General features: G+C 34.3%; 60 protein-coding genes and 1 pseudogene (2 of these 61 cut by a window edge). 11 read left to right on the forward strand and 50 right to left on the reverse strand.

What is annotated here, in order from left to right:
- On the reverse strand, positions 1–458 hold the 5' portion of the coding sequence (locus tag ACMHJ2_RS09945; protein ID WP_413512745.1) for an exonuclease domain-containing protein. 316 nt of this gene lie to the left of the window's left edge; the window shows 458 of its 774 coding nt (coding positions 1–458); its start codon is at positions 456–458; its stop codon lies off the left edge, out of view.
- Between the two features lie 179 nt (positions 459–637).
- Positions 638–1,669: pseudogene (locus tag ACMHJ2_RS09950) on the reverse strand (cytochrome-c peroxidase).
- 231 nt (positions 1,670–1,900) lie between these two features.
- Between ACMHJ2_RS09950 and ACMHJ2_RS09955 the strand changes: the two are divergent.
- On the forward strand, positions 1,901–2,347 hold the full coding sequence (locus ACMHJ2_RS09955; RefSeq protein ID WP_413512746.1) for a hypothetical protein: 447 nt from the start codon (positions 1,901–1,903) through the stop codon (positions 2,345–2,347).
- A 134-nt stretch (positions 2,348–2,481) separates the two neighbouring features.
- Here the strand turns inward: ACMHJ2_RS09955 and ACMHJ2_RS09960 are convergent, their stop codons facing one another.
- From ACMHJ2_RS09960 to ACMHJ2_RS10000, 9 genes are all read right to left on the reverse strand, one after another.
- Complete coding sequence (locus tag ACMHJ2_RS09960) at positions 2,482–2,880, reverse strand: hypothetical protein (protein ID WP_413512747.1); 399 nt, start codon at positions 2,878–2,880, stop codon at positions 2,482–2,484.
- Between the two features lie 534 nt (positions 2,881–3,414).
- Positions 3,415–4,110 (reverse strand): sulfite exporter TauE/SafE family protein, encoded by a 696-nt coding sequence (locus ACMHJ2_RS09965; protein WP_413512748.1) that lies wholly within the window; start codon positions 4,108–4,110, stop codon positions 3,415–3,417.
- A 5-nt stretch (positions 4,111–4,115) separates the two neighbouring features.
- Entirely contained in the window at positions 4,116–4,565 is a 450-nt protein-coding gene (locus tag ACMHJ2_RS09970; RefSeq protein ID WP_413512749.1) for a FixH family protein, read from the reverse strand.
- An 18-nt stretch (positions 4,566–4,583) separates the two neighbouring features.
- Positions 4,584–6,005 (reverse strand): cytochrome c oxidase accessory protein CcoG, encoded by a 1,422-nt coding sequence (ccoG, locus tag ACMHJ2_RS09975; RefSeq protein WP_413512750.1) that lies wholly within the window; start codon positions 6,003–6,005, stop codon positions 4,584–4,586.
- Between the two features lie 100 nt (positions 6,006–6,105).
- On the reverse strand, positions 6,106–7,098 hold the full coding sequence (locus ACMHJ2_RS09980; protein ID WP_413512751.1) for a cbb3-type cytochrome c oxidase N-terminal domain-containing protein: 993 nt from the start codon (positions 7,096–7,098) through the stop codon (positions 6,106–6,108).
- A complete protein-coding gene (locus ACMHJ2_RS09985) occupies positions 7,095–7,301 on the reverse strand; it encodes a cbb3-type cytochrome oxidase subunit 3 (RefSeq protein ID WP_413512752.1) in 207 nt (68 codons plus the stop codon). The genes ACMHJ2_RS09980 and ACMHJ2_RS09985 overlap by 4 nt, the downstream gene beginning before the upstream one ends.
- Positions 7,302–7,316: 15 nt before the next feature.
- Positions 7,317–9,503: a cytochrome-c oxidase, cbb3-type subunit I gene (gene ccoN / locus ACMHJ2_RS09990; protein WP_413512753.1), complete on the reverse strand. Its 2,187-nt coding sequence runs from the start codon at positions 9,501–9,503 to the stop codon at positions 7,317–7,319.
- Between the two features lie 6 nt (positions 9,504–9,509).
- Positions 9,510–9,713: a cbb3-type cytochrome oxidase assembly protein CcoS gene (ccoS, locus tag ACMHJ2_RS09995; protein ID WP_413512754.1), complete on the reverse strand. Its 204-nt coding sequence runs from the start codon at positions 9,711–9,713 to the stop codon at positions 9,510–9,512.
- A gap of 86 nt (positions 9,714–9,799) precedes the next feature.
- Positions 9,800–12,181: a heavy metal translocating P-type ATPase gene (locus tag ACMHJ2_RS10000; RefSeq protein WP_413512755.1), complete on the reverse strand. Its 2,382-nt coding sequence runs from the start codon at positions 12,179–12,181 to the stop codon at positions 9,800–9,802.
- A gap of 126 nt (positions 12,182–12,307) precedes the next feature.
- Here ACMHJ2_RS10000 and ACMHJ2_RS10005 point away from each other — a divergent pair, with 126 nt between their 5' ends.
- The 4 genes from ACMHJ2_RS10005 (at position 12,308) to ACMHJ2_RS10020 (ending at position 15,731) form a co-directional block, all read left to right on the forward strand.
- Positions 12,308–12,991: a Crp/Fnr family transcriptional regulator gene (locus ACMHJ2_RS10005; protein WP_413512756.1), complete on the forward strand. Its 684-nt coding sequence runs from the start codon at positions 12,308–12,310 to the stop codon at positions 12,989–12,991.
- Between the two features lie 76 nt (positions 12,992–13,067).
- The gene (locus ACMHJ2_RS10010; protein WP_413512757.1) at positions 13,068–14,093 is read left to right on the forward strand and encodes a DHH family phosphoesterase; all 1,026 of its coding nucleotides are present in this window, start codon (positions 13,068–13,070) and stop codon (positions 14,091–14,093) included.
- Complete coding sequence (gldI, locus tag ACMHJ2_RS10015; protein ID WP_413512758.1) at positions 14,086–14,640, forward strand: gliding motility-associated peptidyl-prolyl isomerase GldI; 555 nt, start codon at positions 14,086–14,088, stop codon at positions 14,638–14,640. The genes ACMHJ2_RS10010 and gldI overlap by 8 nt, the downstream gene beginning before the upstream one ends.
- A 2-nt stretch (positions 14,641–14,642) precedes the next feature.
- The gene (locus ACMHJ2_RS10020; protein WP_413512759.1) at positions 14,643–15,731 is read left to right on the forward strand and encodes a peptidylprolyl isomerase; all 1,089 of its coding nucleotides are present in this window, start codon (positions 14,643–14,645) and stop codon (positions 15,729–15,731) included.
- An 83-nt stretch (positions 15,732–15,814) separates the two neighbouring features.
- Here the strand turns inward: ACMHJ2_RS10020 and ACMHJ2_RS10025 are convergent, their stop codons facing one another.
- The 11 genes from ACMHJ2_RS10025 to ACMHJ2_RS10075 form a co-directional block, all read right to left on the reverse strand.
- Positions 15,815–16,444: a WbqC family protein gene (locus ACMHJ2_RS10025; RefSeq protein ID WP_413512760.1), complete on the reverse strand. Its 630-nt coding sequence runs from the start codon at positions 16,442–16,444 to the stop codon at positions 15,815–15,817.
- A 2-nt stretch (positions 16,445–16,446) separates the two neighbouring features.
- Entirely contained in the window at positions 16,447–18,033 is a 1,587-nt protein-coding gene (lepB, locus tag ACMHJ2_RS10030) for a signal peptidase I (protein ID WP_413512761.1), read from the reverse strand.
- A gap of 28 nt (positions 18,034–18,061) precedes the next feature.
- Positions 18,062–18,769, reverse strand: coding sequence for a 4-hydroxy-tetrahydrodipicolinate reductase (gene dapB / locus ACMHJ2_RS10035; protein ID WP_413512762.1), 708 nt, complete (start codon positions 18,767–18,769; stop codon positions 18,062–18,064).
- 14 nt (positions 18,770–18,783) lie between these two features.
- The gene (locus ACMHJ2_RS10040) at positions 18,784–19,380 is read right to left on the reverse strand and encodes a DUF5683 domain-containing protein (RefSeq protein ID WP_413512763.1); all 597 of its coding nucleotides are present in this window, start codon (positions 19,378–19,380) and stop codon (positions 18,784–18,786) included.
- A complete protein-coding gene (locus ACMHJ2_RS10045) occupies positions 19,380–20,282 on the reverse strand; it encodes a ParB/RepB/Spo0J family partition protein (protein WP_413512764.1) in 903 nt (300 codons plus the stop codon). The genes ACMHJ2_RS10040 and ACMHJ2_RS10045 overlap by 1 nt, the downstream gene beginning before the upstream one ends.
- 22 nt (positions 20,283–20,304) lie before the next feature.
- Positions 20,305–21,069 carry a ParA family protein gene (locus ACMHJ2_RS10050; protein ID WP_413512765.1) on the reverse strand — a complete coding sequence of 255 codons (765 nt, stop codon included), beginning with the start codon at positions 21,067–21,069 and terminating at the stop codon, positions 20,305–20,307.
- A 146-nt stretch (positions 21,070–21,215) separates the two neighbouring features.
- Positions 21,216–22,088, reverse strand: coding sequence for an SDR family oxidoreductase (locus ACMHJ2_RS10055; protein ID WP_413512766.1), 873 nt, complete (start codon positions 22,086–22,088; stop codon positions 21,216–21,218).
- A gap of 479 nt (positions 22,089–22,567) precedes the next feature.
- On the reverse strand, positions 22,568–23,635 hold the full coding sequence (locus ACMHJ2_RS10060) for a phytase (protein ID WP_413512767.1): 1,068 nt from the start codon (positions 23,633–23,635) through the stop codon (positions 22,568–22,570).
- A complete protein-coding gene (locus tag ACMHJ2_RS10065) occupies positions 23,625–24,632 on the reverse strand; it encodes a metallophosphoesterase (RefSeq protein ID WP_413512768.1) in 1,008 nt (335 codons plus the stop codon). Before ACMHJ2_RS10065 ends, ACMHJ2_RS10060 begins: the two co-directional genes overlap by 11 nt.
- 65 nt (positions 24,633–24,697) lie before the next feature.
- Positions 24,698–27,535 carry a TonB-dependent receptor gene (locus ACMHJ2_RS10070; RefSeq protein WP_413512769.1) on the reverse strand — a complete coding sequence of 946 codons (2,838 nt, stop codon included), beginning with the start codon at positions 27,533–27,535 and terminating at the stop codon, positions 24,698–24,700.
- 1,121 nt (positions 27,536–28,656) lie between these two features.
- Complete coding sequence (locus tag ACMHJ2_RS10075) at positions 28,657–28,833, reverse strand: hypothetical protein (protein WP_172462211.1); 177 nt, start codon at positions 28,831–28,833, stop codon at positions 28,657–28,659.
- Between the two features lie 141 nt (positions 28,834–28,974).
- Here ACMHJ2_RS10075 and fumC point away from each other — a divergent pair, with 141 nt between their 5' ends.
- The gene (gene fumC, locus ACMHJ2_RS10080; RefSeq protein WP_413512770.1) at positions 28,975–30,366 is read left to right on the forward strand and encodes a class II fumarate hydratase; all 1,392 of its coding nucleotides are present in this window, start codon (positions 28,975–28,977) and stop codon (positions 30,364–30,366) included.
- A 116-nt stretch (positions 30,367–30,482) separates the two neighbouring features.
- Here fumC and ACMHJ2_RS10085 read toward each other — a convergent pair whose 3' ends face one another.
- The 27 genes from ACMHJ2_RS10085 to ACMHJ2_RS10215 form a co-directional block, all read right to left on the reverse strand.
- Positions 30,483–30,941: a hypothetical protein gene (locus tag ACMHJ2_RS10085; protein WP_413512771.1), complete on the reverse strand. Its 459-nt coding sequence runs from the start codon at positions 30,939–30,941 to the stop codon at positions 30,483–30,485.
- Between the two features lie 2 nt (positions 30,942–30,943).
- Positions 30,944–31,237, reverse strand: a complete 294-nt coding sequence (locus tag ACMHJ2_RS10090; RefSeq protein WP_413512772.1) for a hypothetical protein — start codon at positions 31,235–31,237, stop codon at positions 30,944–30,946.
- Positions 31,206–31,706 (reverse strand): hypothetical protein, encoded by a 501-nt coding sequence (locus ACMHJ2_RS10095; RefSeq protein ID WP_413512773.1) that lies wholly within the window; start codon positions 31,704–31,706, stop codon positions 31,206–31,208. Before ACMHJ2_RS10095 ends, ACMHJ2_RS10090 begins: the two co-directional genes overlap by 32 nt.
- Before the next feature lie 88 nt (positions 31,707–31,794).
- The gene (locus tag ACMHJ2_RS10100) at positions 31,795–32,400 is read right to left on the reverse strand and encodes a hypothetical protein (protein WP_413512774.1); all 606 of its coding nucleotides are present in this window, start codon (positions 32,398–32,400) and stop codon (positions 31,795–31,797) included.
- Between the two features lie 20 nt (positions 32,401–32,420).
- On the reverse strand, positions 32,421–33,047 hold the full coding sequence (locus ACMHJ2_RS10105) for a hypothetical protein (RefSeq protein ID WP_413512775.1): 627 nt from the start codon (positions 33,045–33,047) through the stop codon (positions 32,421–32,423).
- Between the two features lie 227 nt (positions 33,048–33,274).
- On the reverse strand, positions 33,275–33,910 hold the full coding sequence (locus ACMHJ2_RS10110) for a hypothetical protein (protein WP_413512776.1): 636 nt from the start codon (positions 33,908–33,910) through the stop codon (positions 33,275–33,277).
- Positions 33,911–33,916: 6 nt separating this feature from the next.
- Positions 33,917–34,288: a hypothetical protein gene (locus tag ACMHJ2_RS10115; protein ID WP_413512777.1), complete on the reverse strand. Its 372-nt coding sequence runs from the start codon at positions 34,286–34,288 to the stop codon at positions 33,917–33,919.
- A gap of 168 nt (positions 34,289–34,456) precedes the next feature.
- The gene (locus tag ACMHJ2_RS10120) at positions 34,457–35,089 is read right to left on the reverse strand and encodes a hypothetical protein (protein ID WP_413512778.1); all 633 of its coding nucleotides are present in this window, start codon (positions 35,087–35,089) and stop codon (positions 34,457–34,459) included.
- Positions 35,090–35,208: 119 nt separating this feature from the next.
- On the reverse strand, positions 35,209–35,739 hold the full coding sequence (locus tag ACMHJ2_RS10125; RefSeq protein WP_413512779.1) for a hypothetical protein: 531 nt from the start codon (positions 35,737–35,739) through the stop codon (positions 35,209–35,211).
- A 287-nt stretch (positions 35,740–36,026) separates the two neighbouring features.
- Positions 36,027–36,749: a hypothetical protein gene (locus ACMHJ2_RS10130; RefSeq protein WP_413512780.1), complete on the reverse strand. Its 723-nt coding sequence runs from the start codon at positions 36,747–36,749 to the stop codon at positions 36,027–36,029.
- 23 nt (positions 36,750–36,772) lie between these two features.
- A complete protein-coding gene (locus ACMHJ2_RS10135; RefSeq protein WP_413512781.1) occupies positions 36,773–37,291 on the reverse strand; it encodes a hypothetical protein in 519 nt (172 codons plus the stop codon).
- Between the two features lie 327 nt (positions 37,292–37,618).
- Positions 37,619–38,245: a hypothetical protein gene (locus ACMHJ2_RS10140; protein ID WP_413512782.1), complete on the reverse strand. Its 627-nt coding sequence runs from the start codon at positions 38,243–38,245 to the stop codon at positions 37,619–37,621.
- Positions 38,233–38,652 carry a hypothetical protein gene (locus ACMHJ2_RS10145; protein ID WP_413512783.1) on the reverse strand — a complete coding sequence of 140 codons (420 nt, stop codon included), beginning with the start codon at positions 38,650–38,652 and terminating at the stop codon, positions 38,233–38,235. Before ACMHJ2_RS10145 ends, ACMHJ2_RS10140 begins: the two co-directional genes overlap by 13 nt.
- A gap of 26 nt (positions 38,653–38,678) precedes the next feature.
- The gene (locus ACMHJ2_RS10150; protein ID WP_413512784.1) at positions 38,679–38,879 is read right to left on the reverse strand and encodes a hypothetical protein; all 201 of its coding nucleotides are present in this window, start codon (positions 38,877–38,879) and stop codon (positions 38,679–38,681) included.
- A gap of 210 nt (positions 38,880–39,089) precedes the next feature.
- Positions 39,090–39,710: a hypothetical protein gene (locus ACMHJ2_RS10155; protein ID WP_413512785.1), complete on the reverse strand. Its 621-nt coding sequence runs from the start codon at positions 39,708–39,710 to the stop codon at positions 39,090–39,092.
- Positions 39,685–40,041 (reverse strand): hypothetical protein, encoded by a 357-nt coding sequence (locus tag ACMHJ2_RS10160; RefSeq protein WP_413512786.1) that lies wholly within the window; start codon positions 40,039–40,041, stop codon positions 39,685–39,687. The genes ACMHJ2_RS10155 and ACMHJ2_RS10160 overlap by 26 nt, the downstream gene beginning before the upstream one ends.
- A gap of 336 nt (positions 40,042–40,377) precedes the next feature.
- Positions 40,378–41,004, reverse strand: a complete 627-nt coding sequence (locus ACMHJ2_RS10165; protein ID WP_413512787.1) for a hypothetical protein — start codon at positions 41,002–41,004, stop codon at positions 40,378–40,380.
- Positions 40,992–41,564: a hypothetical protein gene (locus ACMHJ2_RS10170; RefSeq protein ID WP_413512788.1), complete on the reverse strand. Its 573-nt coding sequence runs from the start codon at positions 41,562–41,564 to the stop codon at positions 40,992–40,994. The genes ACMHJ2_RS10165 and ACMHJ2_RS10170 overlap by 13 nt, the downstream gene beginning before the upstream one ends.
- 282 nt (positions 41,565–41,846) lie before the next feature.
- On the reverse strand, positions 41,847–42,482 hold the full coding sequence (locus ACMHJ2_RS10175) for a hypothetical protein (protein ID WP_413512789.1): 636 nt from the start codon (positions 42,480–42,482) through the stop codon (positions 41,847–41,849).
- Positions 42,483–42,495: 13 nt separating this feature from the next.
- Positions 42,496–42,681, reverse strand: a complete 186-nt coding sequence (locus tag ACMHJ2_RS10180) for a hypothetical protein (RefSeq protein WP_413512790.1) — start codon at positions 42,679–42,681, stop codon at positions 42,496–42,498.
- Positions 42,682–43,270: 589 nt separating this feature from the next.
- Entirely contained in the window at positions 43,271–44,605 is a 1,335-nt protein-coding gene (locus ACMHJ2_RS10185) for an MFS transporter (protein WP_413512791.1), read from the reverse strand.
- 76 nt (positions 44,606–44,681) lie between these two features.
- A complete protein-coding gene (gene cmk, locus ACMHJ2_RS10190) occupies positions 44,682–45,365 on the reverse strand; it encodes a (d)CMP kinase (RefSeq protein ID WP_413512792.1) in 684 nt (227 codons plus the stop codon).
- A gap of 17 nt (positions 45,366–45,382) precedes the next feature.
- Complete coding sequence (porQ, locus tag ACMHJ2_RS10195; RefSeq protein WP_413512793.1) at positions 45,383–46,405, reverse strand: type IX secretion system protein PorQ; 1,023 nt, start codon at positions 46,403–46,405, stop codon at positions 45,383–45,385.
- A 214-nt stretch (positions 46,406–46,619) separates the two neighbouring features.
- On the reverse strand, positions 46,620–49,088 hold the full coding sequence (gene lon, locus ACMHJ2_RS10200) for an endopeptidase La (protein ID WP_413512794.1): 2,469 nt from the start codon (positions 49,086–49,088) through the stop codon (positions 46,620–46,622).
- Positions 49,089–49,273: 185 nt separating this feature from the next.
- The gene (locus ACMHJ2_RS10205) at positions 49,274–50,260 is read right to left on the reverse strand and encodes a hypothetical protein (protein ID WP_413512795.1); all 987 of its coding nucleotides are present in this window, start codon (positions 50,258–50,260) and stop codon (positions 49,274–49,276) included.
- 83 nt (positions 50,261–50,343) lie between these two features.
- A complete protein-coding gene (locus ACMHJ2_RS10210; RefSeq protein ID WP_413512796.1) occupies positions 50,344–51,654 on the reverse strand; it encodes an MFS transporter in 1,311 nt (436 codons plus the stop codon).
- Positions 51,655–51,725: 71 nt separating this feature from the next.
- Positions 51,726–52,535 carry a M48 family metallopeptidase gene (locus tag ACMHJ2_RS10215; RefSeq protein WP_413512797.1) on the reverse strand — a complete coding sequence of 270 codons (810 nt, stop codon included), beginning with the start codon at positions 52,533–52,535 and terminating at the stop codon, positions 51,726–51,728.
- Positions 52,536–52,757: 222 nt separating this feature from the next.
- Between ACMHJ2_RS10215 and ACMHJ2_RS10220 the strand changes: the two genes are divergently transcribed.
- Together ACMHJ2_RS10220 and msrB are read left to right on the forward strand one after the other, a co-directional pair.
- Positions 52,758–53,636 carry an alpha/beta fold hydrolase gene (locus ACMHJ2_RS10220; RefSeq protein WP_413512798.1) on the forward strand — a complete coding sequence of 293 codons (879 nt, stop codon included), beginning with the start codon at positions 52,758–52,760 and terminating at the stop codon, positions 53,634–53,636.
- Positions 53,637–53,655: 19 nt separating this feature from the next.
- A complete protein-coding gene (gene msrB / locus ACMHJ2_RS10225; RefSeq protein ID WP_413512799.1) occupies positions 53,656–54,048 on the forward strand; it encodes a peptide-methionine (R)-S-oxide reductase MsrB in 393 nt (130 codons plus the stop codon).
- 42 nt (positions 54,049–54,090) lie between these two features.
- Here the strand turns inward: msrB and ACMHJ2_RS10230 are convergent, their stop codons facing one another.
- On the reverse strand, positions 54,091–54,822 hold the full coding sequence (locus ACMHJ2_RS10230; RefSeq protein WP_413512800.1) for a biotin--[acetyl-CoA-carboxylase] ligase: 732 nt from the start codon (positions 54,820–54,822) through the stop codon (positions 54,091–54,093).
- Between the two features lie 102 nt (positions 54,823–54,924).
- On the opposite strand from ACMHJ2_RS10230, the gene rsfS reads away from it, so the two are divergent.
- From rsfS to ACMHJ2_RS10245, 3 genes are all read left to right on the forward strand, one after another.
- A complete protein-coding gene (rsfS, locus tag ACMHJ2_RS10235) occupies positions 54,925–55,296 on the forward strand; it encodes a ribosome silencing factor (RefSeq protein WP_413512801.1) in 372 nt (123 codons plus the stop codon).
- A gap of 19 nt (positions 55,297–55,315) precedes the next feature.
- Positions 55,316–57,280 (forward strand): ATP-dependent zinc metalloprotease FtsH, encoded by a 1,965-nt coding sequence (gene ftsH / locus ACMHJ2_RS10240; protein WP_413512802.1) that lies wholly within the window; start codon positions 55,316–55,318, stop codon positions 57,278–57,280.
- Between the two features lie 145 nt (positions 57,281–57,425).
- Positions 57,426–57,671, forward strand: the start of a protein-coding gene (locus ACMHJ2_RS10245) for an LUD domain-containing protein (RefSeq protein WP_413512803.1). The gene runs 327 nt beyond the window's last position; 246 of the gene's 573 nt are visible here — the first part of the coding sequence; the start codon lies at positions 57,426–57,428; its stop codon lies off the right edge, out of view.

Consider the following 57,671-nt stretch of genomic DNA (forward strand, 5'->3'; position numbering starts at 1 on the left):
GAATGGGCATTTTCTAAGGTTTCATTGCAATAAAATCGATAAGCCGCACTTAAGGTACGTTCTTCTTTTTTGTGGAAGATGGTTTGAATATCAACGGTAACTCGATTACCTAAATCAAAATCAACCCCTGAACGCAACAATTCTTCTGCTAACAAGGGAATATCGAATCGATCGGAATTAAATCCCGCCAAATCCGAATCCTTTATCATCTGATAAACCAACGGAGCTAATTCTCTAAATGTAGGCTCATTAGCTATCCTATCATCTGTAATTCCATGGATTTTCGAAGACGCTTCTGGAATAGGTCGCTCCGGATTAACTAACCAAGTTTTACTTTCTTTATTTCCATTTGGAAATACTTTTAAAATCGCTATTTCTACAATTCTATCTCTTGCAACATCAATTCCCGTTGTTTCTAAATCAAAAAAACAAATAGGTCTATGTAATTTCAACTCCATACTTCTTGTTTTATTTATCTACAAATATAACAAATGTAAAAGTTTAGCCAATACAAATCCCCTTGATAACTTTCAGTTTCTATTTCCAAAGAAGTAAAACCTATCCTCTTTAAAAAAACAAAAGCCGTTCTTACTAGAACAGCTTTTGTACTATACGTCAAGCAAACGCATGAAGTGTATTAAGAATCGAAAGGAGATTTTTTCACTTCATCTGGGATATCACTTGACAAACTACCCAAAAAAACGGTGATATCCTCAATTTGTTCTTGACTTAATTTAACATTTGCTTGTAAACTCGCCATAATTCGTACAACTTCTTTTAAATCCTGGATAGATCCATCATGGAAATAAGGTCCAGTGTGTGCAATATTCCTTAATCCAGGTACTTTAAAGAAATAATTTTCTGCTTCTTTTTTACTTAAATCCGCTAATCCTTTATCTACTTTACTTGATTTCGTTTCCGTCCAATAATCACCGAAGAGTCCAAATTTTTGGAACATTTGTCCTCCAAGCGCTACACCACTATGACAAGTCGTACAACCTACAGTCATAAAAGCCTCTAATCCTCTTTGTTCCTGTTCAGTTAGCGCTTCATTATCTCATTCTAAGTATTTATCAAACCTACTTTCCGGCATTAATGTGCGTTCAAATGCACCAATAGCACTCGTAATATTTTTAAAGGTTATCGGTTCTTTATCCGTTTTATAAATAGCGGCAAATTTAGTTTTGTAAAGATCAATTTTGCGCAATCTATCTTCTAATTCCTTTTCATCCTTAATGTTGTGCTCCACTGGGTTTAAGATAGGTCCGCCTGCTTGTTCTTCAACATCTTTGGCTCGTCCATCCCAAAATTGCATACTGTGTAGAGCGGCATGAAAAACAGTTGGAGAATTACGTCCACCTAAAGTTCCATCATCTCCTGGTGAAAAAGCAAGATTATCCACGCCATACGTATTTAAATTATGGCAGGAATTACAGCTAATGTTCCCCTCTTTAGACAAGCGAGTATCGAAGTACAAGTACTTTCCTAATTCAACCATAGCAGGATCTAAATCAGGTACATCAACAGAGGATAAGGGTTGGAAGAATGTTTTTGCATTCGTTAGTAACTCAGAATTGCCTTTTTGCACGAACTCGAACGCATTACTCTTATCTTTCTTACATCCTACAAATGATACGAATACGGCTAATAAAACAAGTTTTTTAATCATAATTTTCACTACTTTAATTTGTAGTATTAAATTACGTCCTAATATTCTTCTTAAACGCTGATAAATATCACCTAAAACTACCGTTTCATTTAAAAAAAATGAAACATTACCCCCTAAACCCAAACACATTCGAAGGAAAAACACGTTAAAAACAAATATTATACAATAAATATTTTGTTTTATTGAATTATTATTTTATTTTGGTCATACCGAATTCTACCCATCAAGCTTATGAAAAAACTATTTCTTCTTACTATACTTGGCTTGGCACCTCTTTTACAGAGTTGTCAGACTACAGAAACCATAGTTTCTTCGCCTTATACTTTAGACAAAAGCAAAACAAAAGTTTTCACAGCTAAAACTTTTATGTTTAAAAATTATTACTTTACCTACAAAGATGGTAAAGCAACTTTAGTATATCAGCAAGACAGTAAGCTTAAAGGTACACAAACACCTGTTTTTCTTACACTTGAAGAAGACCAAAGCTCGAAACGCCACCAATTGTTTGTAGATTCATCCAAACAAATCTCCGTTCGTGTTATCAACAATTATCAAGTTAAATTGAGATTGGACAAAGCTACTTATACACTGTATACAGAAAATTATATAGAGGATGTAAGTTCAGACACTGAAAAAATTCTTGCTAATCTAGCTTTGTGGCGCAAAGACAATTATTAATACCCTTTAAAAAATACTACCTTTAAATAGCACCCTACTAAACTGAATCAAGCCTTCGTTTAAGGGTAACATAAAAATAAAAAAGGTTCTTGGCAACACCAAGAACCTTTTTTATTAGTTACAATTATACTTACTTAATCCAAATATTCTTTTTGGTGATGATCTGCATAATTAACAATTTCATCATAATTGTTCATTTCCAAATTTTCTTCACCAGAATCAAAAAGAACAACGTTTAATCGTTTAAATAACAATCCCAACATTTCCTTTTGTCCTTCTGCATCCAAATCAAATCGCATATTCACTAAATGATTTTTTAGCGGAGTGCTTTTTACTTTATCTACACAAAGTAAAGTCAACTCAAAATCTTGAATTCCTTGTAAAGAAACTCCTACAACTCTAAAACGCTCTTGATCTACATCGAAGTATTCCCCAATACTGCTGATGTAATTACCTTTGTTAACTGCAATCATATCTGATATGTCTGCAGCTACAGTACCTTTAAAATCGTTATACTGTACTTTTGCTTTCATAAACAACAAATTTTAATTTTTTCTATGGTGAATTTAAGAAATATATATATATTTAAAAAACTACCTCTAATTTTTACAAATAGAGCATTTTTACTATCACATCTATAAAAATAGAACACATATTCTACCAAATAACTAAAAAATAAATATTTTAATTAAAAATAATCAAATATAAAATCAAAAAATTAACAGCTGAAAACAAAGAAAATCAACTAATTAATATAAAAATTTAAGAGAAAATCCATGAAATACTAAATTGTGAATAGCTAGTGTTCATTTTAAAATTGCTCTTCTAAATGCGTTTTGTTTTTTGTGTCAATTTAAAGCCTTTCAACCCTATAATTAGCTTTAGTAAAGGAGAAAAGGAAGAGAAATAAAAAACGGAAAGATTACATCCTTCCGTTTTTTAAACTTCTTTTTCTATAACAATCGAACAACTGCTTTTATTCTTTCTCATAGCTAGAGTAATGTTATTGCTGCTGTTCTATCCTTAAGACAAGATAGTGTGATAAAAGTCACTTACTTAATTTTTATTTAACACATCGCATTGCCACGCACAAACAAATTCAACGTATCTGGCGATAAGAAAGGGATATTTAATCCTAATCCTCGAATGATAAACAGCATACCTATTAGCACGATAACAACAGGATAATACTTCATAATTCTTCTTCTAAATGTCTCAGAGAACAAATTTTTAAAGTAAATCACCAAACTCATTAAAGGTATGGTTCCTACTCCAAACAAGGCCATATAAGCCATCCCCATCCCAACTTCTTGCGTTGCCAAAGCTCCAAATAGAGCAACGTAAACCATACCACAAGGCAAAAAGCCATTAAAAAAGCCAATTAAGAAAAGAGCCTTGCTTGATTTCTTTTTAAATTGTTTGCCCAGTGAAGATTTAATTCCATTGACTACACGATATAAGGGTTTCATCAAGTTTAAGTTTCCTATCCGATTGGTGGGAATAAGCGCCAATAGGATCATAATAATTCCCACTACAATAGAGAGTTGTTGTTGAATTCCAGCCAAGAATAAACCTTTACCAAACAAACCAAAAACAAAACCTAATAAAGAATAGGCAGCTATTCTACCTAAATGATAGGTAAACATCTGCCTAATTTTTAAAGCTGGATTTTTTTGGTCAATGGGCAACATCAAGGCAATAGGTCCACACATACCAATACAATGCAGACTGCTTACTAACCCAAAAATAAGTGCCGAAATCAAAATCCTTACTTGATAGTTATTTTTTTTACATTTCTATATGACACATCGTTATAGCTCCATTCTACAACAATATCCCAACGACCGTCTACCAGATTTGTGTTAGGTATGAGCAAATTGGAAGAAGACAATGATATGAGAGTATCAAAGTCTAATTGCTGGTTAGACGGTCTGTATAGGAATATTTTTCCATGTATTTTTTTAAAATCAAAACTTTCAGGAAATGCGATTAAAATTCCATCAGTAGTACTGTTTATTTTAACTTGTTCCTCCAGTTTAAGTGCCTCAATCTCCCTCTCACGACGTGAATCCACTTCAATTTCTTGTTGATAATAATTTTCTGTAACTAATTGATTATCATATCTAGAATCCACTTGTACGCGGATTACATACTGCAATATAAAAATCATAAAAAGACCAATGGCAATTACGATTCCTGTTCCAAAATTAAATTTCATACCTAACTATTTTAATTTTTAATTTAACATTCGAGGACCTAAAAAGTTGGTTTTCGTTGTTTGAATTAAATGCTCTCCATCATAGACATCAATAATTACCTTCGTACTATATCCATCTAGTTCATTTTGAGGTATTTCAATAAACAATACACCTTCACTATAGTCCTCTTTCCTTACTTCGATTAGGTCTTTTCCAACCATCTTAACTTGTCCTCCTTCAGGTGTTCTAACCTTAAATGTAAGATGATCAAAATCCTTCATCGTTTTATTCATAATCTTAAACGTATATACGTTTGAGATAGCATCTCCTTTGTGTTCAAATGTTTTTCCGGCTACGCGCAAAATAGTTGCCTCTACTTCCGTTCTCAAAAACAACAACCCTATTAAAAGTCCTATTAATATTACCAATACAGCCGTATATCCTTTTTGACGTGGTGTAAATTTATAGCGTTTATTTTCTACGATTTCCGACTCAGAAGCATATCGAATCAAGCCTTTAGGAAATCCTACCTTTTCCATTACAAAATCACATTCATCAATACAAGCAGTACAATTGACACATTCTAATTGCGTACCATTTCTAATATCAATTCCAGTCGGACAAACGTTTACACATTGTTTACAATCAATACAATCCCCTAAGCCTTCCTCTTGTCTATCTGCCCCTTTTTTAAACTTCGCTCTTCCATTTGTGCTTTCACCTCTGACGTGATCATAAGCAACAATAATTGATTTATCATCCAGAAGTACACCTTGCAATCGCCCATAAGGACAAGCAATTACACATACTTGTTCTCTAAACCACGCGAATACAAAATAAAATACACCTGTAAAAATAATCAGTCCAATCAAATTCCCTAGGTGCGTAGAAGGCCCATCAAGAATCATTGAAAGTACAGCATCACTTCCGATGATATACGCTAAAAAGACGTTAGCTATAATAAAAGATATCACAAAAAAAATGAACCCCTTGAATACTCTTTTTCGCACTTTCTCTGCATTCCAAGGTTGCTTATCTAATCTTATTTGCGCACCTCTATCGCCGTCAATCCAATATTCGATACGTCTGAAAACCATCTCCATAAAAATAGTTTGCGGACATATCCAACCGCAGAAAATACGACCAAAAGAAACCGTAAATAAGGTTACAAAAACAACACCAACAATCATTGAAATTACAACCAGATAAAAATCTTGTGGCCAAAAAGGGAAACCAAAAATGTTGAATTTTCTATCAATTACATTAAATAGTAAAAATTGATTTCCATTGATTTTAATAAAAGGTGATATTAATAAGATAACGAGTAAGACATAACTTACTATTTTTCGCTTGTTGTAAAATGGGCCTGATGGTTTTTTAGGATAAATCCATGCCCTTTTACCATCTTTGTCAATGGTACTTATAGAGTCTCTAAAACTCTCATTATTTCCATTTTCCATTGCCTTTTGAGTTTTTTATAAAAGGAATTGAGCAAGTGTATACTTACTCCTACTCAATTCCTTTTTGTGTGTTTATTAGTTTTTTTTGTTAAAACAAGAATTACTCTTGACTTGTCTCAGCTGTGTCAGCAGTTGTCGCTGCTTCACTTGCTTCTACAGCTTCATCTTTAACATCACCTGAAGTTTCACCTTCTTGAGTTGTTTCTAATTCTGCTTTTGACCAAATGATATCTCCTTCCGCGTCTTTTGGACTTGCAGGAGTTGTTCCATTTAATGAAATAATGTAAGAAGCTACTTTTTCAATTTCAGCCGGTTTCAGTGTTTTTTTCCAATCCACCATTCCTTTACCAGGTCGTCCACCTTCAGCAATTGTATGGAAAATATTCTTCATTCCACCCCCTAAAATCCAATGATCATCTGTTAGGTTTGGTCCGATTCCTCCACCTCCATCTGCTTGGTGACAAGCGACACAATTGGTATCAAAAATCTGTTTACCAATAGCTAATGAACTTTCATCTGTTAGATATTGTGCTTCTTCAGCTGTCATTAAATCAGGTGCAGTCTTTTTATATTCTTCAATTTGTTCTTTGGCAATTGCCATCGCTTTTTCATATTCCACAATTTGATTGTCGCCTCCAAACACGTGAAATCTCAACAAGTAAACAACGGAGAATATAACCGTGATATAAAATAAACCCACCCACCAAGGTGGTAATTCATTATCTAACTCCCTAATTCCATCATAATCATGATCCAACAATAACTCTTTCTCATCGCTAATAGCTTTAGAACGAGTCATTTTCTTCATTAATTTTTGTACCCAAGGTCTATCAGCAAAAGAAAGGTTTTCTACTCTTTCTTGTTCTGCTAATTCTTCAGGGGTCATCAATCGATTCAGAATTTTATTCGTTGCAGAAGCTACTATTTCTACAGCTATTAAAGCGAATAAAAATAATCCCAACAAAATAAGCACGGTAGGATGATCTACAAAAGCAGGTCTTTGTGCTGTTCCGCCTGCTACCCATTCTACTAATACGTAAAATAGCAAGAATAGTAATGGAACTCTTACATATACTGGAAAATACTTTTTCATAATTTTTCTGAATTAGGATCAACATTGTGCTTTTCATCATCTAGAAACGGCATATTGCTCAATTCTTCAATTGTTTCTTTTTTATAGGTAAATACCCATACAAATAGGCCTACAAAAAAGGTAAAGAATATCAGCAAGGATATAATGGGATAGATTTCAATCCCACCGATTGTTTCCATTGAATGTTTAATAAATTTCAACATAATGCTCCATATTTTTTATAATTCCTCAACTCTATTTTTGATGTCCGTACCTAAACGTTGTAGGTAAGCAATCATCGCTACAATCTCACGTTCGCTCATTGGAACAAACTCTTGTCCTTTTTCTTTAGCTGCTTTTTCACTTGCTAAATAAGAAGCGGTGTAATCAGGATCTGTTTGTAAGTTCAACGCAATTTGATCTCCTTGTTCCTGAATTGATTGTCTTGCATTTGCAATATCTTCATCTGTATAAGGCACACCTAACGTTTTCATTACACTCATCTTTTTCTCAATGTAAGAATAGTTTGCTTTTTTGTTATCAAACAACCATTTATATCCTGGCATAATAGATCCTGGAGAAGTAGATTGTGGATTATACATGTGATTGAAATGCCAGTTATCTGAATATTTCTGTCCCAATCGCATTAAGTCTGGTCCTGTACGTTTAGACCCCCATAAGAAAGGATGGTCATATACATACTCTCCCGACTTTGAATACTCTCCATAGCGTTCTACTTCTGAACGGAATGGGCGAATCATTTGCGAGTGACATCCCACACATCCTTCGCGGATATACAAATCTCTACCTTCTAATTCTAATGGGGTGTAAGGTTTTACACTTGCAATTGTAGGGATATTTGATTTTACGAAAATAGTTGGAACAATCTGCACAATACCACCAATTAAAATGGCTACTGTTGTTAAAATTGTAAATTGAATCGGTCTTCTTTCTAACCAAGTATGCCAAGCTTCTCCTTTTAAACGAGACGCAGAAATTCTTTTTAATTCTGGTGCTTCAGCTAGTTCATCTTCAACTGGTTTTCCAGCGCGTACTGTTTTATATACTAAGTAAATCAATACGAATAATCCTATTAAGTAGAAAGAACCTCCAATAGCACGCATAATATACATCGGCATAATAGCAGTTACTGTTTCAAGGAAGTTACCATATTTCAAGGTTCCTGATGGATCAAAATCTTTCCACATTAAGTGTTGAGAGAAACCAGCAACATATAAAGGAATTGTATATAAAATAATACCTAGTGTTCCAATCCAGAAGTGGAAATTCGCTAAGGATTTCGAATACAATTCTGTTTTTGTCATTCTAGGAATTAACCAATAAATCATACCGAACGTCATGAAACCATTCCATGCTAATGCACCTACGTGCACGTGTGCAATAATCCAATCCGTATAGTGTGCAATCGCATTTACGTTTTTCAAAGACAACATCGGTCCTTCAAAAGTAGCCATCCCATAACCTGTAATACCTACTACGAAGAATTTTAAAACTGGATCTACTCTCACTTTATCCCATACGCCACGTAAAGTAAGTAATCCGTTAATCATACCTCCCCAAGATGGAGCAATCAACATTACGGAGAAAACAACCCCTAAGTTCTGTGCCCATTCTGGTAAAGCGGAGTATAATAAATGGTGTGGACCAGCCCAGATATACAAGAAAATTAAAGACCAAAAGTGAATAATTGATAGACGGTAAGAATAAACCGGTCTATTCGCTGCTTTTGGCAAGAAGTAATACATCAATCCTAAGAATGGTGTGGTCAAGAAGAAGGCTACGGCATTGTGACCGTACCACCACTGCACCAGTGCATCCTGAACTCCTGCATATACTGAATAGGATTTCAATCCATGTACAGGTAATTCTAATGAATTAAAAATATGCAATACCGCTACTGTAACAAATGTTGCTAAGTAGAACCAAATTGCAACATAAATATGACGTTCTCTACGATTAATAATCGTCATAATCATGTTAATACCGAACGTCACCCAAATCACTGCAATAGCAATATCAATAGGCCACTCTAATTCAGCATACTCTTTGGATGAGGTAAAACCTAGAGGCAAAGTAATTGCTGCTGCCGCAATAATTAATTGCCATCCATAAAAGTGAATGTTACTCAAAACATCACTGTACATTCTTGACTTACACAAACGCTGTAAAGAATAGTAAACACCTGCAAAGATTGCATTTCCAACGAAAGCAAAAATAACTGCATTCGTATGTAGCGGACGTAACCTTCCGTAACTCAACCAAGGAATACCATCCGTTAAGTTAGGAAATATAAACATCACCGCTAATAGTAATCCCACAAGCATTCCAATAGCACCAAAGAAGATTGACGCATACAGGAATTTCTTTACAATTTTGTTGTCATAATAAAATTGTTGCACTTCCATAGTTGTTTATATTTGATTTTCTTTTTGATTAATTTTTTTACTCTTTTTTTCTTCTGCTGTGTCCTTTATCAACTCATCGTCAAATAACATGCGAACAGAGGGGGTGTAAGCATCGTCAAACTGGCCACTTTTCACTGATTTAATGAAAATATAGAGGAAGATTCCTGCCACGAAAACACTGATACTAATTAAGAAATAAATAACACTCATACCTTGATTATTATTAGAACAAAATTAACAATATAATTTAGCTAAAAATATGATAAATATCACCAAAAACCTAATACTTGGGTTTTTTATTTTATCCTTTTTCCATAATAATTTGTCAATACAGTAACGAAGCTAATGATTGTAAATGTGCTAATTGGCATCAATATCGCAGCCAATAAAGGTGACATCATATTCATAATCGAAACGGTAATACCAATTACATTATAGGTCAAAGCTAAAACATAGCTCAGCTTAATTATTTTAACAGATTGTTTAGAAAAAAGTAAATACCCTACGAGTTGATCAAAAACACTAGCATCTAGAATCGCATCACTCGCTGGCGTAAACACATTTACATTTTCTGAAACGGATACGCCAACGTTACTTTGGGCGAGAGCTCCTGCATCATTTAATCCATCCCCAATCATCATTACATTTCCTCCTTGTACTTGTAGCGCCTTTACATAGTCCAATTTTTCTTCCGGCTTTTGATTAAAAGCGAAAGCGGTGTCCTTGGGTAAAAGGGTTTGTAAATACGCTTTTTCACCTTCATTATCTCCCGAAAGAATACACATTTTATACTTGTGTTTGCTCAAATTTTCAAAGAGTTTCGCTAGCCCAGGTCGGTAGTGATTTTCAAAAATAAATTTCCCTAAGTACTGTCCTCCAACAGCAATATGTACAGCTGTTTCATTGATTCGCTCTTGTAGAGCGGCATCCACTAAAGCAGTTGAACCAATTTTATATACCTTCTCATTTATTTCTCCTACAATACCTTGTCCTGCAATTTCTTCAAATTGAGTGGGTTTACTCACCACCTTAGCTTGTAAAAAAGCATATAATTTTCGACTCAAAGGGTGATTAGAGGCACGTACCAAATTTTTAATATCCGCTTGTTGCTCTTTGGACAATGCTACACCTTCATATTGAATCGTCGATTTTGCATTTGTTGTAATCGTACCTGTTTTATCAAAAACTAACGTATCTACTTTTGCCATTTGTTCAACCACGGTTACATTCTTCAAAAAGAATTTTTTGCGTCCCAAAATACGGATTGCATTCCCTAAAGTAAAAGGAGCTGTCAAAGCTAAAGCACAGGGACAAGCGACAATTAAAATAGCGGTAACCACATTAAATGCACTGTTCAAATCAACAAAAGCCCATCCCAAAAAGGCCAATACAGAAATAGTTAATAGTGCAGGTGTAAAATAATGACTTACTGTATCGGTAATGGTTTTATATTTTAAATCTACTCGCTTCTGAAATACTTCATTACTCCACAATTGAGTCAAGTAACTTTGGGATACCTTATTAATAGCCTCCACTTCTACAGCCTCTCCCATTTGTTTTCCACCCGCAAATAATTTATCTCCTGATTTTTTTTCAACCGGAATTGCTTCTCCAGTTACAAAGCTATAATCGATAAAAGCGCGTTCTGAAAGTAAGATAGCATCGACAGGTACTAATTCTTGATTTCGAATCAATAAGCGATCTCCTTGTTCTACGTTGTAAACTTGAATGGGTTCTTCTTCGCCATTTTTTCCAAGTTTGGTAATAGCAATAGGAAAATAAGATTTATAATCTCGTTCAAAGGACAAAAAATTATAAGTGCGTTGCTGAAATAATTTACCTAATAACATAAAAAACACCAACATCGTCATACTGTCAAAAAATCCAGGGCCCCAATCAAAAACAATATCAACGGTACTGCGAATAAACATGACAATAATTCCTAAAGACATTGGAATATCAATGGTGTAATTTTTTGTTTTGATACCTGTCCAAGCTGCTTTATGATACGGAGATGCAGAATAAAAGAAAACAGGCAGAGAGAGTAGTAAAATCAACCATCTAAAAAAGTTTTTGTATTGCTCCATCCATACATCATCAATATTGAAATATTCTGGAAAAGACAGCATCATTACGTTGCCATAACAAAAAAAGGCAACGCCAATTTTATAAATTAAACTGCGATCAATTGCAGCGGGTTTTTCTTCGTAATTCTTTAAACTGATATAGGGTTCATATCCAATACTACACAAAAGTAGTACCACTTCTTTTAAATCAATTTTATCTGTATTAAAGGTAATAGTTGCTTTTTTTTCTGGAAAGTTGACCAAAACACGGTAAATACCGGGGTTTATTTTGTGCAGATTTTCTAAGATCCAAATACAAGAACTGCAATGGATATGTGGAATAGACAAGGAAACAATCGCCGTTGTTCCTTCGTTGAATTCCAATAGTTTTTCTACAATATCAGGATTGCTAAGAAAATCGTATTTCCCATTTACTTCTTCAGGAGTAGCACCGGGTGTTGCTTGAAGATCGTAGTAACTGCTTAGGTCGTTTTCACTAAAAATTTCGTAAACGGTCTTGCACCCATTACAACAAAACATTTTTTCGTCATAGTCAATACGATTAAAGGCAGTAACACTGTTACCACAATGAAAACATGCTTTTTGTTCCATAAAATTTGCTCATTTACCTTGTACAAAGGTCTTAGTTAATTCTCCTAAAAATTATGACATTTATCACTAAATAGCACTATCTTTGCAGAGGTATTTTTACCATTTGTACAAAATAGTTTATTAGGTATGGGAAGATGTGAGCAATGTATGATTAGAGAATTTAGTTCTTTAAAAGCGCTAACCAGAGAAGAGTTATTGGCTATTTCAGAAACAAAAACCCACTTTATTATCAAAAAAGGAGAAAACATCTTCTCTGAAGGGGAAAGTTTAAATGGGGTTTATTGCATTCAAGAGGGGTTCTGTAAATTGACCAAGTTAAATTCTAATGGCAAAGACTCCATTGTTAAATTAGCAAAGAGAGGGGACTTATTGGGACAACGTTCAATTATCAATGAGGAAACATCTAATCTATCTGCCACTGCCTTAGAAGATATGCAAGTGTGTTTTATTCCCAAGAAAGAAATGTTGGAAAACTTCACTGACAACAATAAATTTTCTTTACTTGTTACAAGAGATATCTGTACCCACCTGAAAGATGCAGATCAAGATTTAGCAAATCAAACCCACAAGACTGTAAAAGAGCGATTAGCTATTATCTTATTAAAACTAGAGGATTTAGGAGGTTCTTCTTCTGAGACCCAAGCCTTAAACATCAAATTATCCCGCGAAGACTTAGCCAATATGGTTGGAACAGCCACAGAAAGCTGTATTCGTTTGCTTTCGGAATTGAAAAAAGAAGGAATTATTCAACTCAAAGGGAAAGACATTATTCTTCTCGATAAGAGAGAGCTTCGCTCCTTAGCAGAATAAATACGAATTGTTATTTTAATTTGATTAAATTCATATCACTTTTTTATGCAAATGATGCAAAATAACTTATTTTCGCATGATGAAGCATACAACAATAGATACTTTAAAACAACTAATTAGTTTACCAACTAAGAGCATTTCTATTATCCCCCATCGCAATCCCGATGGAGATGCTATTGGCTCTTGTTTAGGTTTATATCATGTATTAAAGCAAATCGGTCATAAGGTAGATGTTATTTCTCCGAATGAATTTCCAAACTTTTTGGCCTGGATGCCAGGAACAGAACATATTAAAATTTATGATTTCAATAAATCTGCGGGACAACATATCCTAAAGAATAGCGATGTGATTTTTACGCTAGATTTTAATATCTTATCTCGTACAGGTGATGAAATGGGGGCTTTTTTGCAAAGCTTACCCAATGATTTCGTTATGATTGATCACCACCAAATGCCTGGTGACTATGCGAAACTAACTTTTTCTGATACCTCTTTTGGCTCTACTTGTGAATTATTGTATTCGCTACTCGAACAAATGAACTTGACTGATTTAGTAGACAAAAATGCAGCAACTTGTATTTACACAGGGATTGTAACGGATTCTGGCTCTTTCAGATTCCCTAAAACTACTGCAAAAACACATCAGGTTGTTGCCGCTTTAATTGACAAAGGAATTGATAATCCTCAGATTCATCATTCGCTTTTTGACAACAGCTCATTTAACCGTTTACAGTTGATGGGTAGGGCTTTGCAAAACCTGCGCTTAATTCCGCAAACACAATCCTCCTATCTCTTTTTAAGTGAGGAAGAACTACATGAATTTACCCATCAAAAAGGAGATACAGAAGGTTTAGTGAATTATGGCCTTTCTATAAGTGGTATAGATTTAACGGCTTTTTTCATTGAACGCAAAGAGGAAGGTATCATCAAAATTTCTTTCCGTTCTTCGGGTAATTTAGATGTCAATCAACTGGCACGTACCTATTTTGAAGGCGGAGGACATATCAATGCCGCAGGTGGAAAATCAATACTATCCCTTGAAGAGACAATTCAACGCTATATCGAAATTGTAACGAACCATAAACAAGATTTTTATGCGTAAATCTCCTTTTTATTTTATCTTTTTTTCTTGTGTTTTTATTTTGACTAGTTGTCAGAATAAACAAGAGGCTAGAAAACCTATTTCTCAATCTAAATCACTAGAAACGAAACTTTCTATTGATCGCAATATCGAATTGAGAGAAAGTGAGGAAGATATTTTTACAAAATACAGAGAAAAAGAGAAAGCAAACACGTATATCCACTCCAATACTGGTTTTTGGTTTACCTATCTAAAAAGAGAAGTAAAAGATTCCATAAAACCTCAAAAAAGCGATATTGTCACGTATACCTATGAAATACACAGTGTAAATGACAGTATTATTTATGCACAAAAGGACATCGGTCCATTGACCTATAAGGTAGATGAAGAAGATATCTTACCGGTTTTAAAAAGCAGTTTAAAGCTATTAAAGCCTAAGGAAAGCATTAAAATCTTAACGCCTTCAGCCCTCGCCTATAGTTACCTAGGAGATCAAAAGGGCATTGCAAAGAATCAACCCTTAATCGTAATCGTTTCTTTAGAATCAATCACAAAATCTAATCCATAAAAATGAAAAAAATGACGAGTTTAATTTTAAGTTTAGTTGCTTTAATATCGTCTTGTACAACACAAAAATCTGATTTACCAGATGGGTTGTATGCAGATATTAAAACAAGCAAAGGCAATATCATCGTTGAATTAGCATACGAAAAAGCGCCTATAACAGTAGCTAACTTTGTGAGTTTAGCAGAGGGAAAGAATCCGTTTGTGGATGAACAATACAAAGGAAAACAGTACTTTGATGGGATAAAATTTCACCGTGTAGTGAATGACTTTGTTATTCAAGCTGGAGACCCAACCGGTACAGGTTCTGGCGGACCAGGTTATGTATTTAAAGATGAGTTTTCTCCTGAATTAATGCACGACAAAGAAGGTACTCTTTCTATGGCTAATAGCGGGCCTTTTACAAATGGAAGTCAGTTTTTCATTACCCACAAACCAACGCCTTTTTTAGATAATAGACATTCTGTGTTTGGGTATACAATAAAAGGAATGGACGTTGTAAATAGTATCACAGAAAGCGATGTTATTGAAAGCGTAAAAATTATCCGTCAAGGAAAAAACGCAAAGAAATTCGATGCGGTTAAAGTATTCAAAACTTATTTTGAAGAAGAAGCTAAAGCTAAAAAAGAAAAAGAAGATCTTGTAGCTGGGGCAAAGCAAAAATACGCTTCTAAGTTCACTGATTTAAAGAGCAAAGCAACCGTTCTTGATTCAGGTTTAGCTTATGTTATCACAGAAAAAGGAACAGGAAAAAAACCAGCAATCAGTCAAGAGGTATATGTTGATTATGCTGGATTCTTTGAAAATGGACTTTTGTTCGATTCAAGTATTGAAACTGTATCCAAAGAATTTAATATGTTTGATCAACGCAGAGCAGACATGAATGGGTACCAACCTATTCCTTTTAAATTTGGTGCTAAAACAGGATTAATCCCTGGATTTATTGAAGGTATTGAACAAATGAGTTTTGGCGATACAGCGCTTATCTTTATCCCTTCTCATTTAGCCTATGGCGAGCGCGGAGTAGGTCCAATTCCTCCAAATGCTGATTTAATATTTGAGCTAAAATTACACGAAAATCCAGCTACTAAATAGTGATGAGTGATGAGTAAATGTTCACCAGACCTTTAAATTTTATAAAAAAAACCACTTTGTAGTTACAAAGTGGTTTTTCTGTTTTATTTCAATTGTTGGTTTTTCAAATAATCAACTGCATTTCTTCCTTCGTTAAATAACAAATCCAAAATACTGAGGTTGTTTAAAAATCCATTTTTATCATCAAATACTTGCGTATAGGTTTCAAACTGATTCCCATCTTTCTTTCCATTTGCTAATCCTCTAAAGTCTAGCATTGAGTTTGGAACTTCTTTCACATAGGATTCTGTTTTTTCATACTTCCACGTAACGCCTAAACAAGCGGTTATAACTTCGTGAATGGCCAGATTTAAATCTAGCATATACGTATAGTGTTTTTCGAAAATAGGACGTATATCATCTTCAAAATACTCAAAATAGGGTGAGGTTCGATAAGCGGCTTCTAAGCTCTTAAAATGCTGTTTCTGCCAGCCAAAAGCATATTCAATTTCAACCTCTTTAAATTTTAAACTATCTCCTCCTTCTCTTGTGTGTTTAATCGGTATATTCAACATTTGAATGCCATTCGCATTGTGAATATACATTCTATTTCTATTGGTTTGCTTTTGAAAATTATCTTCGGTTTCAAAGATTAGATTTTCCGCTTGTGCCATCGCTACATAGTGACTAATTGAAGGAAAATAAGTCGGATGCAGTACAATTGTATTGGTCATTACTAAAACTTAGAATTCTTTTTATTTTTTCTTTTTTTGTAGAAACTATAACTACCCCAACCTACTAAAATAACGACGAAGTACGGAAAATAAGATACTTGTTCTCCATTGCCGTTTACAGTAATAAACATGCGATCCCAGCGTATTTTATCAAAGGCTTTCGACCACGGAATAGCTTGATCCAAACTCATCCATACAAAAACCGGTTTTCCCACAATGTGGTCTTCTGGTACGAAGCCCCACATTCTACTATCTTCCGAATTATTTCGATTATCTCCCATCATGAAGTAATAATTCTGTTTGAATGTATACTGATCTGTGGGTTGGTTATTGATGTAAATCTGTCCGTCTTTCACTTCTAATTCATTGCCTTCATATACGCGTATGGCGCGTTTATACATCGGTAAATTATCAGCAGTCAACGCAATTGTTTCTCCTTTAGCTGGTATGTGAATTGGCCCTAAATTAATTTCTGTCCAATCTTCTTTATTATGTGGAAAAATATATCCTTTTGGCGCACTATACTGAAACAAATTACTCATATCTGGACTTCTTTGCACCCCTTTAACCGCGCTAAATGTTTTTAAATAAGCAACATCGTCATCTGTAAGTGATTGAAAGAAAACAGCATATTGCGGTTGATTGACATAGGTCACATAATCGCTAATTTTTCTATTCTGAATAATCGCTCTTAAATCCAGGCTACCATCTGTTTGAATTAAATAGCTATACTGAACTTTAGCTCGATCATTTAGCTGTAATTCTTTATCATTGATAAATACCACTCCGTCTTTTACGGAAAGATTTTCTCCTGGTAAACCAACGGCGCGTTTCACATAATTTGTTTTCTTGTCAATTGGTTTAATAACACCTGGTCTCTTCACTGGATCACCGAATTTATATATCGTATCTACCGGCCAGTTAAACACAACAATATCATTGTGTTGTACTTTTTGGAAACCTGGTAATCTAAAATATGGTAAATGCGGTTTACTTAGGTATGATTTACGAGAAGTTAAGGGAATGGTATCATGTACCATAGGCAAGGCAATTGTAGTCATGGGTGTTCTCGCTCCATAGTGGAATTTACTCACAAATAAAAAATCTCCTACTAATAAGGTTTTTTCCAACGAAGACGTAGGAATCGTATACGGTTGAATCGCATAGGTATGAATGACTGTAGCTACAACCACGGCAAATAAAATCGAACTTACAAATTCTCCTGTTTCCGTTTCTGGTTTTATGGATCGGTTTGCTCTGTATTTCACCTCTCCAACGTAATTAATAAAGGCTACATACAAGCCTAAAGTTACTACGCCTAAGATCGTATCGAAGGTAGATTTTTTTCCAAAACTTCTTAATATTTCAACCCACACTACAGGGAACATAATTAAGTTTACAATTGGAATAAACAATAAAATTACCCACCACCAAGGTCGGTTAATAATCTTCATTAATACTACCCCGTTATATACTGGAACAGCAGCTTCCCAAGCTTTTCTACCTGCTTTTACATATAATTTCCAAGTTCCTATAAAGTGAACTACTTGAATCAGCAAGAAAAAAATCAACCATTGTGTTATCGTCATACTCTTTATATTTTAAATCTCAATTTACTTATTTTTTCAAATTAAGTACATCTTTCATGGAGAAAATTCCTTTTTTATCTTTAATCCACTCCGCAGCAATCACTGCTCCTAAAGCGAATCCTTCGCGATTGTGCGCGGTGTGTTTGATTTCAATTTGATCGATGCCAGAATCATAACATACCGTGTGTGTACCTGGAACCTTATCTTTTCTTACCGCATCGATATGTATTTGGTTGGCCGTGGTATTGGAATCAAGTGTCCAACTTTCGTACTTTGAATGAGCCATAATTCCTTCTGCCAAGGTAATTGCAGTTCCACTCGGTGCATCCAACTTTTCTGTATGGTGAATTTCCTGCATTGAAACCTTATATTGCTCTAGCTTCTGCATCATTTCAGCAAGGTAGTTATTCAATTCAAAAAATAGATTAACGCCTAAACTAAAATTGGATCCGTATAAAAAAGCACTATCCTTGGTTTTGCAAAAATCAACAACTTCCTTGTATTGCTCCAACCATCCGGTTGTTCCACATACTACTGGAACATTGGAATTTATTGCCTCTTTTATGTTATCTACAGCGATTGATGGCACGCTAAAATCAATAGCGACATCCGCCTTTTCTAATTCCCCTGTAGTTTGACTTCTCTGTTTGGTATAAACAATGGTATGCCCTCTTTCTAGGGCTATTCTTTCAATGATTTTCCCCATTTTTCCATAGCCAAGTAATGCAATTTTCATAAGTTAAATATGGATTAAAAACGATATTGAATATTTATCGCATATTGATATTGCTGTTGTTGAGCCAAGCTCTTTTGGTCGAATTCAATTACGGGTTTAATAGTCAAGTTTTCATTGACATTGAATTGCATCAAATGCGCATCAACATTGGCATCAACAATACTTAATACATAAAATCCAACGGCAATAACAATAGATAAATCCCTGTTTTTACGGTAAAAATTTTGTCCATCTAACAAACGTTGCTCATCCAAACCGGCAAGTGTTTCGTCGGTTTGATCGATTTTCCCTTGCAATCTATTTTTATATTCGTTTCGGTACCGATCATAATTGCGTTGGTTATCTGCCCAAAAGTATACTGGAATTCCTATTCCGGCATAAACCAGAGGAACTTTCCAATATTTTTTGTTATAAATCTGCCCTAAACCGGGAACTATTGTAGTATAGAATGCGGCACGGGAGGGTGCGACAGCATCAAGGGGTTTATATTCAGCCTCTTTTTTTCTTTTTTCTTTTTTACTCTCTTTTTCATGTACCCCTTCTTCTTGAGCAAAACTTGCTACCTGAAAAAGCGTACTAAAAATAAGTATCAATAAAACTTTACTTCTCACTACTTTTCTAAAAGTTTGATAATACGCTCTAAATCTTCATCTGAATAAAAGGGAATTGTAATTTTTCCTTTTCCATTCTGGTTTGCTTTAATATCGACCTTTGCTCCAAAGAATTTGCCAAAAGATTGTCTGTAATTCTCTGGTACAGTAGGTTGAATTTTAGGCTGTGCTTTAATATTCACCTCTTTTTTATCCCCTTCTTGATACTTTTTCACTAAAGCTTCCGTATCTCGAACAGATAAATTTTCAGTAATGATTTTTTGATAAATATCGGTTTGTACGTCTAAATCTTCAATGGTAATAATAGCTCTTCCATGTCCCATCGTAATAAAACTATCTCGAATTCCCGTTTGGATAATTGGATCCAACCTCAACAAGCGAAGATAATTAGCAATCGTAGAGCGTTTTTTCCCTACGCGATCACTTACTTGTTCTTGGGTAAGACTTATTTCTTCCATCAAACGCTGGTACGACATTGCAATTTCAATAGGGTCTAAATCATGACGTTGAATATTCTCAACCAAAGCCATTACAAGCGAATCATTATCGTTTGCGATGCGAATATAAGCAGGAACCGTTGATAATCCAGCAATTTTAGAAGCTCTTAACCTTCTTTCTCCTGAAATTAACTGATATTTATTAAAATCAACTTTTCGAACCGTAATAGGCTGAATAACACCCAATTCACGAATGCTACTCGCTAATTCTTGTAAGGCTTCTTCATTAAAATTGGTACGAGGCTGAAAAGGATTTATTTCAATAGATTCTAAATCAAGTTCAATGATATTACCAACGACTTTATCGGCATTCGTATCATCAATTGACTTGATATCATTGTCAGGATCTTTTAACAAGGCTGACAATCCCCTTCCTAAAGCTTGTTTCTTTATTGCTTTTGCCATAGTTTATCTTTGCTCTGCTATTTTAATGATTCTTTTTTACTATTTCCTCGGCTAAATTAATATAATTTGTAGCACCTTTACTTGTTGCATCGTAATTTATGATACTTTCACCGAAACTCGGTGCTTCACTTAATTTGACATTGCGTTGAATAATAGTATCAAAAACCATCTCATTAAAGTGTTTTTGTACCTCTTCCACTACTTGATTCGACAAGCGTAAACGCGAATCATACATCGTTAGTAATAAGCCTTCAATATCTAATTTCGGGTTGTGAATGCGTTGAACACTTTTGATTGTATTCAACAATTTGCCTAATCCTTCTAGGGCAAAATATTCACATTGAATAGGAATAATCACAGAATCTGCTGCTGTTAAAGCATTCAGCGTTAGCAAGCCTAAAGAAGGAGCGCAATCAATGATAATATAGTCGTATTTATCTTTAATTGATTGCAAGGCTTCTTTGAGCATATACTCTCTGTTTTTTTTATCTACTAATTCAATTTCAATAGCCACCAAATCAATATGTGCTGGAATTAGATATACATTTGGGGCAGTACAATCAACCACTGCATCTGCAGGTGAACAACTGTGTTCAAGGACTTCATACGTCCCTATTTCAACATTATCTACATCCACACCTAGACCTGAAGAAGCGTTTGCCTGAGGGTCGGCATCAATTAACAATACCTTTTTTTCAAGCGCTCCTAAAGAAGCAGCTAGATTAACAGAAGTAGTAGTCTTACCTACTCCACCCTTCTGATTTGCAACAGCTATAATTTTCCCCATTTTCTTAAGTCAGATATTTTTTGAGTGGTAAAAATACGATTATTTATCTGCATATAAAATCTATTTTATTAACATTCTCAATTGGTAAGCGTTCATTAAAAAAGGGATAATCTAGTATAAAACAAAAGAATATCCCTTTAATCTCTTTATTTTTTACGTGCATTCGCTTCCAACATATCCCACATGGCTTCAGGGATTTGATCGAGCATATTAAATTCTCCGGCACCTTGTAGCCATTCACCACCGTCAATTGTAACGACTTCACCATTGATAAAGCTAGAAAAATCAGAAATCAAATAAGCTGCTAAATTGGCCAGCTCTTGATGTTCGCCTACTCGGCGCAAAGGGATTTTTTTAGTTAAATCAAATTTTTCTCTTAACTCTCCGGGTAATAAGCGATCCCAAGCTCCTTTTGTAGGAAATGGCCCAGGAGCAATGGCATTAAAGCGCATGCCATATTTAGCCCATTCTACAGCTAAACTTCGGGTCATGGCCAAAACACCTGCTTTTGCCACCGCAGAAGGCACTACATACGCAGATCCCGTCCAAGCATAGGTTGTGGTTATATTTAAAACAATCGTATTTTTTTGTTTTTGCTCAATCCAATGCTTCCCTAAAACCAACGTACAGTTTTTAGTTCCCTTTAAAACAATATCCACAATGGTATCAAAAGCATTTGAAGACAATCGCTCCGTAGGAGAAATAAAATTACCTGCCGCATTATTGAGCAACACATCAACTTTTCCCCATTTGTCCAATACCGCTTGTAGCATTTGTTCGACTTGATCGTAATGTCTCACATCACAACTTACAGGAAAACACATCCCTCCTGTTTGTTCTTCTAATTCTTGTGCTGTTTTTTTGAGTTTCTCTAAATCGCGAGAGGTAATAACTACTTTGGCCCCAATTTCCATGAAATAAGCAGACATCGACTTACCTAATCCACTTCCTCCACCGGTTACAATAACAACTTTATCTTTTAATGCCGTTGGCGGCAACATTTTTTCTGTATAATTCATAGTGATTTTATTTTTGATATCTCCTAAAGATACAAAAAGGAAGACGATTACTTTCGCCTTCCTTTGAATTAAATTTTATATCTATACACTTCCCTCTTACTAATCACCTAAAAAAGTCTTCTATATCCTTTCATTTTCTATACCCGCATATGCTATGCTCAGTACCTTATTTTATTTCATTATTTATTACTTATATTTATCTCGGTAGTACTTACACCTAACAAAAACGTCATATGAAAATCAAATATTTTTTTCTCGCTGCTTTTTTAGCCTTGATTTGTCTTCTCCTATTAAAGAATTACAATCTAATACAGCTGGATTATGACCTGTTACTTATACTCTTCATTACCTTGCCTATTACGATTTATTTTACCCAAAAGAAAAGAAGTAAGAAATCCAAATAAATATATCGTCTACCGTTTGAACATCCTAGTATTTCTAACCTAAAAAAAGACATCTATGCGATGTCTTTTTTAGGTTTATTTTTTAGCTTGATCAATTTTTTCTTGAATTCGCATCCAATCGTAATACTGAAATACTTTTCCATTGCTCATCATCACCAACATACCTTGTGGAAATTGAGGATCTAACACTAAAGAAGTCGCTTCCAGACCATCGCATTCTATAGCTGCCACAGGAATTGTAGCCAATAGCTGATGTTTGTGAGGATTAGCTGTTTCTCCTTCTCTCGGATAGATTAGGATAGAATTATCCTGTTGATTTGAAACGATAATATATCCTGTTGTTGCCTCTTTTTTGTAGATTGCAATCCCTTCATGGTCTCTTTTGGCCTCTTTTTGGGCAAAAAAGGCAAGCTCATCATTTCCTTTTTCAGGATCTGCATAATACTTGCGAACACCGGCTGTTTCATCTGAATAATAGATATATCCCAATTCTTTATCCACGGCAATCGCTTCAATTTCTTTCTTTCCGCTATAGGTACCAAATTTTCGAGCCAATTGCAATTCTATTTTCCCTTGTTCATTCGTTGCATACGCATACTGCCATAAATAATCCGTAGAAGGTCCGTTTTTTCTACCTACAATAGCATAGAATACTTTCGACTCAGCTGCTGTCTTCTCATATAAGGCAATTCCCATAGGCTCATTGAATCCTTCTGTTTTCTCTCCTTCAAAAACCGTCAATCCACCGTCGTCAATAGGGGTCAATTCAGGTAATTTGAAGATTCTAATTTTATTCGCCTTTCTTTCAGTTACAACAGCAACATCAATGAATTGATTTTGGTAGGGGAAATCATAGGCAATATCCACATTGTTTGGACGTGCCATATCCACATACTTGCTGACAATTTTCCCCTGTAAATCAAACGCGTAAAGTCCCCCTCCCTTTTCTTTATCTGTGCCAATAATCAAACTTTTAGTTGCGTCTTTTTTATTCACCCAAATGGCGGGATCATCGGTATCAAAAACGGTTTGTTCAGTTACAACCACAGGTTGAATTGCATCGGGAGAAACGGGTGCTAATTGGTCTTTACAAGCCGTTAGTACAACACAACTTAGTACGAGATATAAAAATTTAGTATGCATTATTTTTTTGTTTAATGGTGTGTGTATAGATTACTTCCGCTTTATCGTCTTTTGCTTTTACCACTTGAACGGTCAATTCGTTTGCAGCAATTGAAAAAGTCATAAATCCAGGTTCTGCTGCAGCAAAAATAGTGTGCTCCATGGTTCCTGAAGGGCGCACTTCACTTGCCGCACCCGATAAGAATTGTGTTGTATATCTATTTTTAGGTTTTATAATTTGCAAATCATGTTCATGTCCACAAATATAGGCATCCACTTTATGGCGGTCAAAGAAGGCAGCAAACTTTTGTTCAAATCCTTGGGTATCTTTATTGTTTTTGCGCTTCCCTCCACTGTACATCGGATGGTGACCGACTACAATTTTCCACTGGATATCCTCCGCTGCTTGTCCGAGGGTTTCTTCTAACCACTGCATTTGCTTGGCTGTATCTTGTTCGGTTAAATCGCTGTATTTGTTGCTCTTTTGATAGCCGTCAATAAACGGATTGGTATCCATAACAACCAACAAGAGTTTTTTACCATTTTCTAAGGTAAAAACCTCACTGTAATAGCGTTCTGGCATATTCCAACGTCTGCTAATATTCGTATAGTCCAGTTGAGCTTGAACATTGCCTAAATAATCGTGATTGCCTAGGGCTACATACCAATTGGCATATAGGGATGGATTGGTATAGATCGTTTCAAACGATGCTATCCAATGGTAATCTTGTGTACTCGCAACCCCGTTTGGATAAAAATTATCCCCTACTGATACGACAAATTCACCATCTAAAACAACCATGGCATTTCCCATTTCCCGAGCAACTTCTTTTTGATAGTAATCCCCCACTCGCCCGAAATCACCTAGTACGACGAAATTAAAACTGTCTTTTTTATAGGCTAAACTTGGGATATTACGCCCTGAGTATCCCGTGATTTTTTCGTTTTCAAAAGGGGTTTGTGCGTGAACAAACCAAGGTGAACAAGCCAAAAGTAGGCTGTATAGTATCTTTTTCATGCTTTGTGTTTTAAAAAAGTACAGCAACTATTTAGTTGCTGTACTTTTTCTATTGTAAACTTCTGTTATAAATCAAATTTAATTCCCAATGTAAATTTAGGTTGGTAATACTCCATTTGCATAACGCGATTACTAACGCCTTGGTAGTATCTCAAGGGTTGATTCGTCAAATTAGTAGCTTCAGCAAAAACGCTTAAATAACGTGTGATTTTATAAGAGGCATTGGCATCTAAAAATAATTGTTTGTCATAGTAACTATCTTCAAAACTACTTCCGCCTAGAGCATCTAAATAATCAGAGGCATAATTTACAGAAACACGAGCAGAAAATCGTTCATTTTCCCAGGATAATGACCCGTTAAACATATGAGGAGCCGCTCCTGGTAATTCCATATTTTTTCTAATTTCTCCATTTGCATTTGTAATTCCCTTTGCTTGAGAATGGGTATAAGTATAGTTGACATAAACACCTAAGCCTTTCCAGAATTTACCCGGAATAAAGTCCAATTGCCTTTGAAAAGCAACCTCAACCCCAAACAAATTAACTTGGTCTCCATTGCGTTGTTGCGTAAATTTCCACGTTTCTCCTGCTTGAATTGGGTTCACCTGATCTGGGAATTCACTCTTAAAGTTATCTTGCGAAAAAGAGTCTGAGCGGTAGGTATAAATAAAGTCATTTAAGTTTTTGTAAAACACACCCGCAGAGAACATTCCCACGGATTGAAAATATTTTTCAGCCATTAAATCAAAATTATACGCATAGGTTGCTTTTAAATCGGGATTCCCTGCTGCGATTGTATTTTCCTGAGAGGCAACATTGATATAAGGCGCTAAAGCATAATAATCGGGTCTAGCTAATGCCGTTGTAAAAGCGGCTCTATAAATCCAATCCGTTGCGGTTTGGTATTTAAACGTCAAACTCGGCATTACATTGGTATAACTATTTGTGTTATTTACTTCGCCAATTAGGTCACTTTCATCTACAAGATAATTTCCTGTATAATCAATGCTTGTATGTTCAATACGAGCACCGACAATCATGGATAAGTTTTCATTAAAATCTTGGTCCCAACGAATATAACCGGCATATATTTTTTCTTTCGCCTTGTAGTTTAACGCTAGATATTCTGCGGGTACTTCTTTTTTCTCAAACTGACTTGCCCTGTGTAAATCCAATCCTCCTAAGTAAGCATTGGAAGCAAAATAACCGGGTACATAACGACTCCCAGCTTGAAAGTCTTTACCATCGTAAAAACTAGAAGGAACATCTACTAATTTTCCTATGGCATTCGTTCCAACGGGTTTAAATTCATAGAACATATTGTCGCGTTTTTTATCTTTGAGACGCAAACGTCCACCAAAACGCAAACGTCCTTTTTGATCTTCAATTACTGAAAAGGGTATTCTAAAATTTAATTTCGCCCCAAATTCACTGTCTTTCGTAAAGTTATCATTTTCAGTTAGTTTTCTAAAACTGAAATTTTCAGGTGTATCTTTTACCGCTGTTAGCAACGGATAATCTCCATTAGATAAATCCTCTTGAATAGCAACTTTTTTATTTTGAAAGTCCAAATAACGCTCTCCTGGGCGATCTTCTGATGCACGCGCATAGTTCATCGACCAGTCCATATCTAAACTACTTGACCATAAATGTGTTCCACTTAAAGCGTAATTTTGAACGCGCTGATCTTCTAAACGCGTATTCTTATTGCGGTTGTTATCAACGCCTCCTTTTGTTTCTCTGCGGATATCTCCTTTGTACCCTATAATAGCATTATCGGCATCGTATTCTGGTGTTATCCCTCTGTAACGCACGCGATAGCGATTTTCTCTATCATCTCTCCAATTGTACATCGCACTCGCATAAATGGTATGGTTCTCATTGATTTTATAATCAAAAGCCCCTGAAAAACTGCGACGTACGCGTTGTACATCATATTTACGGATATCATATTGATTGATGTATACATTGCCATGCTCATCTTTAGCCCAAACTGCTTCTACATTATCAGATCCAAAATTATTGCTGTTATAGGATCCACTTAAGATCATACCGAATTTAGAATCTAAAAATCGATTGCCATAGACAAAACTACCGATGTAATTGCCTTTCTCTCGAATTGGATTATAACCGCCTGCAAGAGTTGCAGAAATTCGCTCCCCATAAGGAGAAGCACGGGTAATCAAATCTACCGATCCACCAATCGCATCTGCATCCATATCCGGGGTTAGGGTTTTATTGACTTCTATAGATGAAATCATATCCGAAGGAATTAAATCCATCTGAACATTTCGGTTATCTCCTTCTGCTGAAGGAATACGATCTCCGTTTAAGGTAACTGAATTTAAATTTGAGGCTAATCCTCGTATTACAATATTACGGGCTTCGCCTTGGTCATTTTGCATGGTAATACCCGGTACGCGTTTTAAAGCATCTCCAATATTAGAATCTGGAAAACGTCCTACTTGATCGGCAGAAATAACATTGGATACATTTTCTTTATTCATCTGTTGATTCAATGCCTTTGCTTGCCCTTTTAAGCGATCTCCCACAATTACAATTCCCTCTAAAGTTTGAATATCGGTAGACAAACTCAAATTCACTACTGTATTTTGTCCAGCAACGACCTCCACTTCGTGTTCTACAGGAGCATATCCCATATAACTAACCGATAGGGTATATGAACCCATTGGTATATTTAAAAACTCAAAATAACCATTGGTATTACTAATGGTATATTGTTTTCCTTTGTTTAACAATACGGCTGCACCTGGAAGTGAACTTTTATCTGAAGCGTCAATGACTCTTCCTGATACAATACCGCTTTTTTGATCCTTATTTTGCGCGTGTAAGGGTACAGCAAAACAAAGCATAAAAAGAAAAAATAAGTACTTTATTCTCATAATACTAATATTGAATAGTTTGAGGCAAACTTACTGCCACCCCTACAATTCTATGTTGCTCTATTATTATGATTGTATGAGTATTCCTTGCCTTATGTTAACTTATGGGCTGTAATTTTAGGTAAAGGTTATCTACTTTCGATAGGGGGAATTTTCTTTTCAGTCAATCTTATATGAGAGATATTCACTCCAAAATCCATTTCTCTTTCTGTTTTTTAATAACAAAGCTGAATAACCAATGGGATGCTTCCTGCGTCAGCATAGACGTACACAGTGTTGATGTTCGTGTAAAGTTGGTTCTGACAATCAAAAATTACGTTCTTTTTTAAGGGGTAGAAAAGAAACAAAAACCCCTTGGACTGACCCAAATAAGGGTCAATTTTATTCTTAAAACGGAGAACAAAAGAACTCGCTGCGCTCAAACACCTTTTGTTCTTGCCGTTTTTTCAAATAATTGACACTCCTTATTGGGCTAACGTCCGTTTGAGATTCGCTTTTGTAGGCAGATCTTCTTTTTAGAAAGTATCACTGTAAACTGCATATCGACCGCAATGTGGCTATTAGTATAAAGTCGGTTCTGGTAATCTAAAAACAGCATCAAAAATTACTTTCTTTTTTAAGGGGTAGAAAAGAAACAAAAACACCTTGGACTGACCCAAATAAGGGTCAATTTAATGCTCAAAACGGAGAACAAAAGAACTCGCTGCGCTCAAACACCTTTTGTTCTTGCCGTTTTTTCAAATAATTGACACTCCTTATTGGGCTAACGTCCGTTTGAGATTCGCTTTTATAGGCAGATCTTCTTTTTACAAAGTATCTCTGTAAACTGCACAGCGACCGCAATGTGGCTATTAGTATAAAGTCGGTTCTGACAATCTAAAAACAGCATCAAAAATTACTTTCTTTTTTAAGGGGTAGAAAAGAAACAAAAACACCTTTTGTTCTTGCCTTTTTTTCAAATAATTGACACTCCTTATTAGGCTAACGTCCGTTTGAGATTTGCTTTTATAAGAAGAACTTCTTTTTCAGTATTCAACCCATAACTCATAATCCTTCACCCACCCCAATAAAAAAAGAGGCTATGCTGTGCATAACCTCTTTTATTTCGTAAAAATCAAATTTTACATTTGACTTTCTTCTAACTGCTGTTTTTTAGCTTTCTTCTCTTTTAAAAGCTCCATTGCGCCTCCCGTTGCCCAATAGCAAGCGAAGCCAATCAAGAATATTAAAAGCCAAAATGCCATTGTAATAACGGTCATGGCCACGATGAAACCTAAATACTGTTGAAATTCAAACATTTTATTCCGGATTTTTTTGTATACGACTCAAATATACACTCTTTTCTTGATTTGACAATACAGCTCTTTTATTTCATCTCTTCTTTAGAATCAAACTAAATAATTTGTATCTTTAAGCTCATTTTAAATACAAATCACCTCATGGAATATAGAATAGAAAAAGACACCATCGGAGAAGTAAACGTACCGAAAGACAAGTATTGGGGGGCGCAAACAGAACGCTCAAGAAATAATTTTAAAATTGGCCCAGAAGCTTCTATGCCACATGAAATTATTGAAGCTTTTGCTTATTTAAAAAAGGCGGCTGCTTATGCAAATTTCGATTTAAACGTTTTAAGTCAAGAAAAGAGGGATGCCATTGCTGCCGTATGTGATGAAATTATTGCAGGTCAATTAAAAGATCAGTTTCCTCTGGTTATTTGGCAAACGGGATCAGGAACGCAATCCAACATGAATGTCAATGAAGTCATTGCCAATCGCGCGCAAGTTTTAGCTGGATTTGCTATTGGTGAAGGCGAAGCGGTATTAAAAGCGAATGACGATGTCAACCAATCGCAATCTTCGAATGACACCTATCCTACTGCCATGCATATTGCGGCTTATAAAGCGGTCATTGAATCAACAATTCCAGGGGTAACACAATTAAAAAATACATTAGCTGCAAAAGCTACCGCATATAAGGATATCGTTAAAATTGGACGTACGCATTTAATGGATGCGACTCCTCTTACACTTGGTCAAGAGATTTCGGGTTATGTTGCTCAATTGGAACATGGTTTAAAAGCGCTACACAATACATTACCTCACTTAGCGGAATTGGCTTTAGGGGGTACTGCGGTAGGAACGAGATTAAATACACCTGCTACTTACGATGTAGTGGTTGCCAAGCATATTGCCGATTTTACGAAACTGCCTTTTGTTACGGCTCCAAATAAATTTGAAGCGCTAGCTGCGCATGATGCGATTGTAGAAACGCATGGCGCATTGAAACAATTGGCTGTATCCTTATACAAAATTGCCAATGATGTTCGTATGCTAGCTTCTGGTCCGCGTTCGGGAATTGGTGAAATTATCATTCCTGCTAATGAACCAGGGTCCTCTATTATGCCTGGTAAAGTAAATCCAACGCAATGTGAGGCACTAACGATGGTTGCCGCACAAGTACTGGGTAATGATGTTACCATTTCTTTTAGTGGCACACAAGGACATTATGAATTGAATGTTTTCAAACCGGTAATGGCGGCTAACTTTATTCAATCGGCTAAATTATTAGGGGATGCTTGTGTGTCTTTTGATGCGCATTGTGCGCAAGGCATCGAACCCAACCACAAACGCATCCAAGAATTGGTGGATAACTCGTTGATGTTAGTTACGGCATTAAATACCAAAATTGGTTACTACAAAGCGGCAGAAATTGCACAAACGGCACATGCCAATGGCACAACGTTAAAAGAAGAAGCGGTTCGCTTGGGCTATGTCACTCCAGAAGATTTTGATCTTTGGGTGGATCCGAAGAAGATGATTGGAAATTAGTGATGGGTGATGAGCGAAGTAAAAAAAGAGGAGTAAAACTCCTCTTTTTTTATAAACATATTCTATTTTAAATAGAAACACCATCATATACCAACTCTTATAAAGAAAATACAAACTTAAATTTGAATTAACACTTCATAATCATTAAAACATGTGACCAAAACACCTTGATCAGTGACATCGAAAGATTCAAATATATCTGGCAAGTCTATTTTATCAATAATTTTAAAGGATTGTTTACTCATTTTTAGAATTTGAAGTTCTGTTATAACGAAAAGAAAATTATTGAATACTTGAGTATCATAATAGAAAAAATTAAGTTTTACTCTATCAATAACAGTATTTTCAATCATATTAATAACAATAAATTCAAGATCTATCCCTATCGTACAATATTGATTATTTATAATCTTTATTACAGGTTTAACAATATCACTTCCCCATGCAAATTTGTATACTACATTATTAATTAGAATTGTAGCAAAAGCTCTATCAGTTATTTTTTCTTCAAAGAGATTTTTTAATTTAAGCGCTTGATATTTTTCTTTAGTAATCCTATCTATACTTGATACCATAATCATTGTTTAAATATTTTTGGAATAATTGTTACAACTGATGGCTGACTCATCATATTCCCATCTTTGTAAAAAAAGCCTACATCAATACTTCCTCCTTTATTTACCATTATATTTTTAGTTATTGTTGTGCCATATTGACTCGTTTGAGTCTTAATATATGTTCCATTATTAAAAGCATTTGTAAAAACCTTTGCTAACTGAGTTTCTGTTTTAATACCGAGTGTTTGTAAATCTTTCAAATTTTGAGCAGATCTAGAAATATTATGCTCGCTTCCTGTTACAATTTTTACCAAAAAAATAATCAAATTTACCCGGATTCACTGTAAAATCTACTTTACTAGATAATGAAGAAGACATTCCTAGTGATTTCCTGCCATTTTTCATAACAGTAGCTAGGCCCCATAATCCTTTGGCTCCTTCTAAGAACATTGCTGCCTCAATTGTAAATTCACTTGCTGGCAACAAGGTTTCTTTTATATAGGAATAATCTCGTTCTTCCGGAGTTTTTTCATTGTATGTTTTCTTTTTGGCCCCCTCTTGCTCCAACTCATCTACCCCCATATGCATAGCATGATTCAAACCACTAACAATTAACCCTTGTCGCATTCCCTTCCAGAAATCACCACCAGCAATCTGTACTACTTTAGTTGGATTATCGCTTAAGAAGTTAACTGAGTAGCAAGTTATTAAAAAAATCTTTAAACTACTTCTGATTTTACAAGATGAAGTATACTTTGCAAAAGATGAAAAGGATAAACTCATTAAATCAATCTTATTTAATAAAAGTAGTAGAGAGTTTGTTCTCTACTACTTTTCTTCTGCATTTATTTTTTACTACCCAAAAAATAGACTAATCAATAATAAGAGGTATTTGATTTGATTCTATTTTTTCAAAAAAAGGAACATATCCCTTCTTTTTTAGTTGTTGTAAGACTTCCGTATTAATGAATTTTTTCATTAATTCTTGGTCTAAATGATAGGTTAAAATCAAATTATAATTATTCTGACTAATACTATACATGTAGAAATTATCTGCATCTGTAGACCAACATAATTTAAATGGAATTGTTATTTCTTTTTCTTCACCACTTTTTAGTAATATAAAATCTTCTACTTTTCTATTGTCTAATAGCGTTGTCCATTCATCAAAACTGACGAAACCTCCAGACATTGAAGTTCCTTCACCTGAAAAAGGAACCAATTCATTAGTGTCAATATCTTTTAATGATATTTTAGGTATAAATACAGATGTTCTAAAAAAGTCTTCCATTAACATTTTATAAGAGAGTACTGATACCTCCCAAGGAAGAAAAATCGCTTGGTTCGTTTGATTACTGACTCTTATTTTAAGCGTATCACCGTCTTTAACTGTTGTATTTAATATCTCAGCTATAATTTTATCTTGTGCATATACTTTAATTTGAAATAATAAAATAAGAAATACTAGTTTTAGCATAATTGTTATTGTCTTCTTTATTAATAATTCCATTTGTTATCTTTTGCAAGGTTTATATATTTATTATGTTCTTGAGCATTATAAAGAAATCCTCCTTTATTAAAATCATGAGCGAAAATTTCACTAATTGCTCGTGCTCCGTCTTGAGTATATTTATTAGCCCATGTTTGATACACTCCAGAATAATAATGTGTCATATGTATTAATTCATGCCCCATGGTACTAGCTAGTGAATAATAAGATAAAAATACATTTTTCGATAATGAAATTACATTTTTTGAAGTAATCGTATATTTACCATTCACCTCCTTATAACTGTAATGTGATTTTCCATTAACAGATCTTCCATTCTCATCGGTTAGTTGGTCTTTTATGGAATAATTAGGATTTCCTGCTTCTATTGACAACTCAGGAAAAACTTTTTCAGCAAATTCCTTAGTCCATTCTTCTGAAGGTAATTTTGTAAAATCAGTAAATGGATCTAAATCAGCTTTTTTTAATGCATTTTTCACTTTATCTCCTTCAATAACCATATGCATGGCATGATTCAATCCACTAACAATAAGCCCTTGTCGCATTCCTTTCCAAAAATCACCACCAGCAATCGTAGAAGAAATACCACCGGATAATCCATCACCGCCAATCATAGTCGCTCTGGTTTGGAATTACATAGCAAGTTACTAAAAATTAGATTGTACTTCTTTTATATAACAAACGTATTGTTTATTGGAAGTAGTTAGCCTGCTGCAAAATGTAAAAAAAACTATTAAATTCTATTTGATGATGAAATATCTTAGAACGAAAAAGCAGTAGACGATTTACGTTCTACTGCTTTCACTTTAACTTATCTGCTGTATTCTAACAATACAATGATTTAATCGTCTATTGAACGCTTTTGATTATAAAAACTAATAAAATAGATAGGTGAAGCCTTTTTCATCCACTCAATTTCTTCTTTCGTACATTCAAATGTGATATAATAATTTACATCACTCATAAAGGTTCCGTTGGCAATATCTAATTTGTAAAAATATTCTGCCACCAACAAGATTAAATCTAATGTATCTTGATTCTTTTTTAATGCTGTAAACATAGCGGTAGAACAACACATCAAACTAATTATCCGTGCCTTATCAATTAGCACATCTGTTTCATGAAAAAGGTTGACAATAAACGAAGCTATATCAAAGCAATTCTTGTATTTTTTGCGTTCAAAATAATAGGGAATGGAATTAAATTTAAAGCCCGATTGGGCATATAAAACATTAAATTCCTTATCTTCATTTTGGAATATATCTGAATTTCTGTCTTTTAGTTGTCTAAATTCTCGTTTTAACCAATCTAATTTATCTTGTTCTTTATCATATATATTACTTAATAAACTTGATAATTTCATATAAAATATTCTGTTTTTTCGAGCCCCATTAGGAGACATAAACAGGTTTTTCGCAAATGTAGTATCATGCTCTAAACGAGTGATTAACATCAATAGTTCTTTTATTTCTTTCATTATTATTTATTCAAATCTATGCCGAATTTGTTGTTTTCTAATACTATTGTTAAAAAGATTTACAGATGAACCTGGAAAACCAAGATTTCTATAACCAGCTTCAACTTTTATATAGTTTAATCCTGCTTTTCTAGCAGCTGCAAATACAGGCCCTCCCAAACCACTTCCAGCTATAAAAACATGTGGAGATGATGTAAACACTTCATAATAATCATTATAGATTTCGTATTTAACAATTATATCATAAGGTCTCACTGTCCCATTTTTAAGAGCATTTTTGTTAAGTCGATTTCCTAAAGACAAAGAATATCTAAAATCTTTTGCCACATGTGGTCCTTCACCACTTTTTTTCAAATCTACCAATCTGCCTTTATTCAAATTATATTATTCATAGCTCATAGCTCTATATAACCGTTCACTAATATCTGGATCACTATCTCCTTTTACTAAAGATCCAACTATAACTAGAACAAAAACAGAGGTAGCAGATAAGGTTACTACTGCTTTCGCTTTAACTTATCTGTTGTATACTAACGATACAATGATTTAATCGTCTATTGAACGCTTTTGATCATAAAAACTAGTAAAATAGATAGGAGAAGCCTTTTTCATCCACTCTATCTCTTCTTTTGTACATTCAGAAGTTAAATAATCATTCACTTCAATGATAAAGGTACTGTCAGCCATATCCAATTTGTAAAAGTATTCGACAATTAACAAAATTAAATCAAGTGTATCTTGATTCTTTTTTAATGATGTAAATATGGTACTAGAACAACACATAAAATGAACTAGTGCAACTTTAAGTGCACTATCACCTCTATTAAACATCATTTTGATAAATAAAGCTAAATCAAAATAATTTTTATATCCTTTATAATTGAAATATACAGGAATGGCATCAAACTTGAAATGCGAATTAGCATAGAGCGCATTAAATTCTTCATCCTCATTGAGAAATACTTTCAAAGAAGCATTCTCTAATTGACTCAATTCCCTTTTAAACCATTCAAATTTGTTTACTTCCTTATCATATATTGAGATAAAAAAGTCACATAGTTTCTTGTGTAATATGGCATACTTTTGAGGACCTTTAGGTGACATAATCAAGCCTTGAAAAGCACTGTTAACCTCTGTTCGTCCACTAATTAAGATTAGCATTTTTTTTACTTCATTCATAATTTAGAATTTATGCCAAATTTTTTGCGTTCTAATTTTGCTATTAAAAAGATAAACTGAACTGCCAGGAAAGCCAACATTAGTAAATCCTCCTTCATATTTAATATAGTTTAAGCCCGCTAGTCTTGCGCCATTAAAACTGGGCCTCCTAATGTAATACCATCTGCAATATATTTATATGGGCTTGCAAAAAATGCGTTGTAAGCATCAATATAAATTTGATATTCAACAATTATATCGTATGGTTTTGTTGCACCGCTATTTAAAGCATCTTTATTTAATCTATTACCGAGTGATAGTGGATAATCAGAATTTATTGCAACATGTGGTCCTTCTCCTTTCTTTTTTAAATCTATTAATTTACCACCAGTTGCGTTATATTCTTCAAAACTCATGGCTCTATACATAGGCATACTAATACCTGGATCACTATCTCCTTTTACTAAAGATCCAACTATAGCTAGAACAAAAACAGAGGTAGCAAATAAGGTTACTACTGCATCCAGGGTAACTGTACCAATTGGAATAACTATTTCGCTTAATGTTGTATTATTCGTTGGTTTTGATTTATTTCCTTCTTGATCATATCCATTATCAAGCCCCATATGCATGGCATGATTCAATCCACTAACAATAAGCCCTTGTTGCATGCCTTTCCAGAAATCACCACCTGCAATAGTAGAAGAAATACCACCTGATATTCCACCTCCTGCAATCAGAGCCGCTCTAGTTTGACTAGCGTTCTACAAGATACGCTAAATAGCAGTTTACTTAAAAAGTTTTTAAACGAGTTTACAAATACTTCTACTCCACATATACTTTACAAAAGTTGAAAGCATTTGCGAATTAAATAGATTTATTCTGAACAACTTGCTTATAAAGGAAAAAGCAGTAGTAATTTGTTTACTACTGCTTTTTAAATTTATCGTCTACAATTTTATTCCTTTTCAATCTCTAAAAATTCCTTACCAAAAAAAGGATCATTCATAAACGCTCTCATCGCTTTAGAAATTTTTAGAGGAACAATATTACTTTGTATCTCGTATGTATATAATACATAACCTTTATTCTCTAAATTTGATCTATTATACATAGTGTCTTTTTCTCTCAATTGCTCCATTTTTTCTTTGGATACTTGGTAATTGAGCTGAAAGTAAGTAAATAAACTATCTGTACTCTGATAAAATAAGGAACAGGAGTAAAACTCACGTTTAATAAATTGTATAGGTATTTGCAATCTTACAGAAGTATTAGACTCTAGGAATAAAATATCGACATTTTTAAATTCTTCTTTTTTTCTTATTAATTTACCACTAAATACACTTTGTTGTACATCCATACAATCTGAGGTATCTGAACCTCTAAAATTACCGCGATTCATTTCTTCATCATACCAAATTTCTTTTAAGGAAAAATGCTCTTTTGCTTCATAATAGCTATTAAATCCCAAATATCGATTCATCGAAGTATCCAAAGGCAGATAATAATTCTGATTACTGTGATTAAAAAACTCAACAGTTACAATACTATTATTCTCTATAGAGTCCTTTAGAATTGTTAGGATTATGTCCGCTTTTTTAGGACTTTGCCCATAAGAGAAAGGGATAAAAAATAAGAGTAAATAGCATAATGCTGTTGTTTTAAATTTAGTATTTTGCATGTTTAGAATAAAATTTAAAATTGCTAATTATTACTGTTAACTGCATTTAAATGATTTAAATATATTGGGTTTGAATTTATGTAACTATTTCCCCACTCTATTTCTAATTGATATGCCTTTACTTCAGACATATTGTAAGAAGCCTCAACTCCATATTTTTTATGCCATACTGATCTGAATCCAGATACAACATCTATAACATGACTTAATTCATGTATCATGGTTAAAGTTAAACCTCTATATGTATTAAATACGGTAGAGCGAAGTCGAACTTTTCCATCAGTAAGAAAATAATCTCCATTTTCTGTATACCTTATCTTTACTTTTCCTACAGATGATTGACCGGCATCACTTTCAATATCATTATCAACAATAAAATCAGGTTTTTGGGCAGCTTCATAATATTCAGGGATAACTTTTTCTGCAAAACCATTTATCTTACTATGATCTCTATACAAATCTTCTGCAGGGTCATTTGGCTTATATCCATGATCATCTAATCGCTTATCTATACGTGCTTTTTTAATTTCTCCTACACCCATATGCATCGCATGATTCAATCCACTAACAATCAACCCTTGTCGCATTCCCTTCCAGAAATCACCACCAGCAATAGTAGAAGAAATACCACCTGATAATCCACCACCAGCAATCCTAACTGCTTTAGTTTGATTGCTAATTTACGGCAAAATAAGAATGGATATTGGGTGTTATCTTTTTGTAATGTCTCGTAACTATACAAGAATTCCTTCTTTATTGATGAGGTCTCTTCCTAAAATCAAAAAGCAGCAGGAAATGGTTCGCTACTGCTTTTTTAATTATCATTCAATTATTTTAGTTCTTTTTGTATCACTAGCATTTAATTCCTATCAATAGACAAACTTTACCGTATTTGACCGAATATATTCATTATAAGGGCTGTATTTTTTGCTTTTAAGTTCAAGTAAAAGTTCTTTCCCCACATATTTATCCATCCATTTTTTAGACATAATATAATTGATGTCAAAAGTAATTTTACTTTGTTTATGTTTTGTCTCACTTAAGTCATACTCAATAAAACTTTGGTTATTTAATTCTTGTACTTTTTTAAGTGTAAAAAAGTATGGAATTACTAGTATCTTGTTTTTTGGAATTAAAACAATTCTATCTTTATCTTGTATACTTCCATTTATTTGATTAAAGTATTCTAAATCATGAGCTGACGTAGACACTATCGTATAAATTGGAGTATCTTTTTCCTGACTTTTTAAATTTTCTCGTATTTTAATACCACCGCATAGTTCAGTTTTACAGAACTGTAACCTAGTCTGGTTTTCCGATATCGTATCCAACGCAATCCAAATATTCTGATTCGAATTATTCACTAACTTTATTTCTAACCAAGTACTATCACGTATTTCTTCTTCCAGTATTTCAAAATATACACTCGATTTCTTGTTTTGACTTAAACCAATTGTAAGTGAAAACAGGCCAATAAGTAAAATTATCTTTCCCATCCGTTTAATTTTGCTTCATTTATAAAACCTTTATATGTACTATTAAATTGCGATTGTTCACCAGTAGAATGATATGCATCAATCTCAGATAGGACTGTTGCGGCATGAGTATTTTTATATTTATATGCCCAATTTGCAAAGACTCCAGTTGTTAAGTGAACTCTATGTATCAGTTCATGCGCACCAACTCTCGCTAAATTCAAATTAGTAGATGTACTATTTTTTGACAACCTAATATTACTTTGCTCAGCAGTTGGTCTAAAACAACTTAATTCTCCAGGCGTATCGTCTCCTATTGACGCATATTTCCATGGTGATTCTCCTTCACGATTAGGGTCTATAAATTCAACAATATCATACGAAGGATTATGTCCTAACTTCGATAAAAGAGGAAAAAGTCTTTCCATAAACGTTTTCGCTTCCTCCCCTGTTGTTACCCCACTAGGATTCTCGGATTTAACTTTTCTCTATCTAAAGCCTGATGAACAAGATTATTTTCTTTTATTTTATCTAAAACCATATGCATTGAATGATTCAATCCACTAACAATAAGCCGTTGTTGCATACCTTTCCCGAAATACCCCCCTGCAATAGTAGAAGAAATACCATCGGATAATCCACCACCGCCAATCATAGTCGCTCTGGTTTGGAATTACATAGCAAGTTACTAAAATTTAGATGAAGCTTATATTATGTAACAAAGGTATTGTTTACTGGAAGTGATTGGCCTCCTGCAAAAGGTAAAAACACCAACCCATTAAATGTAATTTAATTACGGAATACCTTAGAACGAAAAAAGCAGTAGGAAATATTTCTCTACTGCTTTTTTGTCCAATAATGAGTTTTAGTCGTACGTGATACTTATAATGTTTTTCATATGATTCGGGACTTTAGTATAGACTGCTTTTGTTTTACTTGTTACCTCCAATTCTACAATTTCATCTCCTAAACTGACATACAATTTAATTTTTGGTAATTCTTGTTTTAATAATTCAATTCTTTCCTTCCTATTGTATTGATCGAATTGTTCAAAAAAAGAATAAAGCTCACTTTCTTTATCCAGGACCTCCATACCACATTCTACTGTAAAAGAACGTCCTTCATACATTTCGTATATTGATAAAAATTTTTGAAAAGACTTATATTTTTTATCTTTATATGATATCCATATATCAACATCTTTTTGGCGATCTAACTTATAATTCGTTTGATTATTTGTAAATATAGAATCTAGAGGTTTCAAAGTGAAAATGAGTTTATTAAAAATACTGTTTTGTTCTTTAAGGTATCTAAAGTCAATTTCATTAATATACTGGCTATTTTCTAAGTTATTTATCTCTATGGGATTTAATATAAGGGAGTAAACCTTAAAATCTTCTTTGCAGCTTATTAATGTAAATAATACAATGATTAGTAATGCAAGCTTCTGAGGGGAAAACTTACAATGATTTATTTTTATTTTCATATCGAAGCATATTATCTTTAAAATCATCTGTTGTGAATTGCCATGAGTATAGAGATCTTTGATATTGAATAGCTCTTAATTCTCTTTGACCTCTAGAATAATCTTGTATGTTTTTGTTTTCAAATCCATTATTTTTCAGAGACTTATATTGAAGATTATCTAAATAGTGTCTATACTCATGCCCTATCGCATTTATCATATTAAATTTGTTATCCAATAAAGAACTGAATTTACCCGCAATTAAATAAAATTTCCCCATTGATTGGAGTCTTCTTCCTAGAAATCCCGTATTTTTTAATCTTACACTCATAAGCGTTTCACCCAATTCCACTCTTGTAGTTGAAGCATCACTCGAAAATTATCTTCTATCAATGATAGAAGAAGCCTCTTCAGATAATCCCTCGTCTGCAATCATAGTCGCTTTGGTTTGGAATTACATAGCAAGTTACTAAAAATTAGATTAAGCTTCTATTATGTAACAAAGGTATTGTTTACTGGAAGTAGCCCTGTTGCAAAAGGTGAAAACCCTAATCAAATTCAATTTGATTAGGGAATACCTAATAACGTAAAAAGCAGTAGAAGATTTACTTTCTACTGCTTTCACTTTAACTATTATTTTATCTTAATGCTTTTAAATGTATTGCAAAGAAACGTTTTGGTATTTCTATCAATAAACAAATTTAATCTTATTTGATTCTATCTTATCTATAAAAGGAACATAGTGTTCATCTGAAAGTTCTTGAAGAAGTTCTTTCTTAATATAATGCTCAATCCATTGACTACTCATCGAATAAATTAAGCTTAAAGTAACATATCCTTCTTTTTTTACAATATCCTCTATTGTATACTCTCTATAGTAACCAGGATTCGCTCTTTGCATTTTCTTTAGTGTAAAGAAGTAAGCAAAAACAGTTTTTTCTCCTTTCTTTACTAAAATAAGGTTGTTCTTATTTTTTATGTTACGTTCCCTATCGTCAATACAATCGAAGTTTTGGGCAGATACTAACATCCCAGCATAACTTGGTTCTTCTTTTAAGTGGCCTGCTAAATCCTCTCTCATTTCTAAACCTTTATAAAATGAATCAGTACATAGAAAATTTCGATTTTGATTTTCAGCAACTGTATCTAGTGCAATCCATATATTATCTTTAGAATTATTCACTAATTTCACTCGTAACCAAGTACTATCGCGTACTTCTTTTTGCGCAATCTCAAAATAGACTTTTGCTTTCTTATTTTGGCTTAAACCTAAGGTAAACGAAAACAAACTTATAAATAAAATTATCTTTCCCATCCGTTTAGTTTTGCTTGTTCTATATAATTTTTATAGGTATTATTATTTTGTGGTAATTCGCCTGAAGTTTCATAAGCATCAATTTCGGAAAGAACATGAGCTGCCTCATCGTTTATATACTTAAGGGCCCAATTACGATAAACACCTGTCGTTAAATGAACTCTATGTATTAATTCATGTACTCCTATTTTTGCTAAAAGGAAATTAGTCGTTGTAACACTATTAGATAGTAAAATATTCTGTTGATCCACCGTTGGACTTAAATCTATTAATTCTCCTTTTAACATTCTTGTAGCATATTTTCGAGGGCTTTCACCTCCTTTACCTGGATTATCAAAATCTACCAAATCATATGAAGGATTGTGTCCTAACTTAGATAGAATAGGAAAAAGTCTTTCCATAAACGTTTTCGCTTTTGCCCCTGTTGTTACCCCACTAGGATCGTTTGGATTTAATTTTTCTCTTTCTAAAGACTTATTAACAAGATTATTTTCTTTTATTTCATCTACAACCATATGCATGGCATGATTCAATCCACTAACAATCAACCCTTGTCGCATTCCTTTCCAGAAATCACCACCTGCAATGGTAGAGGAAATATCACCTTCTGCAATAATTACTGTTTGAATTCGGAATTGCCCTACAAGTTACTAAAAATTAGATTGTACTTCTTTTATATAACAAACGTATTGTTTATTAGAAGTAGCCCTGTTGCAAAAGTTGAAAATATCAATCAAATTCAATTTGATAAGGGAATACCTAATAACGCAAAAAGCAGTAGAAAGTAATTCTTCTACTGCTTTCGCTTTAACTTATCTGTTGTATTCTAACAATACAATGATTTAATCGTCTATTGAACGCTTTTGATCATAAAAACTAGTAAAATAGATAGGTGAAGCCTTTTTCATCCACTCAATCTCTTCTTTTGTACATTCAAAAGTGATATAATAATTTACATCACTCATAAAGGTTCCGTTGGCAATATCTAATTTGTAAAAAGATTCTGCCACCAACAAGATTAAATCTAATGTATCTTGATTCTTTTTTAATGCTGTAAACATAGCGGTAGAACAACACATCAAACTAATTATCCGTGCCTTGCCGATTAGCGTATCTGTTTCATGAAAAAGATTGACAATAAACGAAGCTATATCAAAACAATTCTTGTATTTTTTGTGTTCAAAATAATAGGGAATTGAATCAAATTTAAAGTCCGACTGAGCATATAAAACATTAAATGCCTCATCTTCATCAAAAAAAATATTTAAAGTTGTATCCTTAAACTGATTAAATTCTCGTTTCAACCAATCTAGTTTATCTTCTTCTTTATCATAAATAGTAGCTAGTAGGTCACAGAGTCTATAATTTAAACTACTATACTTTTGTACTCCATTAGGTAATTTTATTAAGGTGGAAAAAGCTCCATTTCTATCCTTACGGCTAATCATAAATTCTAATAATTCTTTTATTTCATCCATTTTTCAAAATTTTTCAATCAAATTTATAATCAATTGTCATTCTACAGATACTTGAATTGAATAATTCTACGGAACTACCAGGAAAACCTAAATTCGTTGTATTTGCTTCAACTTTTATATAGTTTAATCCTGTTTTTCTAGCAGCTGCAAATACAGGTCCTCCCAAACCTTGACGTATTCCTTTCCGAACATCACCCACCTGCAATGGTAGAAGAAACCCCTCCTGATAATCCCCCTCCTACAATCAGAGCCGCTCTAGTTTGACTACTAAGTTACAGCAAAATACGGATGAATAATCTACTGTTTATTTTTAATGCTATACGAGTGGAGACAATGTCATTGACGTATTGAACTGCCTACAAAAAAAGCAGTACCGAATGATTCGCTACTGCTTTATATAGATACAAAATAAAATTTATATTTGCTTTTATCTCATTTTTAGCAAGAGCGTAGTCTTACTTATTGATAGTACAAAAAATACTATTTTCATTCTTTGTCAACACTCGATTGGGGTTTAGTACAAAATCCTCTCCTCTAAATTCGATATGCGATCACTCTTCCTATACAATAATTTACTGTTGATATCTTCAATGAAAAAATAGGGATAAATAGCGTCGATCGTTAGTAACTGCTTTTATAAACATTTAGTGCATTATAATCTATGTTTTTATAGGATAAAAATATATATTTATACCTCCTTATGAAATAGGAAAAGACAAGTAAAAAAACAAAAAAAGGGAGGTTTCAGCACGCTGAAACCTCCCTTTTATATTTTATATTACCTTCTTTTAATGAGAAATAGACTTCACATCTTCTGGTTTGTGTTTGTATTTGAAAACAATAGCAAACAGAATGGTTACTATTAATGAAAATAAGGAGAAAATAATCCACGAATGTCTCCATCCTTCTACTTGCAGTAGTAAATCATCTTGGCTATATACATAGTGATTCACAACCGCTTGAGCTAAGAACATACCTATAGTAGCGCCAAAACCGTTTGTCATCATCATAAATACACCTTGTGCGGAAGAGCGAATATCTTCACTTGTTTCATTGTCTACATATAAAGAACCGGATACATTAAAGAAATCAAAGGCGATTCCGTACACAATCATAGACAAAATAAACATCCAAACGCCATTTCCTGGATCTCCTAAGCCGAATAAGCCAAAGCGCAAGACCCAAGCAACCATCGACATTAGCATGACAACTTTTATTCCAAATCGCTTTAAGAAGAAAGGAATCAACAAAATACAAAGTGTCTCTGAAATTTGAGACAATGAAATTAATGCATTGGCATTACTTGCTCCCCATGTACTTGCATATTCAGGAATATTTTTAAAAGTTGTAATGAAAGGATTGGCATATCCATTTGTAATTTGAAGAGATACTCCCAATAGCATTGAAAAGATAAAGAAAATAGCCATCTTTTTTTGCTTGAATAGGGCAAATGCCTTTAAGCCAAATGCATCGGCCAATGTGCGTTTTTGATCTGATTTATTAACAGGGCAATGAGGCAACGCAAAACTATATAAAAATAAGATCACACCTAAAAATCCCGATACGTAAAACTGGTGATAGTCTTGTTGAAAACTCACAAAATTAGCACTGCTGCTAAAATCAAATCCTACTATTCCATCGGTATAGCCAAAAAAGTTTACAAATAGCATCGCTATAATAAAACCAATCGTACCAAAGGTACGTATAGGCGGAAAAGCTTTAATCACATCCAATTGATTTTGCTTTAAAACCGTATAAGCTGTGGAATTTGACAGTGCAATCGTTGGCATAAAAAAAGCAACACTAAGGCTATATAACGTAAATATGGTTGTAAAATCTACATTACTTCCTGACACATAGCCATAATATCCAGTTGCAAACATAAAAATCGCTGCTAACAGGTGATTAATTCCCAATAAACGCTGTACAGGAATCCATCTATCAGCTACGATTCCCATAATAGCAGGCATAAAAATAGACACAACCCCTTGCATGGCATAAAATGAACCAATTTTAGGTCCTAATCCTATAGATCCTAAATAATTACCCATGGACGTTAAATAAGCTCCCCAAACTGCAAATTCAAGGAAGTTCATAAACGTTAATTTTAGCTTTACATTCATAATTATTCTTGTGTAGAGTTATGGAAATAGAGCTACTTCTGTGTGAGGCAAATGAGCTATTTCCATAGGTGTATGATTAAATTCTTTCTTTTACTAATTGAAGGATCAAATTAAACTGTTCCTCTCTGGATAGATTGGAATTATCTACCTCTATTGCATCGGTAGCTTTTACTAGGGGAGAATCTTTTCTTGATGTGTCTATCTGATCACGCTCTACCACATTGCGAAATACTTCATCATACACCACTTGACTGTTTTTTTCTTGCAGTTCTTTGAAGCGTCTTTCGGCGCGAATTTCAGGAGAAGCTGTCATAAAAACTTTCAATTCTGCATCTGGAAAAACAACCGTTCCAATATCCCTACCATCCATAACAACACCTTTGGATCTGCCGAGAATTTGTTGTTGTTCCACTAATTTTTTTCTCACTTCAGAAACTTCTGCAATTTGGCTGACAAATTGTGAAACTTCAAGGGTTCGAATTAAGTCTTCTACATTCTCTTGTCCTAAATAAATATCAGCATATCCTTTCGATACATTGTATTCAAAGTGTACATCGATGGTATCTAGCTGCTCTATCAACCTTGATTGATCAAAGTTTTTGGATGAAATCAGCCCTTTGCGCATGGCAAAAAGTGTCACTGCGCGATACATGGCACCTGTATCAATATAGATATAACCTAATGACTTGGCCAATGCTTTTGCTAACGTACTTTTTCCTGTAGAGGAAAAACCGTCAATCGCTATAGTTATCTTTTTCAAATTTGAAAAATTTACAATTAATTCATATCAATACTCACACCAAACATACTTGTGCTTGCTGCTGTGGTTTGGCGTGCATACGAATAGTCAATTTTAAAGCGCTTGAGTTGCAAACCCACTCCTGCAGTAATACCTGCAAAATGCCTTTGATCCACAATTCGCAATTCTTCTCCTTTTCTAAAGTTATACCCCAATCGAATTTGGAACTTCTTTTGAGGGAACAATTCTACTCCAACAATAAAATGCCGCAAAGCATTATTAAAAAAACTGACCTTTTCTTCTTTGAATTCTTCGTCTATAGACATAGAACCCCTATTAGGGTTTGAAAAGGACAAATCCCATTGTTGTAAATTATCTATTGTAATGTGCCAACGCAAAGGTACGTTTTCTAATTCTTTCGAAACGGAAATTGCGACATCTAATGGTAATTTTTCTCGATAATCTGCATATGTTTTTATTTGAGCTCCCATATTTCGGGCCGTTAGTGCAAAATCCCATTGCTCAATTTCATCTTTATACAGCAAACCAAGGTCAATTGCAGCCCCGATGGATTGGTACGATTCCATGGATGAAAATACAAATTTCACCTGCGTTCCTACGGACCAATTCGATTGTTCAATTTGATAGGAAGACCCTAAGGATACAGCAACTTCATTCCCTTTAAAACTCCCTGTATAACTTCCAAACTCATCATATCCTTCCAAATCACCATAATTAATAAAGTTTACACCCACAAATAGATTGCGCTTGGAGCGAAAGGTTTTTGAATAGGCTAAGGAACCATAATTGGCTACGCCATACACTTTACTAAAGCTCAACGCCAACTGATTGTCCATTTCTTCATTAATCACGGCCGGATTCCAAAATCCTTGACTCACCTCTTTCGAAAAAGCAAAGTTCTTTCCTCCTAAGGAAGCTTGCAGAGGGGCAACGGGTAAATTCAAAAATTGATAGGTATAGTCAGCACCTACTTGACTATAAGTTTTACACGATAGCAAGTAGAATAAGAGTAAACCTATTCCTAGTATTGAATTCCTCATTCGCAGTTTGTATTACGTTGCTAATATATTACATTTTCAAAAACAATTACAAAAAAGGAAGCTGCGTCCTAGTAATACAACCTTTTTTTTGTAAGAAAAAAAGCATCCCTATTCATTCAAAAACGAAATTCAAAAAAAAAGCAGTAGTAAACTAATTTTCACTACTGCTTTTTACTCTTATTTTTTCAAAGGCTTACCTCTCCCTTTGTATGTATTACGGTTTTTCTACTTTGAAATCTTTTGCATTTTTAACTTTCTCCTCAAGTAAAGCTATCTTCAAAACTTCTTCCATACGATCCACATAATGGAAGGTAAGTCCTTTTACATAGTCATCTTTAATTTCTTCGATATCTTTTCTATTTTCTTTACACAAGATAATCTCTTTAATATTGGCGCGTTTGGCTGCAAGAATTTTTTCTTTAATCCCACCAACAGGTAAAACTTTACCTCTCAAGGTAATTTCTCCTGTCATGGCTAAGTTTTTTCTTACTTTGCGTTGTGTAAAGGACGAAACCATAGATGTCAACATCGTAATACCAGCACTTGGTCCATCTTTTGGAGTAGCACCTTCTGGTACGTGAATGTGAATCTTATAGTGTTCAAATACTTCTGATTCGATCCCGAATTCATCTGCATGTGCTTTAATATACTCTAGGGCAATCGTTGCGGATTCTTTCATTACTGTACCCAGATTTCCTGTAATACTCAAGCCACCTTTTCCTTTGGATATAATTGATTCAATATATAAAATATCTCCACCAACACTTGTCCATGCTAAGCCAGTTACTACACCTGCTACATCGTTATTCTCGTATTTATCGGCTTCAAATCGCGGAGTTCCCAAAATTTTTCGGATATCTTCTTCCGTTACTTTAGGGGTAAATTCTTCTTCTAAGACGATACTTTTTGCAATTCCTCTAGCTACATGTGCCAATTGTTTACTCAAGCCACGAACACCCGATTCACGTGTATAATGTGTGACAATAAACTCCATTTGTTTTTTGCCTATACTTAAATTTTTACTGGTTAATCCGTGTTCTTCTAATTGTTTAGTCAATAAATGTTGTCTTCCAATTTCTACTTTTTCCTCAATTGTATAGCCAGTCATCTCGATGATTTCCATACGATCTCTTAGAGCGGGTTGAATGGTTGATAAACTGTTTGAAGTAGCGATAAACATTACTTTCGACAAGTCATACCCCATTTCAAGGAAGTTGTCATAAAATTCGCTGTTTTGTTCTGGATCCAAGACCTCCAACAAAGCAGAAGAAGGATCGCCCGTGTTACTTATAGAGAGTTTATCGATTTCATCCAATAAGAAAACAGGGTTGGATGTACCTGCTTTTTTCAGACTTTGAATAATACGCCCTGGCATAGCACCGATGTATGTTTTTCTGTGTCCTCTTATTTCCGCTTCATCGCGTAATCCGCCTAATGAAATACGCACATATTCTCTTCCTAGAGCTTTAGCTATAGATTTACCTATGGATGTTTTTCCAACCCCTGGAGGGCCATATAAACACAAAATGGGAGCTTTTAAATCATTGCGCAATTTTAAAACTGCCATATGCTCCAAAACTCTTTTCTTTACCTCTTCAATACCGTAATGGTCTTTATCTAGAATCTTTTGAGAACGCTTTAAATCAAATTTATCTTCCGAATATTTTTTCCAAGGTAATTCTAATAAAAGTTCCAAGTAGTTGCGTTGAATACCAAACTCAGCAACTTGTGGATTCATGCGTTGCCATTTCATCAGCTCTTTGTCAAAACGCTCACGTACTTCTTTCGTCCACTTTTTCTCTTTGCCCTTTTTGCGCATTTCGTCAAATTCTTCTTCATTGGAAAATCCGCCCAATTCTTCTTGGATGGTTTTCATTTGTTGATGAAGAAAATATTCTTTTTGCTGTTGATCTAAATCAATGCGAACTTTGGTTTGGATGGTGTTTTTTAATTGTAACTTTTGTAGTTCCACATTCATCAAACGCAAGGTTTCATACGCGCGTTCCTTCAAATCATTGATACGCAATAATTTCTGCTTATCTCCTACGGGTAAATTCAGATTAGAAGAAACAAAATTGATTAAAAAGGAATTGCTTTCAATATTCTTCACAGCAAAAGAAGCCTCTGAAGGAATATTTGGATTCTCTTTAATAATTTCAACTGCAATCTCCTTGATGGAATCAACAACCGCTAAAAACTCTTGATCATCCTCTTGAGGACGCGTCTCATCACATTCTTTTACCTTTGCTCTTAAATAAGGGGTTTCAGTAATTAATTCAACTATTTCAAAGCGTTTTTTACCTTGAAGAATTACGGTAATATTGCCATCTGGCAATTTCAATACTTTTATAATTCGCGCTACAGTTCCTTGTTTATGAATATCATCTAAACCTGGGTTTTCTATTTCTTCGTCAATTTGAGCAACAACGCCAATACTTTTCCCTTTTTTGTTCGCTGCTTCGATCAATTTAATAGACTTATCTCTTCCTGCTGTTATAGGAATAACAACTCCTGGAAACAAAACCATATTGCGCAAAGGTAGAATTGCCAATTCATCCGGTAGTTCTTCGTTATTCATTTCTTCTTCATCTTCTTGACTTAAGAGCGGAATAAATTCAGAATCACCGTCTAAGAAATCGTCCAGCATTAAATTATCTAATGTTATTATTTTTTGGTTTGCCATATTATAAATATCACGTCATTTTGTCAGTAGCCTAAAATAAAGAGTTAGTGATTAAAACTCAATCCCTTAACAATCAATATCATTAACTACAAATTAGTTTCATACTACACTAATAGTTCAATCTTTATGCCATAAAAAAACCTTGCTTTATGCAAGGTTTTATGTCAGTTCTTTTACTTATCAAATTACAATTCAGGAATACCAGTTCCTGGATCAGGGTTTGGTGTAGAAATAATCTCTTTCATAGATAAAGTAGCTTTAAAATCACCAAATTGTAAAGTAATAATATCACCTTCTTTTGATTTCATTTTAAAGGTAAACTTTCCACTGTAAATTCTTGTATTTTGGCTACTTAATGCACTAATATCTTCCAGTTTAAAATAACTACCCGTTAATTCCTTGTCTTTATCATTTGAATAGTAGACTACACCATTTTCTGAGGTATATTGAGCTTGTATCTGCTCATAACCGTAATTCCCTTTAGCTAAATCTTTGTCAAAAGTAATAGTCATTGCTCTCTTACGCATTGTTTTACTCTTTGCTTTGATTACAATTTTCTTATTTACAACATCCCCAAGAGGGTTAGAGATAACATCTAAATCTTTTATATTAGTACCATCAAGCGTAGCATAAATAAAACCTGTTTCATTCGTACCAATTCGCGTATAGGGAACATTTTTAAACTCTCCGGATACTTTAAAAGAGCGATTCAAAAATTGATTCAGTGGTGATGGCATTAATAAAGTATTGAATGAACCGCTTACCAACATGTCTTCTCTGTCAATTTTGGTAATTTTAATCATTCCATTATTTCTTCTAGGATCTTGTATATCAGTTGAAGTAAAGAAATCAAAGCTCAAATCACCTGATTGATACGTATAATCGATTGTATTAACATTGGTTGGGAAATTTCCTTGTTGAAATTTCAATATTTTCATATCAAAGAATTGGCCAAACATCAAATCATCAATATACAACTGGAATTCACCATTTTCATCTAAAAATGCCTGAAAATTTTGTGTTTTCGTAAACGTTGTATCGGGCGTAGTAAGTGTAAAATAGGTCGGTCCTTTAAAAGACGGATCTATAAAAGAATCGTCATCTGAATTATTACATGACGAGACTCCAACTAACAAACTTGCACCAATCAATATTGAAAAAAATTTCTTCATAATTTTATATTCTAATTACAAATTCAAATATATATATTTTAATAGATTTTAAATATTTTTTAACAAAAAAAAATTAACAAAAATTATCCATTCGAATTCTTATTCTCTTTTACACGCAATAATAAGAAAAAACCAACAATAAAGAATAGAATCAGAAATAAAATTGCATTTTGCATTTTCCCAGTTAGATCGCTAATTAGTCCATAAATAGACATCCCTACAACGATTCCAATTTTTTCAGTCACATCATAGAAGCTAAAAAAGGAGGTTGTTTCTGTAGTTTGCGGCAATAACTTGGCATACGTAGAGCGAGACAGGGATTGAATACCTCCCATAACCAGTCCAACAAAAGCAGCGGCCACGTAAAATTCATTGGGTGTACTAATGGTATAAGCATATCCACAAATAAAAACCCACAGCACATTCAAAATACACAAGGTATAAATATTACCGATACGCTTAGATAGACTAGAGGTTGCAAAAGCCCCTAGAATAGCGATAAGCTGAATCAACATAATACTTACAATGAGTCCCATACTCCGTTGATCATCATCTGCCCAAGCGATTTCCTTTTCCCCAAAGAAAGCGGCAATAATCATAACCGTCTGTACCGCCATACTATAGACAAAAAACGCAACTAAATAGCGTTTTAGTACCGTTTGCTCTTTGAGCACTTCAACTACTTTTTTCAGTTCTCTGAATCCTTTGAATACAATACCTTTCGCTAATTTCTTATCATTCTTAAAATCGGGTAATCTACGAAATGTAATTTGGCTAAAGACAAGCCACCAAATGCCAACTAAGATAAAAGAAAAGCGCATGGCTTGCATACCACCTTCAAATCCCAGTTTTTCGGCATTCATTATTAAAGCCAAGTTTAAAATTAATAAAACGACACTTCCAATATAGCCTAAAGCATAGCCTTTGGCACTGACCTGATCTTGTTGATTTTCATAGGCAATATCAGGTAAATACGAATTATAAAACACCAAACTACCCCAAAAACCAATTAATCCCAGAGTATAAATGAGCAGGCTTAGTCCAAAATAATCTAGGCTAAAAAAGTATAATAGCATACACGATAAAGAACCGATTCCACAAAAAAGTTTCATAAAAAACTTTTTTGTTCCTAAGTAATCAGCAATTCCAGAAAGCAAAGGCGAAAGCAAGGCAATAACTAAAAAGCCTATCGCAGTACAATAACTAATGATGCTTTCACTATTCATTTCAAGTCCAAAAAAAGAATAGCTATTTATTTCTCTTGCGCGAAATAGCATCCCGTAATACAAAGGAAAAATAGAGGAAGAGATTACAAGGGGATATACAGAATTTGCCCAATCATAAAAAGCCCATGCATTTAATAGTTTCGCATTTCCTTTTTCGAATTTTTTCATTTTTAATGATCTAAATAAGCTACTAAAATAGAAAAAGCAATCTGTTATAGATCGCTTTTTCCTATATTATTTTAAAACGTTACTCCAAATTTTGCAGCTTCCGCTTTAGCAGCTGGAATTAACTTTTTCAAATCGTCAATACGCTGTTGGTTTGAAGGGTGGGTACTCATGAAAGAAGAACCACCACCGCCACCGCTATTGGCAGCCATACGACTCCAAAAAGCAACCGATTCATCCGGATTATAACCCGCAATAGCCATAAGTGTTAGTCCGATTTTATCCGCTTCACTTTCATTACTTCTACTAAAAGGCAGCATCACCCCATATTGACTACCCAAACCAAAAGCCATACCCAAGGCTTGTTTGGTTGTTTCTTTACTACTAGCAGTTGCCGCATCCAATCCCATAGCCGCCGCTTGTTGCAACATGGCAGCACTCATTCGCTGTTGTCCGTGATTAGCTAAAGCATGGGAAACCTCATGTCCCATTACCGTTGCAATTCCCGCATCGGTTTGACAAATCGGTAGGATTCCTGTAAAAAACACAATCTTTCCTCCTGGCATACACCAGGCATTTACCTCTTTATCATCTACTAAATTGTACTCCCAACGGTAATCGTCTAAATATTTTGGATACCCATTCGCTGTTAACCATTTTTCAGCTGCAATGCGTATTTTATATCCAATATCTTCAATTCGCTTGGCATCTTTTGTTCCTTTAATCACTTTGTGTTCTTTCAAAAAGTCGCCATACTGCTGAAAAGAAGATGGAAATAAAGAGGCATCTGAAACAAGAGCCATTGTACTTTTTCCACTAAATGGATTTGTTTTACAACCACTTAGCAAAAAAATAATTCCCAAGGATAAAATTAATTTTCTCATTCTTTTTTTTCTTCAAAAATAAAACTATTCCTTTATGTTTAACAAGTATTTTATTTGGTTTTTAAAAAATAAGCAATACAATTGCATTTCTCTTGCGTATTGCAACAAAAGCAATTCCTGCCAAAAAAATAATTATAATCCCTATATTTATCCAAACATTGATTGAAAACTTTTAGTTGCACACTATATATTTTGTACTTTTGCTAGAAATGTTTTTAAACTATGCAGGATCCTTCTAAAAAAGCAAAACATTCCTTAGAAATACCTAAATCTATTATCTGGACAGGAAAACTATTGCAGTTTTTTTCCTTGTCCTTAGCCGCTAGATTTGCACAGAATCTCTTTATAACTCCTATCAAGTTTAAAACGCCCAAAAGAGAAAAAGAAATGCTTACAAAAAGTAAGCGAAGTAAATTATATATTCCTACCCTTAAAAAAGATGTGGTTGTTTATGAATATGGCATCAACACCAAAGCAACTAAAAAAGCCTTATTAATTCATGGGTGGAATGGTAGAGGAACTCAATTGGTTACTATTGCAAACATCTTAATTCGACAAGGGTATGACGTTGTGAGCTTTGATGCGCCTGGACATGGTTTTTCCCCTAAAACAAAAACAAATCTAACCGAATTTATTGCTTCAACTTTCGAAATAGAAAAGCAATTTGGCCCTTTCGATTTGATTGTGGGTCACTCACTAGGAGGTATGACCGCAATGAATGCCTTGCGAGATGGATTAAAAGCTAAAAAAGCAATTATCATTGGCAGTGGAGATATTGTTCAGGATGTGATTGAAGATTTTGTGAATCAACTACAATTAAAAGCGAGAATTGCGGAAATCATCAAAACGCGCTTTGAACAACAATTCAATCGTACTATGGACAGCTATTGTGTACATACTGCCGCTGAACAAATTGAGATTCCCCTCTTAATTATTCACGACCAAGACGATGTTGATGTTCCAATTAAAGCAGCGTATCAGATTAAGAAACACGCACCTAATAGTCAACTCATGGTGACAGAAGGATTGGGGCATCGCAAAATTTTAGGGGATAAAAAGGTAATTGAACGCATTAGAGATTTTACACAAGAACACAACTAATTCATTCCCAGCAAAACCGATGAAGAAAGACAAACACACAACAGCGCAAGAGTGGAAGGAAATACTTACACCAGATCAATTTTATGTCTTGCGAGAAAAGGGAACAGAACGTCCTTTTACTGGAGAATACAACGATTTTTATGAAGCTGGACATTATGCTTGTGCAGGCTGCGGACAACTTTTATTCGATTCAAATACCAAATTCGATTCTTCTTGTGGTTGGCCTTCTTTTGACCAAGCCCGCGAAGGAAGTATTGAATACATCAAAGATATATCACATGGAATGGTACGTGTGGAAGTCGTTTGTTCTAACTGCCAAGGGCATCTAGGTCATGTTTTTCCTGATGGTCCTCCAGAAACAACAGGACATCGATATTGCATCAACTCCATTTCTATTGACTACAAAAAATAAAAACAGCTATCCGTTCAAAGTAAGGGTTACCCTTATTTTGAACTAATAGAGCAAGCGTACTTCTTTTAGGGCAAACTCCAACCTCTTCTGCTCTTCTGTTTCAACCACTAACTTGCCGTTGGCTGTCACATCTCTTATTATCCCATTAAAACGCTGTCCTTCTGGCAATTCAAATACGGACACAACGTTCTTTCGGTATAAAAGCTCCTTAAATCCTTTCCATAAAGCGGGCGTTTCACCCTGACACAAGGCTTCATAGCCCAAAGTCAATTCTTTCAGAAATTCTTGCAAAAGCACGTCTTTATCCCAGATTTCCCCAGTTAAAACTGCCAAAGAACTGGCTTTGCTCATTTGCGTAAACATCTGTTGATTCACATTGACTCCAATCCCCACAATAGAGACTACTTCACCACTCGCTTTAATGACATTTTCAATTAAAATACCGCAAATCTTCTTGTTATAAGACAAAATGTCATTGGGCCATTTGATAAAAAATGGCAGATTCAGTATTTTTTTTAACGTGCGTGCCACGCATAAAGCAACCATAATATTTAGATCAAATATAGACTGTATCGTATGGGGCTTATTTTTTAACAACACACTAAATGTCAGATTACTACCTGCTTCAGAAATCCAATTTTCTCCTCGCTGTCCTTTCCCTGCAAATTGATTTTCAGTCACAATTGTAGTGAAGTTTTCCAAATCGCAAGTTGTTAACATCTGTCTTAAATACGTATTTGTCGATGCAGTGGCATCGAGTTTGATAATATTCATATAAAATTATTGTAGTCTAATCAGAAGCGATTCACTATATTTGAACCCAAAATTAGGAAACATATTTTTGTTAACTTGAAGAAATTTAGATAAAATCAATAAATGACAAACAAAACTATCAACAACGACGAATTGATTGCTAATATTATCAAAGGAATTGAAGCTGTAAAAGGGGAAAATACGACGATTTTAGATTTAAGAGAAATAGCTAATACACCTTGTGATTACTTTATTATATGTGATGGAAACTCAAATACGCAAGTGAATGCGATTTCAGGTTCTGTTCAAAAAATTGTATCTAAAGCATTACACGACAAACCTTGGCATGTTGAAGGTGAAATTAATGCGGAATGGATTTTAATGGACTACGTAAATGTTGTAGTACATGTATTTCAAAAATCAATTCGCGAGTTTTACAACTTAGAAAGCTTGTGGGGAGACGCAAAGATTACGAATATCAACAGCCAATACTAAACTTTAAAATTTATTCTTCATGGCGGGAAACATAAAACCAAACCAAAACAAACCCAAATTTAGCCCGTGGATATTGTACGCGAGTATTGTGGTCATTGTATTGGTTATAAACTTTTTATCCAACGGAAGCGGTGTTGGTGACTCAAAACAACTGAGTTTATCCAAATTTTTCGACTACCTTAAAGAAGGTAAAGTAGAGAAAGTAGAATTTAACCGTTCTGTTGCTAAAGTATATTTGACAAAAGAAGCTTTACAAAGTAAAGATTTTGAAGAATTACAAAGAAAATCAATCCTTGGTAAAGAAAGCACAGGTCCACAGTTTGTAACAGAAATCGGCAACTCTGAAATTTTCCAAAAGAAATTAGATGAGGCTGCTGGAGAAGGCAAACTTCCTGAATATAAATCTGAAGCGGAAAGCAACTGGGGTGATTATTTTATCAGTTTCCTTCCTATCATCATTATCATTGGTTTTTGGCTGTTCATGATGCGAAGAATGACTGGTGGCGGTGGCGGTGGCGGCGGCGGACAGATTTTCTCTATTGGAAAATCAAAAGCTAAACTTTTTGATGAGAAAAACGACGTCAAAGTAACCTTTAGTGATGTTGCTGGTTTAGAAGGAGCAAAAGAAGAAATTGTTGAGATTGTTGAGTTCTTAAAGAACCCAGAAAAATACACTTCTATTGGTGGAAAAATTCCCAAAGGAGCCCTTTTAGTAGGTCCTCCAGGAACCGGTAAAACCTTATTAGCCAAAGCAGTCGCTGGTGAAGCAAAAGTACCTTTCTTTTCTTTATCTGGATCTGATTTCGTTGAAATGTTCGTAGGAGTTGGTGCATCTCGTGTACGTGATTTGTTTAAACAAGCCAAAGAGAAATCACCTGCGATTATTTTCATTGATGAGATTGATGCAGTTGGTAGAGCTCGTGGAAAAAGTAATTTTTCTGGATCAAATGACGAAAGAGAAAACACGTTAAATCAGTTATTAACTGAAATGGACGGTTTTGGTTCTCATACTAATGTTATTGTATTAGCAGCGACAAATCGTGCAGAGATTTTAGATAAAGCACTTTTACGTGCTGGTCGTTTTGACAGACAGATTTATGTAGATCTTCCAGACGTAAATGAAAGAGAAGCTATTTTTAATGTTCACTTACGCTCGATTAAACACGTTGACAATTTAGACATTGACTTCTTAGCCAAACAAACACCTGGTTTCTCAGGAGCAGATATTGCTAACGTTTGTAACGAGGCAGCTTTAACCGCGGCTCGTAAAGACAAGAAAGAAGTAGACATGCAAGACTTCTTAGATGCAGTAGATCGTATCATTGGAGGTCTTGAAAAGAAAAATAAAATCATTACTCCAGAAGAAAAGTACGCAATTGCTATACATGAAGCTGGACATGCAACGGTAAGCTGGATGTGTGAACATGCTGCTCCTTTAGTAAAAGTAACGATTGTTCCTCGCGGACAAAGTTTGGGTGCAGCTTGGTATTTGCCTGCAGAGCGACAAATTGTACGAACCGAACAAATGTTAGATGAAATGTGTGCTACAATGGGTGGACGTGCTGCTGAAAAAATTGTCTTTGACAAGATTTCTACTGGAGCCTTAAGCGACCTAGAAAAAGTAGCGAAACAAGCAAGAGCCATGGTAACCGTATACGGTTTAAATGAAAGGCTTGGAAACATTACCTACTATGATTCATCTGGGCAAAATGAGTACAACTTTAGCAAACCTTATTCTGAAGATACAGCTAAAGTGATTGACCAAGAGATTTCAAAATTAATTGAAGGTCAATATGAAAGAGCGCAAGTTATTCTAACGCAACACAAAGCTGAATTAATCCAACTGGCAGACTTACTTTGTGAAAAAGAGGTTATTTTTCAACAAGATTTAGAAACTATCTTTGGTCAAAGACCTTTTGATAAACCAAAAACAGAAGAGAACCTAAGTCAACCTCAATCGGATATCGAAGAAACAATAGCTTAATAAAGCATTAGATAAGAATCTACCTAAAAATCTTAACTTAAAGACTAATTTAAGTTAAGATTTTTTTTTATCTTTGAAAATAATAAAAACATCATATCACGACACTTAGCCCATGAGCTTTCTAAAGAAGTTAATTAGCGGATTTATGTCAAAACACAATGACGAAGAGGCTGAAGACGACAAAAGTCAATATCTTCCTGAAACTGTTATGCCTGTTGATGACCTATTCACTGTTAACTTTAAGAATAACGGGGGCAAGTTTTTGTATTGTGATACCCAAAAAGAATTACACGAAACGTTTATCAGTGTCTTAGTAGAAAATGATTGGTTTGAAAAAGAAGCCTTAACCCATGAAATTCAATTCCACTCCCTGCTAAAAGATAATAACATT

Origin of the sequence: Myroides odoratus (assembly GCF_965118575.1) — a bacterium.
Classification (GTDB): domain Bacteria; phylum Bacteroidota; class Bacteroidia; order Flavobacteriales; family Flavobacteriaceae; genus Flavobacterium; species Flavobacterium odoratum_B.

Excerpts from the sequence above, each read along its gene's own strand:
- ACMHJ2_RS09955 (WP_413512746.1), top strand. The coding sequence starts at position 1,901 with ATGAAAAAACTATTTCTTCTTACTATACTTGGCTTGGCACCTCTTTTA.
- ACMHJ2_RS09960 (WP_413512747.1), bottom strand. The coding sequence starts at position 2,880 with ATGAAAGCAAAAGTACAGTATAACGATTTTAAAGGTACTGTAGCTGCA.
- ACMHJ2_RS09970 (WP_413512749.1), bottom strand. The coding sequence starts at position 4,565 with ATGAAATTTAATTTTGGAACAGGAATCGTAATTGCCATTGGTCTTTTT.
- ccoG (WP_413512750.1), bottom strand. The coding sequence starts at position 6,005 with ATGGAAAATGGAAATAATGAGAGTTTTAGAGACTCTATAAGTACCATT.
- ACMHJ2_RS09980 (WP_413512751.1), bottom strand. The coding sequence starts at position 7,098 with ATGAAAAAGTATTTTCCAGTATATGTAAGAGTTCCATTACTATTCTTG.
- ACMHJ2_RS09985 (WP_413512752.1), bottom strand. The coding sequence starts at position 7,301 with ATGTTGAAATTTATTAAACATTCAATGGAAACAATCGGTGGGATTGAA.
- ccoN (WP_413512753.1), bottom strand. The coding sequence starts at position 9,503 with ATGGAAGTGCAACAATTTTATTATGACAACAAAATTGTAAAGAAATTC.
- ccoS (WP_413512754.1), bottom strand. The coding sequence starts at position 9,713 with ATGAGTGTTATTTATTTCTTAATTAGTATCAGTGTTTTCGTGGCAGGA.
- ACMHJ2_RS10000 (WP_413512755.1), bottom strand. The coding sequence starts at position 12,181 with ATGGAACAAAAAGCATGTTTTCATTGTGGTAACAGTGTTACTGCCTTT.
- ACMHJ2_RS10005 (WP_413512756.1), top strand. The coding sequence starts at position 12,308 with ATGGGAAGATGTGAGCAATGTATGATTAGAGAATTTAGTTCTTTAAAA.
- ACMHJ2_RS10010 (WP_413512757.1), top strand. The coding sequence starts at position 13,068 with ATGATGAAGCATACAACAATAGATACTTTAAAACAACTAATTAGTTTA.
- gldI (WP_413512758.1), top strand. The coding sequence starts at position 14,086 with ATGCGTAAATCTCCTTTTTATTTTATCTTTTTTTCTTGTGTTTTTATT.
- ACMHJ2_RS10020 (WP_413512759.1), top strand. The coding sequence starts at position 14,643 with ATGAAAAAAATGACGAGTTTAATTTTAAGTTTAGTTGCTTTAATATCG.
- ACMHJ2_RS10025 (WP_413512760.1), bottom strand. The coding sequence starts at position 16,444 with ATGACCAATACAATTGTACTGCATCCGACTTATTTTCCTTCAATTAGT.
- lepB (WP_413512761.1), bottom strand. The coding sequence starts at position 18,033 with ATGACGATAACACAATGGTTGATTTTTTTCTTGCTGATTCAAGTAGTT.
- dapB (WP_413512762.1), bottom strand. The coding sequence starts at position 18,769 with ATGAAAATTGCATTACTTGGCTATGGAAAAATGGGGAAAATCATTGAA.
- ACMHJ2_RS10045 (WP_413512764.1), bottom strand. The coding sequence starts at position 20,282 with ATGGCAAAAGCAATAAAGAAACAAGCTTTAGGAAGGGGATTGTCAGCC.
- ACMHJ2_RS10050 (WP_413512765.1), bottom strand. The coding sequence starts at position 21,069 with ATGGGGAAAATTATAGCTGTTGCAAATCAGAAGGGTGGAGTAGGTAAG.
- ACMHJ2_RS10055 (WP_413512766.1), bottom strand. The coding sequence starts at position 22,088 with ATGAATTATACAGAAAAAATGTTGCCGCCAACGGCATTAAAAGATAAA.
- ACMHJ2_RS10060 (WP_413512767.1), bottom strand. The coding sequence starts at position 23,635 with ATGCATACTAAATTTTTATATCTCGTACTAAGTTGTGTTGTACTAACG.
- ACMHJ2_RS10065 (WP_413512768.1), bottom strand. The coding sequence starts at position 24,632 with ATGAAAAAGATACTATACAGCCTACTTTTGGCTTGTTCACCTTGGTTT.
- ACMHJ2_RS10070 (WP_413512769.1), bottom strand. The coding sequence starts at position 27,535 with ATGAGAATAAAGTACTTATTTTTTCTTTTTATGCTTTGTTTTGCTGTA.
- ACMHJ2_RS10075 (WP_172462211.1), bottom strand. The coding sequence starts at position 28,833 with ATGTTTGAATTTCAACAGTATTTAGGTTTCATCGTGGCCATGACCGTT.
- fumC (WP_413512770.1), top strand. The coding sequence starts at position 28,975 with ATGGAATATAGAATAGAAAAAGACACCATCGGAGAAGTAAACGTACCG.
- ACMHJ2_RS10085 (WP_413512771.1), bottom strand. The coding sequence starts at position 30,941 with ATGGTATCAAGTATAGATAGGATTACTAAAGAAAAATATCAAGCGCTT.
- ACMHJ2_RS10095 (WP_413512773.1), bottom strand. The coding sequence starts at position 31,706 with ATGAGTTTATCCTTTTCATCTTTTGCAAAGTATACTTCATCTTGTAAA.
- ACMHJ2_RS10100 (WP_413512774.1), bottom strand. The coding sequence starts at position 32,400 with ATGCTAAAACTAGTATTTCTTATTTTATTATTTCAAATTAAAGTATAT.
- ACMHJ2_RS10105 (WP_413512775.1), bottom strand. The coding sequence starts at position 33,047 with ATGATTGGCGGTGATGGATTATCCGGTGGTATTTCTTCTACGATTGCT.
- ACMHJ2_RS10110 (WP_413512776.1), bottom strand. The coding sequence starts at position 33,910 with ATGAAAGAAATAAAAGAACTATTGATGTTAATCACTCGTTTAGAGCAT.
- ACMHJ2_RS10120 (WP_413512778.1), bottom strand. The coding sequence starts at position 35,089 with ATGAATGAAGTAAAAAAAATGCTAATCTTAATTAGTGGACGAACAGAG.
- ACMHJ2_RS10125 (WP_413512779.1), bottom strand. The coding sequence starts at position 35,739 with ATGCAACAAGGGCTTATTGTTAGTGGATTGAATCATGCCATGCATATG.
- ACMHJ2_RS10130 (WP_413512780.1), bottom strand. The coding sequence starts at position 36,749 with ATGCAAAATACTAAATTTAAAACAACAGCATTATGCTATTTACTCTTA.
- ACMHJ2_RS10135 (WP_413512781.1), bottom strand. The coding sequence starts at position 37,291 with ATGGGTGTAGGAGAAATTAAAAAAGCACGTATAGATAAGCGATTAGAT.
- ACMHJ2_RS10140 (WP_413512782.1), bottom strand. The coding sequence starts at position 38,245 with ATGGGAAAGATAATTTTACTTATTGGCCTGTTTTCACTTACAATTGGT.
- ACMHJ2_RS10145 (WP_413512783.1), bottom strand. The coding sequence starts at position 38,652 with ATGGAAAGACTTTTTCCTCTTTTATCGAAGTTAGGACATAATCCTTCG.
- ACMHJ2_RS10150 (WP_413512784.1), bottom strand. The coding sequence starts at position 38,879 with ATGATTGGCGGTGGTGGATTATCCGATGGTATTTCTTCTACTATTGCA.
- ACMHJ2_RS10155 (WP_413512785.1), bottom strand. The coding sequence starts at position 39,710 with ATGAAAATAAAAATAAATCATTGTAAGTTTTCCCCTCAGAAGCTTGCA.
- ACMHJ2_RS10165 (WP_413512787.1), bottom strand. The coding sequence starts at position 41,004 with ATGGGAAAGATAATTTTATTTATAAGTTTGTTTTCGTTTACCTTAGGT.
- ACMHJ2_RS10170 (WP_413512788.1), bottom strand. The coding sequence starts at position 41,564 with ATGCGACAAGGGTTGATTGTTAGTGGATTGAATCATGCCATGCATATG.
- ACMHJ2_RS10175 (WP_413512789.1), bottom strand. The coding sequence starts at position 42,482 with ATGGATGAAATAAAAGAATTATTAGAATTTATGATTAGCCGTAAGGAT.
- ACMHJ2_RS10185 (WP_413512791.1), bottom strand. The coding sequence starts at position 44,605 with ATGAATGTAAAGCTAAAATTAACGTTTATGAACTTCCTTGAATTTGCA.
- porQ (WP_413512793.1), bottom strand. The coding sequence starts at position 46,405 with ATGAGGAATTCAATACTAGGAATAGGTTTACTCTTATTCTACTTGCTA.
- lon (WP_413512794.1), bottom strand. The coding sequence starts at position 49,088 with ATGGCAAACCAAAAAATAATAACATTAGATAATTTAATGCTGGACGAT.
- ACMHJ2_RS10205 (WP_413512795.1), bottom strand. The coding sequence starts at position 50,260 with ATGAAGAAATTTTTTTCAATATTGATTGGTGCAAGTTTGTTAGTTGGA.
- ACMHJ2_RS10210 (WP_413512796.1), bottom strand. The coding sequence starts at position 51,654 with ATGAAAAAATTCGAAAAAGGAAATGCGAAACTATTAAATGCATGGGCT.
- ACMHJ2_RS10215 (WP_413512797.1), bottom strand. The coding sequence starts at position 52,535 with ATGAGAAAATTAATTTTATCCTTGGGAATTATTTTTTTGCTAAGTGGT.
- ACMHJ2_RS10220 (WP_413512798.1), top strand. The coding sequence starts at position 52,758 with ATGCAGGATCCTTCTAAAAAAGCAAAACATTCCTTAGAAATACCTAAA.
- msrB (WP_413512799.1), top strand. The coding sequence starts at position 53,656 with ATGAAGAAAGACAAACACACAACAGCGCAAGAGTGGAAGGAAATACTT.
- ACMHJ2_RS10230 (WP_413512800.1), bottom strand. The coding sequence starts at position 54,822 with ATGAATATTATCAAACTCGATGCCACTGCATCGACAAATACGTATTTA.
- rsfS (WP_413512801.1), top strand. The coding sequence starts at position 54,925 with ATGACAAACAAAACTATCAACAACGACGAATTGATTGCTAATATTATC.
- ftsH (WP_413512802.1), top strand. The coding sequence starts at position 55,316 with ATGGCGGGAAACATAAAACCAAACCAAAACAAACCCAAATTTAGCCCG.